Source organism: Paenibacillus sp. FSL H7-0442 (assembly GCF_038593105.1).
Classification (GTDB): Bacteria; Bacillota; Bacilli; order Paenibacillales; family Paenibacillaceae; genus Paenibacillus; species Paenibacillus polymyxa_D.
Window position 1 is genome coordinate 15,001 of record NZ_CP151963.1, and the last position, 57,671, is coordinate 72,671.

General features: G+C 47.5%; 57 protein-coding genes, 2 rRNA genes and 1 riboswitch (2 of these 60 only partly in view). Of the genes, 56 read left to right on the forward strand and 3 right to left on the reverse strand.

Translation table 11 applies throughout. The annotated features are described in order from the left end of the window. From MHH57_RS00055 to MHH57_RS00065, 3 genes are all read left to right on the forward strand, one after another. Window positions 1–1,811, forward strand: a 23S ribosomal RNA gene (locus MHH57_RS00055); it begins 1,139 nt to the left of the window's first position. 151 nt (window positions 1,812–1,962) lie between these two features. After that, window positions 1,963–2,079: ribosomal RNA gene (gene rrf / locus MHH57_RS00060) — 5S ribosomal RNA — on the forward strand. 234 nt (window positions 2,080–2,313) lie between these two features. After that, window positions 2,314–2,733, forward strand: a complete 420-nt coding sequence (locus MHH57_RS00065) for a hypothetical protein (protein ID WP_013308104.1) — start codon at window positions 2,314–2,316, stop codon at window positions 2,731–2,733. Between the two features lie 364 nt (window positions 2,734–3,097). Here the strand turns inward: MHH57_RS00065 and MHH57_RS00070 are convergent, their stop codons facing one another. Next, window positions 3,098–3,625: a hypothetical protein gene (locus MHH57_RS00070; protein ID WP_029519392.1), complete on the reverse strand. Its 528-nt coding sequence runs from the start codon at window positions 3,623–3,625 to the stop codon at window positions 3,098–3,100. Between the two features lie 400 nt (window positions 3,626–4,025). Here MHH57_RS00070 and MHH57_RS00075 point away from each other — a divergent pair, with 400 nt between their 5' ends. From MHH57_RS00075 to rsmI, 10 genes are all read left to right on the forward strand, one after another. Further along, window positions 4,026–4,211: a sigma factor G inhibitor Gin gene (locus MHH57_RS00075; protein WP_023986422.1), complete on the forward strand. Its 186-nt coding sequence runs from the start codon at window positions 4,026–4,028 to the stop codon at window positions 4,209–4,211. 143 nt (window positions 4,212–4,354) lie between these two features. After that, complete coding sequence (locus MHH57_RS00080) at window positions 4,355–5,938, forward strand: DegT/DnrJ/EryC1/StrS family aminotransferase (protein WP_341071446.1); 1,584 nt, start codon at window positions 4,355–4,357, stop codon at window positions 5,936–5,938. Window positions 5,939–6,041: 103 nt separating this feature from the next. Further along, window positions 6,042–6,689 (forward strand): dTMP kinase, encoded by a 648-nt coding sequence (gene tmk, locus MHH57_RS00085; protein ID WP_029519390.1) that lies wholly within the window; start codon window positions 6,042–6,044, stop codon window positions 6,687–6,689. Between the two features lie 74 nt (window positions 6,690–6,763). Further along, window positions 6,764–7,093, forward strand: coding sequence for a cyclic-di-AMP receptor (locus MHH57_RS00090; RefSeq protein ID WP_007427998.1), 330 nt, complete (start codon window positions 6,764–6,766; stop codon window positions 7,091–7,093). A gap of 197 nt (window positions 7,094–7,290) precedes the next feature. Beyond that, complete coding sequence (locus tag MHH57_RS00095) at window positions 7,291–7,734, forward strand: YaaR family protein (protein WP_013308108.1); 444 nt, start codon at window positions 7,291–7,293, stop codon at window positions 7,732–7,734. Between the two features lie 161 nt (window positions 7,735–7,895). Beyond that, entirely contained in the window at window positions 7,896–8,891 is a 996-nt protein-coding gene (gene holB / locus MHH57_RS00100) for a DNA polymerase III subunit delta' (protein ID WP_023986424.1), read from the forward strand. A gap of 138 nt (window positions 8,892–9,029) precedes the next feature. After that, window positions 9,030–9,830 carry a stage 0 sporulation family protein gene (locus tag MHH57_RS00105; protein ID WP_013308110.1) on the forward strand — a complete coding sequence of 267 codons (801 nt, stop codon included), beginning with the start codon at window positions 9,030–9,032 and terminating at the stop codon, window positions 9,828–9,830. Between the two features lie 27 nt (window positions 9,831–9,857). After that, window positions 9,858–10,232: a DNA replication initiation control protein YabA gene (gene yabA / locus MHH57_RS00110; RefSeq protein WP_025722558.1), complete on the forward strand. Its 375-nt coding sequence runs from the start codon at window positions 9,858–9,860 to the stop codon at window positions 10,230–10,232. A gap of 91 nt (window positions 10,233–10,323) precedes the next feature. Beyond that, window positions 10,324–11,079 (forward strand): tRNA1(Val) (adenine(37)-N6)-methyltransferase, encoded by a 756-nt coding sequence (locus MHH57_RS00115; protein WP_341071447.1) that lies wholly within the window; start codon window positions 10,324–10,326, stop codon window positions 11,077–11,079. Beyond that, complete coding sequence (gene rsmI, locus MHH57_RS00120) at window positions 11,076–11,957, forward strand: 16S rRNA (cytidine(1402)-2'-O)-methyltransferase (RefSeq protein WP_029519388.1); 882 nt, start codon at window positions 11,076–11,078, stop codon at window positions 11,955–11,957. Before MHH57_RS00115 ends, rsmI begins: the two co-directional genes overlap by 4 nt. 124 nt (window positions 11,958–12,081) lie before the next feature. On the opposite strand, the gene MHH57_RS00125 is transcribed toward rsmI, so the two are convergent. After that, complete coding sequence (locus tag MHH57_RS00125; RefSeq protein WP_007428005.1) at window positions 12,082–12,336, reverse strand: AbrB/MazE/SpoVT family DNA-binding domain-containing protein; 255 nt, start codon at window positions 12,334–12,336, stop codon at window positions 12,082–12,084. Window positions 12,337–12,667: 331 nt separating this feature from the next. Between MHH57_RS00125 and MHH57_RS00130 the strand changes: the two genes are divergently transcribed. The 13 genes from MHH57_RS00130 (at window position 12,668) to MHH57_RS00190 (ending at window position 25,256) form a co-directional block, all read left to right on the forward strand. After that, a complete protein-coding gene (locus MHH57_RS00130) occupies window positions 12,668–13,951 on the forward strand; it encodes an HD domain-containing protein (protein WP_341071448.1) in 1,284 nt (427 codons plus the stop codon). 42 nt (window positions 13,952–13,993) lie between these two features. After that, on the forward strand, window positions 13,994–14,764 hold the full coding sequence (locus tag MHH57_RS00135; RefSeq protein ID WP_341071449.1) for a TatD family hydrolase: 771 nt from the start codon (window positions 13,994–13,996) through the stop codon (window positions 14,762–14,764). 201 nt (window positions 14,765–14,965) lie between these two features. Then, window positions 14,966–15,248: riboswitch (cyclic di-AMP (ydaO/yuaA leader) on the forward strand. 271 nt (window positions 15,249–15,519) lie between these two features. Then, window positions 15,520–16,668, forward strand: a complete 1,149-nt coding sequence (locus MHH57_RS00140) for a 3D domain-containing protein (RefSeq protein ID WP_029519383.1) — start codon at window positions 15,520–15,522, stop codon at window positions 16,666–16,668. A gap of 146 nt (window positions 16,669–16,814) precedes the next feature. Then, window positions 16,815–17,360 (forward strand): ribonuclease M5, encoded by a 546-nt coding sequence (gene rnmV, locus MHH57_RS00145; protein WP_013308117.1) that lies wholly within the window; start codon window positions 16,815–16,817, stop codon window positions 17,358–17,360. A 7-nt stretch (window positions 17,361–17,367) separates the two neighbouring features. Further along, window positions 17,368–18,252: a 16S rRNA (adenine(1518)-N(6)/adenine(1519)-N(6))-dimethyltransferase RsmA gene (gene rsmA, locus MHH57_RS00150; RefSeq protein ID WP_209950312.1), complete on the forward strand. Its 885-nt coding sequence runs from the start codon at window positions 17,368–17,370 to the stop codon at window positions 18,250–18,252. 55 nt (window positions 18,253–18,307) lie between these two features. Next, window positions 18,308–19,204 carry a sporulation peptidase YabG gene (gene yabG / locus MHH57_RS00155; RefSeq protein WP_023986432.1) on the forward strand — a complete coding sequence of 299 codons (897 nt, stop codon included), beginning with the start codon at window positions 18,308–18,310 and terminating at the stop codon, window positions 19,202–19,204. Between the two features lie 201 nt (window positions 19,205–19,405). Beyond that, window positions 19,406–19,687, forward strand: coding sequence for a Veg family protein (locus tag MHH57_RS00160; RefSeq protein WP_013308120.1), 282 nt, complete (start codon window positions 19,406–19,408; stop codon window positions 19,685–19,687). A gap of 162 nt (window positions 19,688–19,849) precedes the next feature. Then, a complete protein-coding gene (locus tag MHH57_RS00165; RefSeq protein WP_007428013.1) occupies window positions 19,850–20,029 on the forward strand; it encodes a small, acid-soluble spore protein, alpha/beta type in 180 nt (59 codons plus the stop codon). A 144-nt stretch (window positions 20,030–20,173) separates the two neighbouring features. After that, window positions 20,174–21,028, forward strand: coding sequence for a 4-(cytidine 5'-diphospho)-2-C-methyl-D-erythritol kinase (gene ispE / locus MHH57_RS00170; RefSeq protein WP_029519377.1), 855 nt, complete (start codon window positions 20,174–20,176; stop codon window positions 21,026–21,028). Window positions 21,029–21,209: 181 nt separating this feature from the next. Beyond that, window positions 21,210–22,037, forward strand: a complete 828-nt coding sequence (purR, locus tag MHH57_RS00175) for a pur operon repressor (RefSeq protein ID WP_029519376.1) — start codon at window positions 21,210–21,212, stop codon at window positions 22,035–22,037. A 175-nt stretch (window positions 22,038–22,212) separates the two neighbouring features. Next, window positions 22,213–22,500: a septation regulator SpoVG gene (gene spoVG / locus MHH57_RS00180; RefSeq protein ID WP_007428016.1), complete on the forward strand. Its 288-nt coding sequence runs from the start codon at window positions 22,213–22,215 to the stop codon at window positions 22,498–22,500. 345 nt (window positions 22,501–22,845) lie between these two features. Then, window positions 22,846–24,243, forward strand: a complete 1,398-nt coding sequence (gene glmU, locus MHH57_RS00185) for a bifunctional UDP-N-acetylglucosamine diphosphorylase/glucosamine-1-phosphate N-acetyltransferase GlmU (RefSeq protein ID WP_342434689.1) — start codon at window positions 22,846–22,848, stop codon at window positions 24,241–24,243. Between the two features lie 59 nt (window positions 24,244–24,302). Further along, on the forward strand, window positions 24,303–25,256 hold the full coding sequence (locus tag MHH57_RS00190; protein ID WP_013308125.1) for a ribose-phosphate diphosphokinase: 954 nt from the start codon (window positions 24,303–24,305) through the stop codon (window positions 25,254–25,256). Window positions 25,257–25,323: 67 nt separating this feature from the next. Here MHH57_RS00190 and MHH57_RS00195 read toward each other — a convergent pair whose 3' ends face one another. Continuing rightward, window positions 25,324–25,524 carry a hypothetical protein gene (locus tag MHH57_RS00195; RefSeq protein ID WP_029519375.1) on the reverse strand — a complete coding sequence of 67 codons (201 nt, stop codon included), beginning with the start codon at window positions 25,522–25,524 and terminating at the stop codon, window positions 25,324–25,326. Between the two features lie 196 nt (window positions 25,525–25,720). Between MHH57_RS00195 and pth the strand changes: the two genes are divergently transcribed. The 30 genes from pth to folP all read left to right on the forward strand — a co-directional run. Next, the gene (gene pth, locus MHH57_RS00200) at window positions 25,721–26,281 is read left to right on the forward strand and encodes an aminoacyl-tRNA hydrolase (protein WP_029519374.1); all 561 of its coding nucleotides are present in this window, start codon (window positions 25,721–25,723) and stop codon (window positions 26,279–26,281) included. Window positions 26,282–26,367: 86 nt separating this feature from the next. Continuing rightward, complete coding sequence (locus MHH57_RS00205) at window positions 26,368–26,598, forward strand: anti-sigma-F factor Fin family protein (RefSeq protein ID WP_007428020.1); 231 nt, start codon at window positions 26,368–26,370, stop codon at window positions 26,596–26,598. Between the two features lie 134 nt (window positions 26,599–26,732). Further along, complete coding sequence (mfd, locus tag MHH57_RS00210; RefSeq protein ID WP_342434690.1) at window positions 26,733–30,260, forward strand: transcription-repair coupling factor; 3,528 nt, start codon at window positions 26,733–26,735, stop codon at window positions 30,258–30,260. Next, window positions 30,244–31,362 (forward strand): peptidylprolyl isomerase, encoded by a 1,119-nt coding sequence (locus MHH57_RS00215; protein WP_165150738.1) that lies wholly within the window; start codon window positions 30,244–30,246, stop codon window positions 31,360–31,362. Before mfd ends, MHH57_RS00215 begins: the two co-directional genes overlap by 17 nt. 167 nt (window positions 31,363–31,529) lie before the next feature. Continuing rightward, a complete protein-coding gene (gene spoVT / locus MHH57_RS00220; protein WP_029519371.1) occupies window positions 31,530–32,072 on the forward strand; it encodes a stage V sporulation protein T in 543 nt (180 codons plus the stop codon). Between the two features lie 141 nt (window positions 32,073–32,213). Beyond that, window positions 32,214–33,872 (forward strand): polysaccharide biosynthesis protein, encoded by a 1,659-nt coding sequence (locus MHH57_RS00225; RefSeq protein WP_342434691.1) that lies wholly within the window; start codon window positions 32,214–32,216, stop codon window positions 33,870–33,872. Between the two features lie 156 nt (window positions 33,873–34,028). Next, window positions 34,029–35,528: a nucleoside triphosphate pyrophosphohydrolase gene (gene mazG, locus MHH57_RS00230; protein WP_318628342.1), complete on the forward strand. Its 1,500-nt coding sequence runs from the start codon at window positions 34,029–34,031 to the stop codon at window positions 35,526–35,528. A gap of 333 nt (window positions 35,529–35,861) precedes the next feature. After that, window positions 35,862–36,134 carry an HU family DNA-binding protein gene (locus tag MHH57_RS00235; RefSeq protein ID WP_007428028.1) on the forward strand — a complete coding sequence of 91 codons (273 nt, stop codon included), beginning with the start codon at window positions 35,862–35,864 and terminating at the stop codon, window positions 36,132–36,134. Continuing rightward, window positions 36,134–36,412, forward strand: coding sequence for an RNA-binding S4 domain-containing protein (locus MHH57_RS00240; protein WP_016818913.1), 279 nt, complete (start codon window positions 36,134–36,136; stop codon window positions 36,410–36,412). The genes MHH57_RS00235 and MHH57_RS00240 overlap by 1 nt, the downstream gene beginning before the upstream one ends. 178 nt (window positions 36,413–36,590) lie before the next feature. Then, on the forward strand, window positions 36,591–36,875 hold the full coding sequence (gene yabP / locus MHH57_RS00245; protein WP_025721693.1) for a sporulation protein YabP: 285 nt from the start codon (window positions 36,591–36,593) through the stop codon (window positions 36,873–36,875). After that, window positions 36,872–37,450, forward strand: a complete 579-nt coding sequence (gene yabQ, locus MHH57_RS00250) for a spore cortex biosynthesis protein YabQ (RefSeq protein ID WP_029514620.1) — start codon at window positions 36,872–36,874, stop codon at window positions 37,448–37,450. Before yabP ends, yabQ begins: the two co-directional genes overlap by 4 nt. A gap of 4 nt (window positions 37,451–37,454) precedes the next feature. Continuing rightward, window positions 37,455–37,784, forward strand: coding sequence for a septum formation initiator family protein (locus MHH57_RS00255; RefSeq protein WP_029514621.1), 330 nt, complete (start codon window positions 37,455–37,457; stop codon window positions 37,782–37,784). Between the two features lie 123 nt (window positions 37,785–37,907). After that, window positions 37,908–38,432: a S1 domain-containing RNA-binding protein gene (locus MHH57_RS00260; RefSeq protein ID WP_014279051.1), complete on the forward strand. Its 525-nt coding sequence runs from the start codon at window positions 37,908–37,910 to the stop codon at window positions 38,430–38,432. Between the two features lie 6 nt (window positions 38,433–38,438). Beyond that, the gene (locus MHH57_RS00265; protein ID WP_318628341.1) at window positions 38,439–38,864 is read left to right on the forward strand and encodes a hypothetical protein; all 426 of its coding nucleotides are present in this window, start codon (window positions 38,439–38,441) and stop codon (window positions 38,862–38,864) included. Between the two features lie 73 nt (window positions 38,865–38,937). Next, complete coding sequence (gene spoIIE / locus MHH57_RS00270) at window positions 38,938–41,445, forward strand: stage II sporulation protein E (protein ID WP_318628340.1); 2,508 nt, start codon at window positions 38,938–38,940, stop codon at window positions 41,443–41,445. A gap of 127 nt (window positions 41,446–41,572) precedes the next feature. Continuing rightward, window positions 41,573–42,322: a VWA domain-containing protein gene (locus tag MHH57_RS00275; protein ID WP_023986444.1), complete on the forward strand. Its 750-nt coding sequence runs from the start codon at window positions 41,573–41,575 to the stop codon at window positions 42,320–42,322. After that, the gene (locus MHH57_RS00280) at window positions 42,306–43,244 is read left to right on the forward strand and encodes a serine/threonine protein kinase (protein ID WP_342435155.1); all 939 of its coding nucleotides are present in this window, start codon (window positions 42,306–42,308) and stop codon (window positions 43,242–43,244) included. Before MHH57_RS00275 ends, MHH57_RS00280 begins: the two co-directional genes overlap by 17 nt. Before the next feature lie 66 nt (window positions 43,245–43,310). Beyond that, window positions 43,311–44,759: a tRNA lysidine(34) synthetase TilS gene (tilS, locus tag MHH57_RS00285; RefSeq protein WP_342434692.1), complete on the forward strand. Its 1,449-nt coding sequence runs from the start codon at window positions 43,311–43,313 to the stop codon at window positions 44,757–44,759. A 47-nt stretch (window positions 44,760–44,806) separates the two neighbouring features. Then, window positions 44,807–45,346, forward strand: coding sequence for a hypoxanthine phosphoribosyltransferase (gene hpt, locus MHH57_RS00290; protein WP_025721686.1), 540 nt, complete (start codon window positions 44,807–44,809; stop codon window positions 45,344–45,346). Window positions 45,347–45,443: 97 nt separating this feature from the next. After that, window positions 45,444–47,483, forward strand: a complete 2,040-nt coding sequence (gene ftsH, locus MHH57_RS00295) for an ATP-dependent zinc metalloprotease FtsH (RefSeq protein ID WP_028542511.1) — start codon at window positions 45,444–45,446, stop codon at window positions 47,481–47,483. 277 nt (window positions 47,484–47,760) lie between these two features. Further along, entirely contained in the window at window positions 47,761–49,374 is a 1,614-nt protein-coding gene (nadB, locus tag MHH57_RS00300; RefSeq protein WP_342434693.1) for an L-aspartate oxidase, read from the forward strand. Further along, window positions 49,364–50,254: a carboxylating nicotinate-nucleotide diphosphorylase gene (gene nadC / locus MHH57_RS00305; RefSeq protein WP_342434694.1), complete on the forward strand. Its 891-nt coding sequence runs from the start codon at window positions 49,364–49,366 to the stop codon at window positions 50,252–50,254. Before nadB ends, nadC begins: the two co-directional genes overlap by 11 nt. Window positions 50,255–50,260: 6 nt before the next feature. Further along, window positions 50,261–51,028 (forward strand): type III pantothenate kinase, encoded by a 768-nt coding sequence (locus tag MHH57_RS00310; RefSeq protein ID WP_342434695.1) that lies wholly within the window; start codon window positions 50,261–50,263, stop codon window positions 51,026–51,028. Window positions 51,029–51,246: 218 nt separating this feature from the next. Next, entirely contained in the window at window positions 51,247–52,131 is an 885-nt protein-coding gene (gene hslO, locus MHH57_RS00315) for an Hsp33 family molecular chaperone HslO (RefSeq protein WP_025718327.1), read from the forward strand. A 20-nt stretch (window positions 52,132–52,151) separates the two neighbouring features. Then, window positions 52,152–53,096, forward strand: coding sequence for a peptidyl-prolyl cis-trans isomerase (locus MHH57_RS00320; protein ID WP_342434696.1), 945 nt, complete (start codon window positions 52,152–52,154; stop codon window positions 53,094–53,096). A 239-nt stretch (window positions 53,097–53,335) separates the two neighbouring features. After that, a complete protein-coding gene (cysK, locus tag MHH57_RS00325) occupies window positions 53,336–54,274 on the forward strand; it encodes a cysteine synthase A (RefSeq protein ID WP_134903395.1) in 939 nt (312 codons plus the stop codon). Window positions 54,275–54,400: 126 nt separating this feature from the next. Then, window positions 54,401–56,023 (forward strand): anthranilate synthase component I family protein, encoded by a 1,623-nt coding sequence (locus tag MHH57_RS00330; protein ID WP_342434697.1) that lies wholly within the window; start codon window positions 54,401–54,403, stop codon window positions 56,021–56,023. A gap of 5 nt (window positions 56,024–56,028) precedes the next feature. Continuing rightward, window positions 56,029–56,604 (forward strand): aminodeoxychorismate/anthranilate synthase component II, encoded by a 576-nt coding sequence (pabA, locus tag MHH57_RS00335; protein WP_013308153.1) that lies wholly within the window; start codon window positions 56,029–56,031, stop codon window positions 56,602–56,604. Between the two features lie 3 nt (window positions 56,605–56,607). Continuing rightward, window positions 56,608–57,504, forward strand: a complete 897-nt coding sequence (locus MHH57_RS00340; RefSeq protein ID WP_029514633.1) for an aminotransferase class IV — start codon at window positions 56,608–56,610, stop codon at window positions 57,502–57,504. Next, on the forward strand, window positions 57,501–57,671 hold the 5' end (the start) of the coding sequence (gene folP, locus MHH57_RS00345; protein WP_342434698.1) for a dihydropteroate synthase. Its footprint extends 696 nt past the window's final position; the window shows 171 of its 867 coding nt (coding positions 1–171); its start codon is at window positions 57,501–57,503; its stop codon lies beyond the right edge, outside the window. Before MHH57_RS00340 ends, folP begins: the two co-directional genes overlap by 4 nt.

Consider the following 57,671-nt stretch of genomic DNA (forward strand, 5'->3'; position numbering starts at 1 on the left):
GCAGCCACCATTGAAAGAGTGCGTAATAGCTCACTGGTCGAGTGACTCTGCGCCGAAAATGTAACGGGGCTAAACACACCACCGAAGCTATGGCTTGATGCAATGCATCAGGGGTAGGGGAGCGTTGAATGCGGGTTGAAGGTGTACCGTAAGGAGCGCTGGACTGCATTCAAGTGAGAATGCCGGTATGAGTAACGAAAAGATCTGTGAGAATCAGATCCGCCGAAAGCCTAAGGGTTCCTGAGGAAGGTTCGTCCGCTCAGGGTAAGTCGGGACCTAAGGCGAGGCCGATAGGCGTAGTCGAAGGACAACAGGTCGAAATTCCTGTACCACCGTAATCCGTTATGAGCGATGGGGTGACGCAGTAGGGTAGTGACGCGGACTGATGGATGTCCGTCTAAGCAGTGAGGCTGGTGTGTAGGCAAATCCGCACATCGTTAAGGCTGGGCTGTGATGGGGAGCGAAAATTATAGTAGCGAAGGTCATGATCTCAGACTGCCAAGAAAAGCCTCTAGCCAGGAGAAGGTGCCCGTACCGCAAACCGACACAGGTAGGCGAGAAGAGAATTCTAAGGCGCGCGGAAGAACTCTCGTTAAGGAACTCGGCAAAATGACCCCGTAACTTCGGGAGAAGGGGTGCCTCGGTAGGGTGAATAGCCCGAGGGGGCCGCAGTGAAAAGGCCCAAGCGACTGTTTAGCAAAAACACAGGTCTGTGCGAAGCCGCAAGGCGAAGTATACGGGCTGACGCCTGCCCGGTGCTGGAAGGTTAAGGGGAGTGGTAAGCCCTTCGGGGCGAAGCTATGAACCGAAGCCCCAGTAAACGGCGGCCGTAACTATAACGGTCCTAAGGTAGCGAAATTCCTTGTCAGGTAAATTCTGACCCGCACGAATGGCGTAACGACTTGGGCGCTGTCTCAACGAGAGATCCGGTGAAATTTTAATACCTGTGAAGATGCAGGTTACCCGCGACAAGACGGAAAGACCCCATGGAGCTTTACTGCAGCTTGATATTGAATTTGGGTACGATCTGTACAGGATAGGTGGGAGCCGTAGAATCTTGAGCGCCAGCTTGAGAGGAGGCATCCTTGGGATACCACCCTGATCGTATCTAGGTTCTAACTTGGTACCGTAATCCGGTGCGAGGACAGTGTCAGGTGGGCAGTTTGACTGGGGCGGTCGCCTCCTAAAGAGTAACGGAGGCGCCCCAAGGTTCCCTCAGAATGGTTGGAAATCATTCGAAGAGTGCAAAGGCAGAAGGGAGCTTGACTGCGAGACCTACAAGTCGAGCAGGGACGAAAGTCGGGCTTAGTGATCCGGTGGTACCGCATGGAAGGGCCATCGCTCAACGGATAAAAGCTACCCTGGGGATAACAGGCTTATCTCCCCCAAGAGTCCACATCGACGGGGAGGTTTGGCACCTCGATGTCGGCTCATCGCATCCTGGGGCTGAAGTAGGTCCCAAGGGTTGGGCTGTTCGCCCATTAAAGCGGTACGCGAGCTGGGTTCAGAACGTCGTGAGACAGTTCGGTCCCTATCTGTCGTGGGCGTAGGAAATTTGAGAGGAGCTGTCCTTAGTACGAGAGGACCGGGATGGACGTACCGCTGGTGTACCAGTTGTTCCGCCAGGAGCACCGCTGGGTAGCTATGTACGGAAGGGATAAGCGCTGAAAGCATCTAAGCGTGAAGCCCCCCTCAAGATGAGATTTCCCAATTAGTAAGACCCCTTGAAGACGACGAGGTAGATAGGTTGGGGGTGGAAGTGCAGTAATGCATGGAGCTGACCAATACTAATCGGTCGAGGGCTTATCCTAAGATAAGACGCAAATGAGTTTCGGATCCAGTTTTCAGGGTGTAACCTTGAAGGTATGTATAAGTGACATACGACAAGCGCATGGCTATTCATTCACACGATATGTGGTGAACCGAATAACCTTACGGAAGAATTTGCATAGCAAATTCATGTTTGGTGGCGATAGCGGAGGGGTTCCACACGTACCCATCCCGAACACGACCGTTAAGCCCTCCAGCGCCGATGGTACTTGGACCGCAGGGTCCTGGGAGAGTAGGACGTCGCCAAGCAACAGGTAAAGAGGATCATGATCTCAATGAGATCATGATCCTCTTTTGCATATATGTATATTTTAGAAATATCCTTACAAAAGGAAGGTAACATTTTTGTTACGGAATGTAAGAGTAAACCCTGTATAATATAGGTATTGGATCCCATACACACACGCTGCATTGTTGCAGAATTATGCAAACTCCATCATAGGATTTTTGTATAATCAATCAGGCTGGTAAGGAGGGAAGATCATGCGGCGAAATAAATGGCTTGCTCTATTGGTGCTATTCAGTGTCGCTGTCGCGATTCTTACCGGGTGCGTGGAAGAGGAGCCTTCTTGGACATCGTTTGAGGGTGCTGCCAACGAGAAGACGTTTCCGGTTCCCAAGGAAGCTAGTAAAACCGATCGGGCCAGCAGTAATTCGGACATGGACTATGTTCGCTATGCACTGCCAGCGTTGAAGGAAAGTGATAGTCTACCTGCTCCTTATCTAGAGGAGATTGCAGCTTGGGGCTGGACTGAGGAACCGAATCTATCCACCTCCAATCAGAAGGTGTTTCAGAAAAATAAACACATGGTGCATTTGTCTGTGCATGATGGTTCTTTTACTGTATTGGTTCCAAAAGACAGAAAGGCTGTTGTGAAGAGCAAAAGCGTGGATCTTAATTAGGAGTACGGTTTTCAACCGGTAAGCAGCATAGGACTTAATGTAGATCATATTTATAGTAAACTCATAGCGTATCGTATGCTGTGTATAATGATGAATGATGAGATTGGATGTGGGGAAGCACTCAGAACTGCCGTTGAGTAGGGAGTAGCTTCCTTTTATATATTTGCATGTTGAATAATTGCTCTACATTTAACGAGGATAAAGGTGAGGAAAAGTTTACTTGATAAGAGAATAAAGCGATTATGGTTGTTAAGTCGCAAAAAAAGGAGTAACCGATTGAGGTTGCTCCTTTTTGCTTCAGTCTAGATCGTTGTAGGTAGTTCAGATCCGGATTTTTTATCTGTACGGATATGAGTGGTTAGATTTACTGTTGATAATATGAGGCATCTTCATCGGTAAACTTCAACATGCCGTCTTTTCTCTCGCCCGTAAGCCGACTGAGGATGTATAGACGCGGTGCAATAAGCCATAGATGCCAGAAGAGTAAGGATACCGTAAAGGCTGGTGGAGACCAGAGAATGAATACGCCTGATAAGCAGATACCGATCCAGAGGGTATGTATGTGCACACGACGAAAGATGCTATAGCCTATGTACTGGTCTGTCATATAGCCTAGCCATGGTAACTTACGGTGGAATGCCCAGCGTTTGCGGAAGGATGCTCCGCCACCGATGTATAGGACAGATCGTGAGATTACGAAGTGTACCCATAAGGTAAGGAAAAAGGCAAGAGCAAACAAAAACACGCTAGTCCAGGAAAAGGCAAGAAGCAGAAAGAGAAGCATAATAATAGGCAGTGAAATATGACTCCATACTAGTTGACGCGGTATACTGATTTTTTTAATGAGCTTGTAGTGATAGTAGGTAGCTTTGGTTCCGGTTTCCTCTGTCATGCGAACAGTCCTTTCATTAATCTACTGCATCACAAGTGGCTTCCCGTCCACAGCCGGAAAAAGGGACGGTACTTCGCTCATGCCGCTTTAAATAAGCATTTAATCGTTTTTGTAGAAATACAGAATGATCGACATCCAGTGTTAGCTAGCCTACTCTATAATTACTGGAAAAGCTATCACTGATGAAGTGTTCAAGGCTCCGATGAAAGGGTATCCATACATAAGAGCTTTTTCTTATTATATCGGCATAGACGGCTGTTTTTTAAACATACGGGGTACAAACACCATAATGGCCCAGGAGGAATATATATAGAGTATATCGTCAAACTGAGCTATGAAAAGGTTTAAAATAGTAGAAAGTGCCCCATACTAATAGTAAAAGAAACAAGGTGGGATGGATATGCATGATCAAGGCGGCCACCGCTGTATTATATGCGGACAGCACAAGCATGAAGGCATTTTTATCGTTTCCGAGTTTATCTGTGATACGTGTGAAGCTGAAATGGTACACACGGATGCAACTGATGCCAAATATCATTTTTTTATTGATCAACTAAAGCAAATCTGGGTACAGAAAAATGCATAATATCCTTTGCTAATTAGTCTTTGAAGGATTGGCATTCAAGGTCTGTCGATACGGGCCTTTTTTTCTGTGAGTAAAAGTAGGATTCCGCTTGATTTTACGATAAAATAAGGTAGATATAAAGCTTTGTTTGGAAGGATTGCAGAATGATGGGGAAAAAGGCGGTACACGCACCATTAATGGAAGCCCTAATACGTTACCGGACTCAGGGCAATGCTTCTTTCCATGTGCCCGGTCATAAAAATGGACAAGTATATGAGCATGAAAATATTGCATCTCTGTTGCAAGAAGTGATGTCTATTGATGCGACAGAAATTACTGGACTGGATGATTTGCATCACCCAGAAGATGTGATTCGTGAAGGGCAAGAGCTGGCTGCAAAGTGTTTTGGTGCTGAAGAGAGCTTTTGGCTAATTGGAGGAAGCACGGTCGGTAATTTGGCTATGATTTTAACTGTATGTACGGAGCCGGGAGATCTACTGCTGGTACAGAGAAATGTACACAAATCTGTCCTGAACGGTCTCATGCTGTCAGGGGCTAATGCGGTATTCCTGGATCCGGAAATAGATACACTGAGCGGATTGGCGGTTGCCCCAACGACGGATACAATAAAGGCTGCACTGAAGACATATCCTTCGGCAAAAGGGGTGTTACTTACACTACCTAATTACTATGGGATGGGACATGACCTAACGGCAACGGCTAAGGTCTGTCATGCAGCCCATGTGCCGCTATTGGTAGATGAGGCCCACGGTGCCCATTATGGGCTGCATCCTCGTTTGCCAGCCTCTGCGCTATCCTGCGGGGCTGATGTAGTCGTCCAATCGACACATAAAATGCTCCCAGCCATGACCATGGGGGCCATGTTACATGTGCAGGGAAAGAGAATTCATCGGGAACTACTTCGTCAGCGACTGGCGATGGTGCAAAGCTCTAGCCCTTCTTATCCGTTAATGGCTTCATTGGATTTGGCAAGATGGTATATAGAGGCGTATGGAGCAGATGCCTTTACCATGGGCTTAGCGGCAGTAGATGCTTTTAGAAAGGGCCTGGAGCAGCTCCCGCGCTTTCGCTTGTTAGAATCTACACAGCAGGCACTAGAGGGGGAATACGCTCACAGGGGAACCTCTGAGGTCCTAGAAAGGGCTGAGGAGGGAATAAGCAGATATTCAACCCAGGATCCCTTTAAATTGGTGCTGTATGATACATGGGGTATACTGGATGGATTTGAACTCAAGCACGAATTGGAGACTTACGGATGTGTTCCAGAGATGAGCGACGAAAAACATGTTGTTTTATTGTTTACGTTAGGCTCTACGGCTAAGGATGCGAGTCACCTGTTGCAGGCTCTTGTGCATATAAATAATGATATAAGATTTAAGGAGACGGCTGGTGAGCCGGGGCCAACGGAAAAAGAGCAGCAAAGACTCGAATTAGATTTTTCCACGTGGAACAATGATAGAATGAAGGGGTACTCTTTTCCGGTGCCGTTTGGGCTTCGACCGATTAGCCCCGATCAGATGGAGACGGTGCCTGTAGAGGAATGCGCTGGCAGGGTAGCGGCCGAAATGATTATCCCGTATCCTCCAGGTATTCCACTGCTATATGCAGGAGAAACGATCACAGAAGCGATTGCACTGCGGATGGGTCGTCTACGTAAGCTGGGAGCCAAATGGCACGGGGTAGCAGATGAAAGTATGCTTACAATTCGGGTATTCCGTTTACAATAAAGATTAGATACTAGAGACTTAACAAATACAGAAGACTGAATAAAAGAAGCATACGTAGCCTGTGGGTGACTTTTATTTTTCAGACAGGAAAGCAGGGAATAACATGAATCGCAAAGGCATTTTTATTACACTGGAGGGGGGAGACGGCTCCGGTAAAACAACTATGATTCAACGGCTGGCGAAGTTTATGGAGGAAGAAGGCTATCCAGTCATCACGACAAGGGAGCCGGGTGGCATCGAAATTTCCGAAAAGATTCGTTCTATCATTTTGGACCCTGCTCATACCAGTATGGATGCTCGAACAGAGGCACTTTTATACGCGGCGGCACGGCGTCAGCATTTGGTGGAGAAGGTAAAGCCGGCTATTGAACAGGGAGCTATCGTATTATGTGATCGTTTTGTGGATAGTAGCTTAGTCTATCAAGGATTTGCAAGAGGAATCGGAATTGAAGAGGTAGCTTCAATTAATCGCTTTGCGGTAGATGATTGGGAGCCGGATGTCACATTTTATCTGGATATTGAGCCCGAACTGGGATTGGCAAGAATTAGTGCGTCACGAGGAGCAGAAATGGACCGCCTCGACATGGAGAGTATATCGTTTCACCATAAGGTGCGAGAGGCATATTTGGAGTTGGCTCGCAAATTTCCGGAGCGAATTACAATTGTTGATGCATCTCCGGCGCCAGAGCAGGTGGAGCAAGTATTGAAGGATTTGCTGAAAACACGGTTTGCTCAGAATTTTAGCATATAATTGTCGAAGGATATACGGTAAAATTGAGCTAGGGACAAGGTTGTCTCTAATATGACTTGAAGGAGGAATACAGGATGAAGCTGATTATTGCGATTGTACAGGATAAGGACAGTAATAGATTATCCAGCGGACTGGTGAAAGCTAATTTCCGTGCTACCAAATTGGCGAGCACAGGAGGATTTCTGCGTGCAGGTAATACGACATTTATGATCGGTGTTGATGACAATCAGGTGGACTCATTAATGAACGTCATTCGCAGCAGTTGCAAGGTTCGTGAACAGCTGGTCACACCCGTTACCCCTATGAGCGGGACGACGGACTCCTATTTACCGTTGCCTGTTGAAGTGCAGGTGGGTGGAGCGACGGTATTCGTGATGCCTGTAGACCGTTTCGAGCATTTCTGAATCTACACAATAGGGCCTATTCTGCCGATATGATAGGGGAATCGCCTGTATCTTCCTGCATGATGGGAATGAGGGCAGATCTACTAAAACGGCAGCGCTACAGCGCAGTCCCCGGAAAGCCGAAGAAACCCTGAGTTCTAGGTTGAACTGTTCATGAAGGGGGAAAGTGGAAGCATCCGGGGAGAAAGCAGGTTTATATGAAAATAAATCCGGGCTATCGCCCTTTACAAAGTACATTGTCTACAAATGAAATGAGTGCAAAGCCAATTCAGCCCAAGAGCTTCTCCGACGTTATGCAGCAAAATGGTGAGCAAGCTTCGCAGGAGGAATTGAATCGGCGCTTTAAGGAAATACAAATGCAGGGAGATCGTCTTGCACGTTCAATGACGATTCGTGAGCTGAAGGCCTATAAGATGCTGGTTAAACGGTTTTTGGAAGATACCGTTCGGCGAGGCGTGTCCATGAAGGACACGAAGGGCTGGGATCGCCGGGGACGCAGCAAACGTTATAAGCTGATTGATGAAGTGGATGAGCTGTTGCTCAAAATGGCAGATGAACTGCTCGAAACCGAGCAAGGCAAGATTGAGCTTTTGCAAGGGGTCGGTGAGATCAGAGGATTGCTAATTAATCTCTCATTTTAATGCAGACTTATGTTATAAATGAATACAGACGGGCTATTGCCACGAAGAAATAATCTGCTTGCTGATCATGCTGGCAGATTATTTTTGACTATGTACATGCCTGGAAGAACAACGATTTGCCGATGGATCACAGTTGTTTTCAGTGGAGAAAGTGAGGAAATATGTCTTTTCAACATATAATGGGCCAGGATGTAGCCAAAAAAATGCTGCAAAGTGCACTACGGAATCATACGGTCAACCATGCCTATGTTTTTAGCGGGCCGCCGGGAAGCGGGCAGATGAACATGGCGCAGATCTTTGCTAAGGCTTTATTTTGTGAGCGACAGACGGACGATGCATGTGGGGAGTGTTTGTCATGCCGCAAGGTAGAGCACGGGAATCATCCAGATTTGCATATTGTAGAGCCGGATGGAGCTACGATTAAAATTGATCAGATTCGCGGGCTTCAACGTATATTTTCTTACAAATCTGAAAGCTCCAATCCGAAGGTATATATCATCCGACAGGCGGATACCATGACAGTGCAAGCTGCTAATAGCTTACTTAAATTTCTGGAGGAGCCCCAAATTCCAGTGGTCGGTATACTCATTTCTGAAAATGGACAGGCGTTGCTGCCTACGATTCAATCACGGACGCAGCAGGTTCCTTTCCACGCTTTACAGCCGGAGGTGATGATGCAGGCATTAATTGGGGAAGGCTATACGGCAGGGCTTGTCCGGTCGGTCGTTCATATTGCTTCAGGACTGGAATCATGTAGAGAAATTCTCCAGCAGAATTGGTTTGCAGAAATTAGAAACGTAGTGTTACAATTAGTGAAGGAGTCCATGAGTCGGGGGAGCTCGTCTATTATTCTGGCTCAACAGAAGATTTTTAAAACTGGACTTTCTGAACACCTGGATATTCTGTTTCATCTGTTTCATTTGTGGTTTAAGGATATGCTTCATTTCCGTTACGGAAGGCACGAAAGCATTGTTTTCATAGATCATTTGGAGTCCGTCTCCAAATTGGCAATCACCCGCAGCACGGAACAATGGGTCTCTTATATGGATTTGGCCGCGAATTGCAGGAAGAAGCTCCGTTTTCACGTCAACGGGCAGTTATGCGTGGAGCAGCTTCTGATTGGGTTGTCCGATACAAGCGGTTCTATCACCGGCTAACAGGAAGGCGCGCTTGTTCCACTCTGCACAATCCGCGACGCCAGGTTCCCGGTTTGTGCGACAGTGAGACTTCAATTGCGGCCATTCGTACAATGTCGGCTTCAAATGAGGTTTAGTGGCATACAAGGGGGTTAATTTTTGTATAGTGTAGTGGGTGTCCGTTTCAAGAAGGCGGGCAAGACTTATTATTTTGATCCGCTGGATCTTCCAGTGGAGAAAGAAAACTGTGTCATTGTAGAGACCGCGCGCGGTATTGAATATGGCAAGGTTGTAGTGGGCAAAAAAGAGGTAAATGATTCGGATGTTGTCCTGCCCTTAAAAAAAGTCATTCGTATTGCTGGGGATGATGACGCTCTTGTGGTAGAAGAGAATAAATTAGCGGCCAAGGATGCATTCGGCACGTGTTTAAATAAAATTAAAGACCATGGCCTTAAAATGAAATTGGTAGATGTAGAATTTACATTTGACCGCAATAAGATCATTTTTTATTTTACGGCAGAGGGTCGAGTAGATTTTCGAGAGCTTGTAAAGGACTTGGCCAGTATTTTTCGTACACGGATCGAGCTGCGGCAGATCGGCGTACGGGATGAGGCTAAAATGCTTGGCGGAATTGGACCTTGTGGACGTATTCTGTGTTGCTCCTCATGGCTGGGGGATTTTGAGCCGGTATCTATTAAGATGGCGAAGGATCAGAGTTTGTCGCTGAATCCGACGAAGATTTCCGGGTTGTGCGGGAGATTGATGTGCTGTCTCAAGTTTGAACATGATAACTACGAAAGTATGCGAGAAGAGCTACCTCAGGTGGGTAAGATGGTTATCACCTCTTTGGGGGAAGGTAAAGTCGTAGGTGTGAATGCAGGTCATCGCACGGTGCATGTTCAACTGTTTGAGATCAGTAAGGTCAAGGAACTTCCAATGGACGATGTAGTCGTCAAGTAAACCATTAGGTTGCTTCGGGGTGGAAACTTGGATAAATTAAATGTTTTTGCGCGTATTCACGAAATGGAAACCCAAATGGGACAGTTGCATAGCGATCTGGGTGAATTGAAACTGGCAGTTAAAGAGCTGCTGGAGGAAAATCAACGACTAACGATTGAAAACGAACAGGTGCGCAAGATGCTCAAACGTGAAACCTCTGGAGAAGAAAAGACGGCAAACAAGCCGAAGCTTCCTCCTCCGATCGTCATTAAGGATGAAGGGCAAACGGGTGAGGTCGTGGGCGAAGGCTACGACAATCTAGCAAGGCTGTATCATGAAGGATTTCATATATGCAACGTGTATTACGGACATTTGCGAACGGAAGGCGATTGCCTCTTCTGTCTGTCATTTTTGAATAAATAAAAACAAGCCGTAGGAGCAAGATGCCTACGGCTTTTTTTGTAGGGAAGTATGAGTGAAAAGCGACTTTGGTTATAAAAGATGGGAGAGCACTATGGAGGAAAAAGAAAAGAAGTCTGAACGAATTGATGATCTGCTTTCACATAATTTGCGCATTATCCAGAGTGATGAAGTATTCAGCTTCTCGATGGATGCGGTCTTGCTGGCACGTTTTGCTGGTATTCCGCAGCGTGGAAAGATTCTGGATCTGTGTACAGGCAATGGGGTTGTCCCCCTGCTGCTAACGACACGAACAAAAGCGTCTATTGAAGGAATTGAGATTCAACCACGCTTGGCAGATATGGCTAGACGCAGTGTCAGCTTGAATGGATTAGAAGCAGCAATTCAGATTCGGGAAGGGGACCTGCGTGAGCTGGTTCACATCACGGGACATGGTGTTTATGATGCGATTACCGTGAATCCCCCCTATATGCCGCTAAATGGTAGCGATATCAAGCTGAATCCTCACCAGGCAATTGCCCGTCATGAAGTGAACTGCACACTGGAAGAAGTCATTCAGGCATCCACCCGGCTTGTCCGTAATGGGGGAAAAGTATCCATGGTTCATCGCCCGCAGCGGCTGGGCGAGATTATAACCTTGATGCGTAAACATAGTTTGGAACCCAAAAGAATACGTTTTGTTCACCCACGAGTTCATATGGAAGCCAATATGGTACTGGTTGAAGCATTACGTGACGGTAAACCCGAGGTTCGTTTGTTGCCTCCGCTCATTGTATATCAGGAAAGTGGGAATTATACTCAGGAGATAAGAGATATCTATGGAGAAGTAAGCAAGGGGGATTCTGTGTGAAAGCAGCTGTACAAAAAAGCTTTAGTAACAGCGAAGAAGAACGGGGAAAGTTGTATCTTGTTGCAACACCCATTGGGAATCTGGAAGATATGACCTTTAGGGCAATTAACACCTTAAAGTCGTGTAGTATTATCGCTGCCGAAGATACGCGGCAGACACGTAAACTGCTCACTCATTTCGAAATCACACCGGATATGCTCTTTAGTTATCATGAACATAATAAGGTTGCCAGTGGGCCTGAACTGATACGTTACATAATAGAAGGGAAAAACTTGGCGCTGGTTAGCGATGCAGGTCTACCGGCCATTTCTGACCCTGGTTCGGATCTGGTCAAGCTGGCACTGGAAGCGGGAATTAGCGTCATCCCCATCCCAGGAGCGAATGCGGCACTATCTGCTTTAATTGCCTCAGGACTGGATACAGAAAGGTTCACCTTCGCTGGTTTTCCACCACGGGAGAAAAAGGACCTGGAGAAGCTGTTGCTATCGTTTCAGGTATCTCACGGCACAATTATTTTTTATGAATCGCCTCATCGTATTGTGAAGACATTGATGGTGTTGAAGGAAACATTAGGTTCACGCAAAGTGGTGCTTGCGCGTGAGCTGACCAAGCTGCATGAGGAATGGGTACGAGGAACCGTGGAGCAATGCCTTGCTAAACTAGAGGAAAATCCACCGATTGGTGAGTATTGTCTAGTGGTTGAAGGAAAAGACGAAGAGGAAGAAGAACAGGAACGTCAGGCATGGTGGCAGTCCTTATCTTTGGAGTCCCACGTCGCACATTACGAGCAAGAGGGACTTACACGCAAGGACGCAATGAAGCGTACAGCCACAGATCGTGCAATCTCCAAGAGAGATGTTTACAACGCACTCTTATGAATATCTGCCTAAACAAAAAAGGGCCTTCCAACGGTTGGGTTCAAACCGTGGAAGGCAACAAGGAGTGTATATGAAAAAGGTTAGAATTAACAATATCTGATAAGTCTATTATATACTAAAATTCTCAGTTTGTCACAGGTGTTGGGATTTCAGAAATGCAATCTTGGCAAACAATTTTCCCTTTGAAGTAAATTACGTTCTCAGCATTACCGCAGAAGATACAAGCAGGCTCGTATTTTTTAAGCATGATGCGTTCGCCATCAACATAAATTTCCAACGCGTCTTTTTCCCCGATTCCCAGGGTACGGCGCAATTCGATTGGAATAACAACACGTCCGAGCTCGTCGACTTTTCTTACAATACCAGTGGATTTCATCATAATAAATCAGGCTCCTCTCGCCGTTTAAAATAATATAAGTGTCATGATTCGACAAAATTTTCTCTTTTCTGATATTTACTATACCAACGATTCCCAAAACAGTCAACCTAAAAAATGTAGTAACAGTCTGATTATGCAAAAGTATTTAGATTAAAGAGCTTTACTCATGTGCATTGCCTTATCTTATTGATGATTTATTCAATTTGTCGATTTGGAAATGTCGAAAAACTATAATTCGACATATTACGACAAAGAATGTCGAATGAGGGAAATGCTTTAGGATTTTATTGTATTTTAATCCATTATTCCGAATATTAAAGGAGCTGATATCTTGCACCAGCCACTCAGTGAAGAAAAAGTATTTAAAGACCCGGTACATAATTACATTCATGTTCAGGATACTGTGATATGGCGGTTGATCAACACGCCGGAGTTCCAACGTTTACGCCGCATACGGCAGTTAGGCACATCGTATCTTACGTTTCATGGAGCGGAGCATAGCCGTTTTTCACATTCATTGGGCGTATATGAGATTACGAGAAGTATTATTTCTCAATTTGAACGTGGAGATTTCCCAGATTGGCCGAAAGAGGAAAGGTTGGTTGCTCTGTGTGCAGCTCTATTGCATGATGTGGGGCATGGCCCATTTTCACATTCAATTGAGGAAGCCTTTCATATGAACCATGAGGATTGGACATGCCGCATTGTACTGGGAGACACGAAGATCAACGCCGTGCTACGGCAAGTCGACGAGAAGCTTCCACAAAAGGTGGCTGCAGTTATAGCCAAAACGTATGATAAGCCGATTGTTGTTAACTTGGTGACCAGTCCGCTAGATGCCGATCGTATGGATTATTTGTTGCGGGATGCTCATTCGACAGGTGTCAACTACGGCACGATTGATTTGGATCGTATTTTACGACTGTTGCGTCCTCATAATGGGAGAATTGTTGTGAAGGAATCAGGCATGCATGCAGTAGAGGATTATTTAATGTCACGCTATCAGATGTATTGGCAAATTTATTTTCATCCTGTAACACGCAGCTCGGAGATCCTTTTACGTAAAATTTTCAAGCGAGCAAAGGAATTGTTTAAAAACGGATATGAGTTTAGTTTTCTGCTGGACCCGCTGCCGGATCTGTTGAAAGGAGAGCTTACAGTAGAGCAATATCTAATGCTCGATGAGTCATTAATTCAGACCGTATTTAGCCAGTGGAAACGAGAAAAAGACGAAATTTTAAGTGATTTGAGCAGCCGCTTTATGGACCGTAGATTGTATAAATATGTAGAGATTGAAAATATGGATACAGATACCATTGACAGTATTCGGAAAGCTTTGGAAGAGGCTGGTTTGCACCCTGAATATGATTTTGAAATTGATTTTCCGACGGATCTTCCTTATGATGTGTTTCGGCAGGGTGGCTCGACGGACAACCAGATTTTACTGCTTGGACGTCAGGGCGAGGTGAGTGAAATTTCCGAAGTTTCGGAAATTGTGCGCTCCATAAGTGGTATCCACCGAGGAAAATATCATATGTATTTTCCCCAGAATAAATTGAACGCGGTAAAAGACAGGCTTCCTGCCGAAATAAGGAATTATTTTGTCAAAGAATAGACAACTATATAGAAATGTAAGTAAAAAAAGGAGATGTAAACCTTGGATTTATTCGACACTCATACTCACTTGGATGCGCCACAATTTGACGAAGATCGTGAAGAAGTTATAGCACGTGCTGTCGAATCAGGAGTAACGCGGATGATCAATATCGGATTTAATCGTGAGACCATTCCATCCACCATGAAATTGGCCGAGACGTATGATTTTATTTATGCGGCAGTTGGATGGCACCCACAGGATGCGATTACAATGCAAGAGGGCGATTTAGAATGGATTGCATCGTTATGTAGTCATAAGAAGGTCGTAGCCATCGGAGAGATCGGTCTGGATTATTATTGGGATACATCACCGAAGGATATTCAGCATCGGGTGTTTCGAAATCAAATTGGTCTGGCTCGTGAGCTCAAAATGCCCATTGTTATTCATAACCGGGATGCCCATGAAGATATTGTTAGGATTTTGCGTGAGGAAAAAGCGAGTGAGATTGGCGGAGTCATGCACTCCTTTTCTGGGAGCTGGGAGACAGCCCAAATGGTGCTGGATATGGGATTTCACCTTTCCTTCGGTGGTCCAATAACGTTTAAAAATGCCAAGCAGCCAAAAGAGGTGCTCGCACAGGTGCCACTGGACCGTCTGCTCATTGAAACGGACGCGCCCTACCTGACGCCGCATCCGTTTCGCGGGAAGCGAAATGAGTCTGCGCATGTGAGACTGGTAGCAGAGGCTGCAGCCCAAATCAAGGGGATTACAGTGGAGGAATTAGTGTCAATAACGACCCAAAATGCCTTGGAACGATTTGACATTCAATAAAAAAGCGAAGAAATCGATCAAAATAAAGAGATAGACGAAGCTAATCATGAATTTGTTGCAGGAAACTCGAGAATATTACAATATTTTAACCGAATATTTTGAAAAATGTACTTGAAACCTGCTTTACAACATGCATGGAAACAGGATATCATCTTTTCAGTGAATTGTTGTTTGAATGTAAACATCAACAAGTCATTTCATGAACCAGTCTCGCTGAGTCCCTTTTACAGGGAACGGGGGAACCGATATGGCTTACAGTACGTCCGGCTTATGTGCAAGAAGGGAACGTCTCTTCCGCCAGCCGGCTCGACCTAAATTCTTTTCCCAGATGGGATTGAACAGGTAGAGGAGCCGTATTTCGATTTCTTTCTGGGTCTTCGGGGTGAATGTGAAGGCGACCGCCATGAGCGGTTGACCCAAGCTAGGGCGACTCTCTACGTCCGAACCCGACAGCTAACCCCGTAAGCGTAACAAGAGAGAAGCCATCTCGTGCATGAGTTTTCCCGCATATTCACACATGCCGGAAGCCACGAAAGAGCTCTCTAGTCTCTTTCTTTGGCTTTTTTTGTTGTGAATAAAAGAAAATCTGTCATCATACTGTGGTTAAACAGGGGAGGACAGCATGCCGCGAAGACGGGTACATGGTGCAGGACAGTCGCAGTTTGGGCTTGTCTTGTAGAAAATCTGTTATAGTCACGTCAAATCTCAACTATGTCTTACTCCAGACGGCGGGCTATGTAAGGAGGACGGAGGAAATGGGCATTTTCCAAAAAGAGGAGACCCATGAGTCACGCTCATCCAGCATGTCTTACGTATTGCGTTGGAAGCAAGAGAATGTGCGCCAGGCTGCTTTGGTTGCTATTTTTCTAATCGCGCTAACGATTATGATTTCAATTCTGATGTACACGCAATCTAAAAAACAAGTCTTTTTTGTCATTGATGGCAAGGCATCTGCGGTAGAAACCCGGGAATCCAAGCTTCAAGATTTGCTGAGCGAGCATTCCATTTCACTTCAGCCGCATGATACAATTTCTATGCCGCTAAATGGAGCAGTACAGGATGGGGACCGCGTAGTCATTAAACGTGCCAATCAAGTTAAAGTATCTTCAGGCAATGAGACGAAAAAGCTGTACACAACAGAAAATACAGTAGAAGGTGCCATTCGTACCTCGGGCTATAAATTATCGTCAACGGATAAAGTTTATCCTGCGTTGGATGCCTCTGTTTCGTCTAACATGGACATAAAAATCGTCCGTGTGAAGAAACAGCAGGTCGAACAGAAAAAACAGGTGCCTTATCAGGTCATCAAAACGGCCGATCCAAGTCTTTATAAAGGCGATAATCGGGTCATTCAAAGCGGCAAATCGGGTGTGGTAGTCCAGCACGTTCAAAAGGTATATCATGATGGAAAGTTGGTATCCAAACAGCTGGTTAACAAGGAAGTTGCACAGAACCGTGTGGATAAGGTTATTGCGGTAGGAACGAAGAAAAAGCCGGTCGTTCTTGCTGCTTCCGTCGGTCCCAATGATGCGGTTAAGACAACAACGGTTAGTTCGGGCAGTGCTGTCCGTAAAGCAGGCGTCAATTTTAAATATAGCAAAGTTTTACAAAATGTCTCCATGACGGCGTATTCCTCACAGGAGCCAGGTATCGGTACACGTACTGCATCCGGCACGCGCGTGACGGAAGGTCGTACCATCGCTGTCGATCCGAGTATAATTCCAATCGGCTGGTGGGTGTATATCGAAGGGGTGGGCTTCCGCCGTGCGGAGGATACCGGTGGCGCGATTAAAGGCCACAAAATCGATGTGTATTATGAGAGTTTGAGCCGAGCCAACCAATTTGGTCGTAAGCACGGTAAAACCGTATATGTTATCGGACCGGTAAAGCCTGAAATCAACTAAAACAGGTTGTGTATGTTGAGGGCAATGCGATAGTATTAACAACATAGTTATGCCATGCTAAGAAGAGGATATCCTCTTCTTATTTTGTTTTCAAAAGCAGGGAAAGATAAATATAGCTTGCTGTGTAGCAGTGGAGGGAAATGCAAATGATCAAGGAAGTGATCGTGGTAGAGGGCCGGGATGATACGGTGGCCATTCGCCGCGCTGTTGAAGCGGATACGATAGAAACTGGCGGCTCAGCCATTAATAAAATGACGCTGCGTAAAATTGCATTGGCGCAGGAGCGGCGGGGGGTCATCATTTTAACCGATCCCGATCATGCAGGGGAGCGCATCCGTAAGATTATCGCTTCCAAGGTACCCGGCTGCAAGCAGGCCTTTATACCCGAGGCAGAAGCGACGCGCAAAGGAGATATTGGTGTGGAGAATGCCTCACCGGAAGCGATCAGACACGCTCTCGCACGGGTTCATACGACAGTAGAAGGCGCCGACCCGCTGATTGAGTGGGCGGACCTGATTGATGCTGGACTTATCACCCACCCCAATGCTGCTGCACGCCGTATGGCCTTAGGGAATGTGCTGGGTATTGGTTATTGTAACGGAAAGCAGCTACATAAACGGCTCTCTGTATTTCAGATCAGCCGCGAGGAATTTGCCGGAGCGCTGGCACAAATTGAAAGTGAAGGATTGTGATATCCGTATGACAGGAATTCAAGATATAGCAACACCGCGGCGTACAAAGGAAATTATTCAACGGCACGGTTTTTCGTTCAAAAAGAGTTTGGGACAAAATTTCCTGATTGATCAAAATATTCTCAATAAGATTGTGAATGCTGCCGGATTGGATGAGACGAAGGGCGCACTTGAGATTGGTCCTGGGATTGGCGCTTTGACCGAGAAGCTGGCGCAATCGGCCAAGGTAGTTACCGCTGTTGAGATTGACCAGCGGCTACTGCCAATTCTCGAAGAAGTGTTGGCCCCTTATGAGCATGTGAAGGTACGTCATGGAGACGTGCTGAAGCTGGATTTACGCGAGGTGTTTGCAGCTGATTTTGCAGACGTGAGTAAAGTAAGTGTCGTGGCTAATCTGCCGTATTACGTTACTACACCGATTCTGATGAGGCTACTGGAGGACAAGCTTCCTTTGGAGAATATCGTCGTTATGATCCAAAAAGAAGTGGCTGAGCGTATGGCTGCGTCTCCTGGAACGAAGGATTACGGTAGCCTGAGCATTGCAGTACAATATTACAGCGAACCTGAATTGGTCTGTATTGTACCGAATACAGTATTTATTCCCCAGCCAAATGTGGAGTCTGCAGTCATTCGGTTGCGTGTACGGGAAGCCCCTCCGGTGGAAGTGGTGGATGAGAAGCACTTCTTTGAAGTGGTTCATGCTGCTTTTGCCCAGCGTCGTAAAACGATTTCCAATAACTTAAAAAGCCGATTCTTCACCAAAGAGAACAGGGACACGCTGGAGCCGCTGTTGCAACAAGCTGGTATTGAACCCTCCCGTCGAGGAGAAACGCTAAGTATTGAGGAATTTGCGCGTCTCAGTGCTGTTCTGGTGGAAGCAGGTATATCCTAAGCTGGAACCAAACTGTGCATTCACCCATACGATATACGAGGGGTGATACAGTGTGATGAGTTTAGGAGACTTGGTCGTTCGGAAATCGTACGGCGGAGATGTCACGTTTCGCGTTGAGGACATCCAGCGGGATAAAGCGATCATTAAGGGAATAGAATTTCGGTTGCTGGCCGATTCCCCGGTGAACGATCTGGTCAGAGTGCCTGCAGACCAGATTAGCGGTAAGACTCAGCAGGCTCACATTAAGGCTGGTGAGTCTCTTAATCTGTTGCAACGGGCACGCCAGCAGCAAGCTGCTCGTAGTCAGGCAGCTCTGGTTGGGGACTGGAGTGATCCAGTCGAGTCAACGTATTTTGAAATGCCGGGAAAGGTTCTTCATCTGGATGGAGATCCCGGCTATTTGAAAAAATGTCTCAGTTTATATGAACAGCTCCGTGTTCCTGCAGAGGGACATCACGTTCATGAATCGGCAATGGCGGATACGTTGTACCGGCTGCTTCCCCGTATCCGTCCGGATATTGTAGTGATTACCGGACATGATGGCGTGCTAAAGCAGCCACAGCCTTACGATTTGTACAGCTTGAAAAGTTATAAAAATTCGCAAAATTTTGTGGCGGCAATTCAGGTAGCAAGACAATATGAACGTCATCTGGATTCGCTGACCATTGTAGCGGGGGCGTGCCAGTCCCATTTTGAGGCGCTGCTGCGTGCGGGAGCGAACTTCGCCAGCTCACCAGGGCGTATCCTGATTCACGCGCTGGACCCCGTTTACGTGGCTGCCAAGGCGGCTTTTACTTCGATCCGTGATACGGTGAATATGGGGGACCTGTTTCACCAGACAATCAGCGGCAGTCGCGGAGTGGGTGGAATTGAAACCAGAGGAAGCTATCGCATCGGCCTGCCGAAGCTTGAAAATTTGTCAACGCTTAAAGTAACGCCTTCTGCAATCTAGGATTCAAATGTGCCAATAGGATTGACTTGAACAAAAAGCCTCTGCTTTCAGAGGCTTTTTGTCATTTTTTATATAAATTATTCCTGTTCGCAAAAAATTAAATTGACAACTTATTTTTCGTGTTGTTATAATATTTAGCTCGATTTGACAATCCCTCTAAAATTCGTTATAATGGACAAGGAAAGAGGTGGTCGTTAGGCAATGGCTAAAAATACGCTGTTGGAAATCAAACGCAGTCTCGACGCACATGTAGGGCAAAAAATTTTGCTGCGGGCTAACGGCGGACGCCGTAAGACCGTCGAACGAACTGGTGTCTTGGAAGAAACGTACCCTTCTGTTTTTATCGTCAAGCTGGATCAGGAGCAACAGACGTTTAAACGTGTCTCCTACAGCTATGCTGACATCCTTACCGAGTCGGTGGAAGTCAGCGTATATGATCCCGACTCCCATACAAGTGTAGTCGAATATTTTGAAACACCTTAATTCATTTCGTGATTTATACCAGCTTTGCAGGTTTAACGACGGCTTCGTCATTTCAAATGACGGGGCCGTTTTGTATATACAGAGCAGGATGAAGCATGACATCTCTGCACATACTAAGCCGGGAATGATCTTCCTTATTCCATTGCCGAAGGAGGCGTATGTATGAGCCGAAGAAGACGGAGTGTCATGTCGGAGGAGCTAAAGTACGAGCTGGCCAAAGATCTTGGATTTTACGACACGGTCAAGGAAGAAGGCTGGGGAGGCATTAAAGCCAAGGATGCGGGCAATATGGTCAAGCGGGCCATCCAGCTTGCTGAGCAGGCTGCTTCTCGCAAATCGTAGCCATCGGTGGTGCTGATGAAAAGCGGGGATATCCGGGATTAGACCGGGTCATCTCCGCTTTTTTGAACCTCATGACTTGACACGCTGAGTCTGATATAATATGTTAAGCTGTCTTGAGGGAAAAGTTGAAGGTGGGTGAACGCCTTGAAAATATATGAAAAAGCACCGGCGAAAATCAATTTAATGCTTGATGTTCTACGTAAACGGGACGATGGTTATCACGAGGTCGAAATGATTATGACCATGGTCGATCTGTCTGACCGATTGACGATGTCTGAGTTACCGCGTGATACCATTATTATTTCAAGTCAAGCCGGGTACATACCATTGGATGAAAAGAATTTGGCTTTTCAGGCTGCGCGTCTGATCAAAGAACGTTATAACGTGTCTACGGGCGTCCACATCCATCTGGATAAGCATATCCCGGTGGCAGCAGGGTTGGCGGGTGGAAGTAGTGATGCTGCCGCAGCGCTGCGTGGACTGAACAAGCTATGGAAGCTTGGTATCTCGGATGCCGAATTAAGGGTGCTGGGTGCGGAGCTGGGCTCAGATGTACCTTTCTGTATTACAGGGGGTACAGCTTTAGCGAGTGGACGCGGAGAACTGCTCAAGCCACTTCCGAATCCGCCACAATGCTGGGTGATCCTTGCGAAGCCGCCGATTAATGTATCGACGGCTGAAGTGTACGGTCGTGTCAAAGCGGATCAGATTACGCACCACCCGTCTGCACGCCAGATGGAGCATGCGATCCGTAACGCTTCTTTTACCGATGTATGCAACGCACTGGGGAATGTACTGGAGGATGTAACACTAAAGCTGTATCCAGAGGTAGAGCATCTTAAAAACTCCATGATCCGCTTAGGAGCAGACGGTGTGCTGATGTCAGGTAGTGGACCTACGGTGTTCGGACTAGTATCGAAGGAAGCCAAAGTGCCACGGATTTACAATGGACTAAGAGGGTTTTGTAAAGATGTGTACGCAGTACGACTTTTGACCTGATTTTAGATATTTCTTTCTTATTATAGTGGCAATTGTTGTACAAATACGTACGAAGATGATATATTTACTATTAAATATTCGGATTTCACTATATCACTTACATTCCGCCAGCAACCGGCCAGTCCGCCGGTGCTTTACTGTACGAAGCGGGCGGCAGGAGAATAGATCGCGAGGAATTGTTGTGAAAAAACTTAAAAGAAGCTCACGATTGGTGGAAATGACGCAATTTTTATTGTCACGGCCGCATACGCTGGTGCCTCTTACTCATTTTGCGGATCGCTACGGGGCAGCTAAGTCGTCCATAAGCGAGGATCTGGCCATCATCAAGGAAGTATTTGAGGATGAAGGTACTGGCGAGCTTCTGACGCTGGCGGGAGCGGCAGGGGGCGTGAAACTGATCCCGAGGCTTTCCAAGCAGCATGCGCTTGCGTTTGCGAACGACCTGTGTGCGCAACTGGAGCAGCCTGACCGCATATTACCGGGAGGGTACCTGTATTTGTCCGATTTGCTGGGCCAACCTGCGATGATGAACGAAGCTGGTAAAATATTCGCGACCGCCTTTGCCAATCGTCAGATTGATGTGGTTATGACGGTGGAGACCAAGGGTATTCCACTTGCCTATGCAACCGGAGCACAGCTGAATTTGCCAGTCGTTCTCGTACGGCGTGATCATCAGGTAACAGAAGGCTCGGCTGTAAGCATTAATTATGTTTCAGGATCACAAAAGAGCCTGCATACGATGTCATTATCCAGACGTGCGATGCGTGAGAAATCGCGTGTGCTTATCGTAGATGATTTTATGAAGGCCGGTGGCACGATTCAGGGGATGGTCGACTTGCTGGCTGAGTTTAATGCTGAGGTGGCCGGTGTAGGTGTGCTGGTAGAATCGGGCGAGGTGGAGAACGAAGAGCGCCTGCTGCACGATTATATTTCACTGGCGAATCTGACCGCAGTCGATTCTCGAAGCAAGCAAATTACGGTCAAGCTGGGCAATTATTTTGATGAGTGAACAGGGCTGTAAATTGTCACAATCCATCATAAAATACCTAAATATGTCGAAAAGAAATCTTTTCAAAAAAATTACCTGAATTTAGGATACGAATTGCCGAAAAAAAGAAGGATTTCGAACTGCTGTGTGGAATGTATACACCAAGTCCTATTTGGAAAAAGGTGGTGAAACACACATGCAGATTACGGATGTTAGACTCCGCCGAGTGAACTCAGAAGGAAGAATGAAGGCGATTGCATCCATTACGATTGATAACGAGTTCGTTGTTCATGACATCCGAGTTATCGACGGTAATAACGGGATGTTCGTAGCTATGCCAAGCAAACGAACTCCAGACGGAGAGTTTCGCGATATCGCTCACCCGATATCTTCAGGAACCCGTGAGAAGATCCAAGCTGCTGTATTGACTGAGTACGAACGTGCGGCTGTGGATGAAGAAGTTGCTATTGAAGAAGGCGCTTAATTCGCCTAAAGCAGGATTGGGGAACAAAAGAAAAAGAGAGCCACTAACTGTGGCTCTCTTTTCTTTTTGTCTGGAATGAGATATATTCTTTAGTGAGTTAACAGTCAGTTTTAAGGCAACTTGGAGCCATCCGGGCTGCCGAAGCGGCTTTTTCATAAGACAGGGACTAGGCAGCGATGCGTCCCGGGGATGAATGTCCAGCACAAGCTGGCCTGAAAAAATAGCCATTAACCAAAGGTTCGCCGTTATTTTTCAGGAGGATTGTGAAAAGTTAAGCAAAATCTGATCTGGGAATTAACGTTTTAGCCAAGGGGTAACTGTTATTTTCAGGATAGGAGGTTGGACTTGTTGGAAAGGTTGGCAGTCATTCTTGCCGCAGGGCAGGGAAAACGTATGAAATCCAAATTATATAAAGTTCTGCATCCGGTGTGCGGAAAACCGATGGTTGGGCATGTGCTCGACACGGTTCGTGAAATCGGTGTGTCCCGAAGTGTAGTCGTCGTGGGTCATGGAGCAGAGGCGGTACAGTCTTATTTGGGACCGACGGCAGAATATGCGCTTCAGGCAGAGCAGTTGGGAACGGGCCATGCTGTTAAGCAAGCCAAGGACTTGCTCGGTCAGGAAAAAGGTACAACCATTGTCATTTGTGGGGATACTCCTTTGATCACAGCGGAGACGCTGGAAGGCTTGGTGCAATTGCACGAGAGCCGTGGGGCAGCTGCGACGATTTTGACCGCTGAGTTGGACGACCCGAAAGGATATGGACGAGTTATCCGTGATGCTTCCGGGGCCGTGCTCAAGATCGTGGAACAGAAAGATTGTTCACCTGAGGAAGATGCTGTCCGGGAGATCAATACGGGAACGTACTGCTTTGACAATGCCAAGCTGTTTGCAGCGCTGGACAAGGTAACGAACACCAATGCACAGCAGGAATATTATCTGACAGATGTCATTGGTATTTTGCATGGTGAAGGTGAACAGGTTGAGGCGTATTTGACAGATGATGTGTCTGAATCCATCGGTGTTAACGACAGAGTCGCTTTGTCGGTAGCTGAGGGCTATATGCGTGAGCGCATCGTTCGCAAGCATATGCTAAATGGTGTCACTGTCATTGATCCGTCTTCTACCTATATCGGGAGCGAGGTTGTTATTGGTTCCGATACGGTACTGTACCCGAACACATGGCTGCATGGTCAAACACAAATCGGAGAAGATTGTGTGATTGGTCCGCAGGCTGAGATTCAGAATACGATTATCCATTCAGGCGCAACGGTAAAACATTCGGTGTTGAACGAAGCGGAAGTGGGAAGCAGTACATCTGTGGGGCCGTTTGCTTATCTGCGTCCAGGCGCGAAGCTTGGCGAACATGTGAAAATTGGTGACTTTGTTGAGGTGAAAAATGCGACCATTGGAGATCATTCCAAGGTGTCTCATTTGAGCTATGTCGGTGATGCCAAGGTGGGTACAAATGTAAATATTGGCTGCGGGGCAATAACGGTCAATTATGATGGATATAATAAATCCATTACAGAAATTGAAGACGATGCCTTTATTGGTAGCAACGTGAATCTGATCGCCCCGATTAAGATTGGAAAAGGTGCTTATGTTGTAGCAGGCTCCACTGTAACACATGCTGTCCCTGATAACGATCTGGCCATTGCCAGACCACGTCAAGAGAACAAAGTCGGATATGCGGACAAAATCCGCGCACGTGCCAAAGCGAAGAAGAAAAGATCGGAATGACCTTAATCAGCAAGCTGTTGAATCTGTAATGAATGAACCAGCACGGAGGGTTTCTATTAATGACTTATTGCGATTCCAAACTCAAAATATTTACTTGTAACTCCAATCCGAAGTTAGCCCACCAGATTGCGGACTACATCGGCATCCCAATGGGGGAATCCCATACCACATCGTTTAGTGACGGTGAAATCCAGGTTAAGCTGTCGGAAAGCGTACGCGGCTGCCATGTGTATATTGTGCAGTCAACTTGTCTGCCGGTTAACGACAACTTGATGGAGTTATTGGTTATGATTGATGCACTTAAACGCGCTTCCGCCAAAAGTATCAATGTCGTTATGCCATATTACGGTTACGCTCGTCAGGATCGTAAAGCTCGTTCACGCGATCCGATTACAGCGAAACTTGTCGCTAACTTGATTGAAAAGGCGGGGGCTCACCGCGTAATCAGTATGGATTTGCATGCGATGCAGATTCAGGGATTCTTTGATATTCCAGTGGATCATATGCTGGGAGCACCAATTCTGGCCCAATATTTCCGTTCCAAGCAAATTGAGAACCCGATTGTCGTTTCACCCGATCATGGCGGGGTTGTTCGTGCGCGCAAGCTGGCGGACTTCCTGAGTGCGCCGCTCGCTATTATTGATAAGCGTCGTCCAGAGCCAAATGTCAGTGAAGTGATGAACATCATCGGGAACATTGAGGGTAAAACGGCTATTTTAATTGATGATATCATTGATACAGCCGGAACGATTGTATTAGGTGCAAATGCGCTTAAAGAAGGCGGCGTAAAAGATGTGTATGCGTGTTGTACACATGCCGTATTGTCTGGTCCTGCGATGGAAAGACTGGAGAATTCGCCATTAAAAGAGGTGGTTGTGACGGATACGATCCCGATCGTTCACCCGAATCCGACAAGCAAGCTGAAGGTATTGTCTGTGGCTCCATTAATGGGAGAAGCTATCATCCGTGTGCATGAAGAATTGTCGATCAGCAAACTGTTTGAAATCGAATAAGCGCTGGCTCATTAAAAAGGGGTTGCCTTTTCCATGTGGAAAAGGTAACCCCTATCAGCATGTCAGGCTAAAAGCCTGGGCGAGATATGAATGTGAAACGTTGACGATTGTATAGTGTGTCCTCTATTTCGACGAAATGCTCATTAAAACGCGCAACGATGCCAATCTGGATATGTACATTCCCGTCATAAACCTGGACAGGAACGGAATGTTTTAAATGATATAGAAAATGGCTGTCATATAAGAGGATATCACCTTGATTGAGCATACCGGCACGCACCTTCCTATTCATAACAGGATTTTGCAAAATTCGATTCCAGTCGCTCCAAAGTGCAATATATAGACGAACTAGACCATTTCGATCTATATATTGTTCATTGAAAGTCGCTTATTAGATTTTTGCAAAATCCTCAATACAACTATTTTACCAAAAAATCCAGACTGTGAAAGAGGGTGTCAAGGTTATGAAGTGGATTGTAGGATTGGGTAACCCCGGTCCCCAATACGAGAAAACGAGACATAATGTCGGATTTATGGCATTGGATGCTCTTGCCTCGCGTCATAACATCCAGATTAACCAAAGCAAATGCAAGGCGTTGATTGGAGAGGGCCACATTGGTGGCGTGAAAACTGTACTGATTAAGCCAATGACCTATATGAATCTATCAGGCGAGTCTCTACGTGCTTATATGGACTATTATAAGGCCGATATGGAAGATCTGGTTGTCGTGTACGATGACCTGGATACAGAAGTCGGTAAAATAAGATTGCGTTATCAAGGTAGCGCAGGCGGCCATAACGGCATTAAATCGATCATTCAACATACCGGCACGCAGTCCTTCAATCGGATTCGCATGGGCATTTCCCGCCCGGAGCCTGGACATGCTATTGTCGATTATGTTCTAGGTACCTTTCCAAAGAAGGAAAAAGAATTGTTGGCCGGAATGATCGAGGACACGTGCAACGCCTTAGAATACAGCTTGAGTCATCCGTTTGAACGGACGATGGCTGAATTCAACAAGTAAGTTTAGACGTAGGTAGACGGGCTTAAATGGAAGATTGTTGGACATACTGAAAGGTATAGAAAACTTTCAGGAGGCATATACATTACATGGTTGTTAATTATGTATGCAGACATTGTCGAACTTTCTTGGGACGGATTGATTCCGCTGCAATAACCGAAGAAAGGTTAGGCTTCCATTCCTTGACCCCTGCCGAACGTAGAGATATAATAGCGTATAATTCGGGCGGTGAAGTGACCGTCAAAGTCATTTGCGAGCATTGCAGTCAGGCACTGGAGAATAATCCAGAGCTGAGTCTGCTCGTTAATCCGCTCCAATAACAGGTATTCAACTGGTCCGATGTACCAGCTTGAGAGGTGAAGCGGCAATTCCGCTTATGGAGCCTTGGCAGCATTGCTGAGGCTTCTTTTTCGGTTTACATGTAACTATTTATAAGCATAAAGGGGTGCCTTTTTTGTTACAAGCACTTATTCAGGCTTTTACGAAGGATGCTGATTATGCATCCATTGCAGCAGGCATATCATCAGGGATGAAGGAACAACTGATATCAGGTTTATCAGGCTCTTCCCGACAGGTACTGATGGCCGCGCTTGCCGAAGATACCGGACGACCGTTAATGGTCATGACGCACAATATGTTTGCCGCTCAAAAAATAGCAGATGACTTACAGGAAGCGCTTTCCCCTGATCAGGTTTTATTGTATCCTGCCAATGAGCTGGTAGCTGCTGAAGCAGCCATATCCAGTCCAGAGACCTTATCCCAACGAATTGATGTATTGATACGCTGCGCCCAGGGTTTTCGTGGGATTGTTGTCGTGCCGTTTTCTGGTGTTCGACGTTTATTGCCAATGGCGGAAACATGGCGTGAGGCTCGTATTGAGCTGAAAGAAGGCGAAACAATTCAGCTGGAAGCGTTTTTGCTACATATGGTGGAGATGGGATACCAGCGTGTAGAGCGTGTGGAATCACGTGGAGAGATGAGCGTACGTGGAGGAATTATTGATTTTTATCCAATGACAACCCGTTGGGGCTATCGTGTGGAGCTGTTTGACGATGAAATTGATTCGATCCGTAAGTTTGATCCGCAAGATCAGCGATCGGTGGAAAAGGTTCAGGCCGTTACTGTAACGCCGTGTAAGGAAGTTATTGCGAATAACCAGCGTATGGATCAGGCGGCAGATGCCGCTGCTATTTTGTTGGAGGAGCAGCTGGGCAAAATGACGGATCGTCAAGCTAAGCAGCATCTGAAAGAAGAGATCCATCGTGAAATTGAGTTGCTGCGAGAGCATGTGTATTTTGACGAAATCTATAAATATATCTCCCTGCTGTATCCTGAACGTAAAACCCTGGCAGATTATATGCCGGAAGATACGATTCTGATTATTGACGAACCGGCGCGTATGCTGGAAACAGCCAAGCAACTGGAACGGGATGAGTCAGAATGGAATCTGCATTTGCTTCAAAACGGTAAAACGTTACCGCAGCTAGAACTGTCAGACGACGCGGACAATCTGCTGTACAACCGTAGATTTCAGACGTTGTTCCTGTCGATTTTCCTCCGTCAGGTTCCTCATACCCAGCCGCAAAATATTTTGAACTTCATCTGCCGAGGCATGCAGGATTTCCATGGCCAAATGAATGTGCTCAAGGCGGAGATGGATCGTTGGCGCAAAGCTGGCACACAGGTTATGATGCTGGCGAGTGGAGATGAACGTCTGGACCGGATGCGCCGAGTGCTTGAGGATTATGGTATTGATGAGCCGACGATGGCTATCGGCAATCTGCAAAGCGGTTTTGAAATGCCATCTATTCACCTGGCGGTCATTACCGAGGGTGAAATGTTTTCTCAGAAGCAGCGAAAAGCTCGTAAGCAGGGCCGCCATGTGGACAATGCAGAACGAATTAAGAGCTATAGCGAGCTGAAGGTGGGCGACTACGTCGTACACCAAAATCACGGGATCGGGAAGTACATGGGGATCGGCACGCTGGAGGTTGGCGGTATCCATAAGGATTACATGCATGTCCTCTACGCGGGTGGAGATAAGCTGTCAGTGCCGATTGAACAAATTGATTTGATTCAGAAATATGTTGGCTCAGAGGACAAGGAACCCAAGATTTATAAACTGGGTGGCAATGAGTGGACACGGGTTAAAAGTAAGGTGCGCAGCTCGGTTCAGGATATTGCGGATGACTTGATCAAGCTATATGCAGAACGACAGTCGGCACCAGGGTTTGCTTTTGAAAAGGATTCACCGGAGCAACAAGAGTTTGAGGATATGTTCCCGTATGATGAGACACGTGACCAGATTCGGGCCATCGAAGAGATTAAGAAGGACATGGAGCAGAGCCGCCCGATGGATCGTTTGCTATGCGGTGATGTAGGTTACGGCAAAACTGAAGTTGCAATTCGTGCTGCTTTTAAGTCTGCTATTGAAGGCAAACAAGTAGCGGTGCTGGTACCGACGACGATTTTGGCACAGCAACACTATGAGACGTTCCGTGAACGTTTTTCAGGGTATCCGTTCAATATTCAGGTATTGAGCCGTTTCCGCTCGCGCAAAGAGCAGAATGAAACGATTAAAGGGGTCCGGCAAGGCACGGTCGATATTGTCATTGGTACCCATCGTCTGTTGTCGCAGGATCTGGTGTTTAAGGATTTGGGAATGCTGATTGTCGATGAAGAACAGCGATTCGGCGTAACCCACAAGGAAAAGCTGAAGAAGCTGAAAACGAACGTAGATGTGCTGACGTTAACGGCAACACCTATTCCGCGTACGTTGCATATGTCCATGCTGGGTGTACGTGACTTGTCAGTCATTGAGACGCCACCGGAAAACCGTTTTCCAGTGCAAACGTATGTGGTTGAGCATAGCCAGACTCTAGTCCGTGAGGCCATTGAACGCGAGATGGCACGCGGAGGGCAGGTGTACTATCTGTATAATCGTGTGCAGGGTATTCAGGAGATGGCTGCAGAGATCAATGCGCTCGTACCGGAGGCCAAGGTGGGCGTGGGTCATGGACAAATGTCCGAAACCGAACTGGAGAAAACTATTTTGGATTTCCTGGATGGCGAATATGATGTGCTGGTCAGCACCAGCATTATTGAAACTGGCGTGGATATTCCCAATGTGAATACACTCATTGTGCATGATGCCGATAAAATGGGGCTTTCCCAGCTTTATCAGCTGCGTGGGCGTGTAGGTCGTTCCAATCGGATTGCCTATGCTTATTTCACGTACCAGCGGGATAAGGTGCTCACGGAAGTGGCGGAGAAGCGCCTTCAGTCGATTAAAGAATTTACGGAGCTGGGCTCCGGCTTCAAGATTGCAATGCGCGATTTGTCCATCCGCGGCGCGGGTAACTTGCTTGGCGCTGAGCAGCATGGATTCATCGCATCCGTCGGCTTTGATCTTTACTCGCAGATGCTGGCTGAGGAAATTAATAAACGTAAAGTCAGCGTACTTGGAGAAGAGGATCAGTCCAATCGGAATTGGAGTACGTCGATTGATTTAGGCGTCGATGCTTACCTGCCGGGTGACTATATTTATGACAGCATCCAGAAAATTGAGATTTATAAAAAGGTTGCAGCGGTCAGTACCTTTGACGAGGCTTCTGAACTGGAGGATGAACTGGTCGACCGATTTGGCGATCTGCCAGAGGCTGTGCGTCATTTGCTAGCCGTGGCCCGTCTCAAGGTATATGGACGCATGTATGGCATCGAGTCCATGGTACAACGGGATGACAATATCGTGTTGAAATTCCATGAAGGGCGCCAGCAGGCGGTACAGACCGCCAAACTTGCCGAGATTGGCAATCGCTTTGAAAGACGTGTACAATTTGAACAGGGCACTTCTATGAGCGCACGCATAAAGGGTAAAGGTCTAAGTGATCCACAGTTGTTAGAACTGCTGGAACAATTTTTGAGTGCATTGAAAGAAGCATTCACATTGAAGGAGGAACTGCAAAATGCCACAACTAAATAAAAGAAAACCTTGGAGAATGCTCTCCTTGGGAATGGCAGCGCTGCTAGCTATATCCGTTCTGGCAGCATGTACGAAGCAAGCGGATGAGAACAAGGTCAAGGATGAACCGAAGGACAACAGCAAGGTTGTCGTGACCTATAAGGGTGGAACGATTACCGAAAATGAGTTCAACCAAGAAATCAGCATGATGAAATTCCTGTACCCAGAGTATGAGGCTGCGTTAGCTTCGGATCAGGTACGAGAGCAAATTGTAAAGCAGGAAGTGGTGTACAAGCTTCTGGCGGCTAAAGCGGACGACAAAGCCAAGGAGCAGGGTGCCAAAGAAGGGAACGAACAACTAGAGCAGTATAAAAAGTCAGTCGGAGAAGATAAGTTCAAGACATTTCTGAGTGATAAAAAACTGACCGAACAAGGTGTGAAAGATTACTTCACGCGTGTAATGACGGTAATCAACAGCGAAACTAACAAAGTAACAGATGATCAGCTAAAACAGGAATTTGAGAAAAATAAAGATCAATTCACGACAGCAACCGTGCGTCATGTATTGATTAACTTCCAAGATCCTAAAACAAAGAAAGAGCGCAAAAAAGAGGATGCCCTCAAGCTGGCGAAAGAAGTGAAGGCGAAGCTGGACGGAGGAGCGGATTTTGCGACGATTGCCAAGAAATTCTCAGAAGACCCAGGTTCTGCGTCTAACGGAGGTCTGTATGAGAATGCATCTGTAGCGCAATGGGTACCTGCCTTTAAAGAGGCCGCTGAGACCCAACCGATTAACAAAATCGGTGAGCCGGTGGAAACGGAATACGGATATCACGTGATCAAAGTGGAGTCCCGCAATGAGCCAACGTTTGATAAATTGAAAGACAACGAAAAGGCTGCCCTGAAGAATAAATTGGCCGGGGAAAGTATCCAAAACTTTACCGAAAATGATTTGACGAAACTTGATTTGAAAATCAATCTGCCGAAGGTACCAGCTACGCAAGAGAAAAGCGGTGCAACTTCTGGTGCCGGTAGCACAACTACACCGGGCGCAACAACAAACGGTACGGGCGATGCCAAGGCAGGAACAGCCAAAGATGGAGCTACAAACGAAGGTAAATAACTGAACATGCATAAGGAATTGGGAACAGATGAATACTATGGTCAGATATCACCATAAACACCATGACCGTGACGTTCTTCGTGACCGCTTCTGGGGGAGTGGAAGCGTCTTTCGATACCGTCAGTAGTTTACTAAATTCTTCTTGAGAAAGTGGGGCAACATGTGAAATGAAAGCTACTGGTATAGTTCGCCGTATTGATGACCTTGGGCGGGTAGTTATTCCAAAGGAAATTCGCCGCACCTTGAGAATTCGTGAAGGAGATCCGCTTGAGATTTTTGTGGATCGTGACGGAGAAGTCATTTTGAAAAAGTATTCACCTATTGGTGAACTTGGTGATTTCGCCAAAGAATATGCTGAGTCCCTGTTTGAAAGCACGGGCCATATTACAATGATTACCGATCGGGACACCATTATTACGGTGGCTGGAGGCTCTAAAAAAGAGTTTCTGGACAAGCCAATCGGTAGCATTATCGAAGGTAGTATGGATAATCGCAAAACTGTGCTGGAGACAGCCAGCGGCTCTTATGAGCTAACGCGAGACCACGAAGAAACACTCTCGTCCTTTGTGGCGGCTCCCATTGTTTCCGGTGGTGATCCCATTGGTTCCGTTGTATTGTTGAACAAGGACGAAAATGTAAAAATGTCCGAAATGGAGGTCAAAATGGCTGAAACAGCCGCTGGCTTCCTGGGCAAACAAATGGAACAGTAACATCCCGTTTCACCCCTGTATGACGTACAGAATGGCGAAAGCCGTCCTACGTTGCACAGGGTTTTTTTTCTTTCCGTGAGAAGAGGCGGTATAATAGGACTCGGGTAAGATGCATATTTCAGGTGGGAGTGGAGACGGAGAATGCAGGAAAATCGCGCCGCTTCGCGGCTGCTACGAGGTGCTGTCATTTTGACACTGGCAGCGGTAGCGAGCAAGCTGATCGGCACAGTGCAAAAAATCCCGCTGCAGAATATCGGCGGCGACGGCGTGTTTGGCATTTATAATACGGTTTATCCTTTTTATACGCTGTTCATTACCATTGCAGCTGCTGGATTTCCGGCTGCAATATCCAAATTTGTAGCTGAGTTTGAGGCAGTGGGAAACCGAGCAGCGGGGCAACGTGTTGCTCGGTTATCTTCGCTTGTCTTGGGTGTCTTCGGATTAATCCTGGGCGTGCTGATGTATACGTGTGCGCCGCTCATTGGTCAATGGATCGACAATGCTCACGTCATTCCGTCGGTGAGGGCGGCGGCGTTTGCCTTTTTGTTCGTGCCGGTTATGGCGGGACTGAGAGGATATTTTCAAGGTTTGCAAAATATGCTTCCGACTGCTGTTTCCCAAGTGACGGAGCAGGCGATAAGGGTAAGCGTGATGATTATACTGTTGCTGCTCATGCTGTCACAAGGAGCGGGAGCAGATATGATTGCTGCCGGAGCCGTGTTTGGTTCAGCAGCAGGTGGAGCAGCGGGCTTGGTCGTCATGTTGCTATATTGGCGAAATCACAGGAAGAGGCTTAGAAGGCAAGGGACGGTCATGGCGACAGTGCAAGCACAAGCTGGAGAGCTACACCCAGCGGAAAGCAATGGTGCCTTGTTAAAGGCGATACTGCGTTATGCCCTGCCTGTTTGCCTTGGAGCGCTAGCCGTTCCGTTAATTAGCCTGGTAGACACATTTACTGTACCTCGCTTGTTAAAGCAGGAGGGATTGGACGATACTGCGGTTATGGTGGCCTTTGGCGTGTATAACCGAGGTCTGCCGCTGGTACAGCTAGTCATGATGTTTGCCACCACCCTGTCGGCATTATTCATTCCATCGCTGGCTGAGGCCCGGGTAACCGGCGGTACGGAACTGGCACGTCGCCAGTGCGAGCAATCGCTGCGCTGGTTTTGGCTACTGGGACTGGCCGCTGCGACAGGCTTGATCGTGCTGGCTGTGCCCGTCAATGTGATGCTGTATGCGGACGACACCGGCAGCGGGGTCATGCGCTGGATGGCGCTAACCGCCGTTGGCGGCACGCTCAGCATCATCTCGGCTGCGCTGCTGCAAGGGCTTGGCGCGGTTCGCGCGCCGGCTCTGGCGATGCTCGCGGCCGCAGCAGCCAAGGCGCTGCTAAACTGGCTACTCGTGCCGCATCTAGGCACGGCTGGAGCCGCCATTGCGGGGGCTGTCGCCTATCTGCTGGCGGCAGTGATCAACATCGTGCTGCTGGCTCGCTTGGTAGGCCTGCGCGCGAGCTGGTCCGCCAGCGTGCTCAAGCCGGCGGCGCTGCTTATCGCCCTGGCTGGTGCGGCCGGGGCAGCGATGTGGGGCACCAGCGCTGTGCTGGGTGCCTTGGGGTGGGCTGCCGAAGGTCGTGCCACGGCAGCCGTGGAGAGCCTGCTGGGTGTAGCCGCAGGCGCCGCAGTGTTCGTGATCGGCCTCGCACGCTTGAGGCTGATCACGGAAGCCGAGCTTGTGGCGGTGCCCAAGCTCGGACGCCCGCTGGCAGCCGTGCTGCGCAGGCTACGTGTACTGGCTTAGCCAGGCATACGGCTTACGGCGTGAATCGGGACAACCATTTTATGAGCCTATACCACTTTGTGGTATAGTAATGCCAAAGCAAAGGAAGCGGAAGCGGGGTTAGGCCGTGTATTTTTTCGAGCATGAGCCTTGTTTCTGCGAAACGGAGGATGGGATATGAGCGTAACATTAACGGTCGTAGGTTTGGGCTCGGGGGATCCGGATCAGCTTACGATAGGGATATTGAACAAAATGCGGGGCGCTTCAGCGCTGTATCTGCGGACCAAGGAGCATCCTGCGGTTCAAGTGCTAAATGAGTTTGAAGTGGCTTTTGAGTCGTTTGACGAGGTATATGAGACAAAAGAGTCTTTCCCAGAGGTATACGAGGAAATTACCAGCCAATTGATTACGACGGCTGCTAAGGCGGCAGACGGAAGCGAAATCGTCTATGCGGTTCCCGGCCACCCTATGGTGGCAGAAGCAGCGGTGCAGTTGCTTAAGGAGCGTTGTCCTGCGCAAGGGATTGAACTGAATATTCTGGGCGGCGAAAGTTTCCTGGATGAAGCTTTTGTGCGTCTTGGTTTTGATCCGATTGAGGGTTTTCAGTTGTTGGACGCAGGTACACTGGATGCCAGCTGGCTCCAGCCTCAGCTGCATACACTGATCGGACAGGTGTATGACACCTTTACGGCTTCTGATGTGAAGCTGTGCCTGATGGAGAGGTATCCTGACGATTATGAGGTATATGTCGGTCACGCCCTTGGGGTAGAAGGGGAGGAAACGGTGCACAAGGTACCGCTGTACGAGCTGGATCGAGTAGAGGGCTACGGGAACCTATCCTTGGTATACATACCTCGCAGTGAAGATGAAGCGCTGAAACGGCGTTCTTTTGACCGTCTACACGAGATTGTCGATATTTTGCGCAGCCCGGAAGGCTGTCCTTGGGATCGTGAACAGACACATCAGTCGATTCGCAAAAATCTGATCGAAGAAACGTATGAAGTCATCGAAACGATAGATGAGGACGACCCTGAGCATATGAAGGAAGAGCTGGGCGATCTGTTGTTGCAAATTTTACTGCATGCCCAAATGGAAGAGGAAGTCGGAACCTTCAATGTGTATGATGTTATTCAGGGGCTGAATGATAAGCTTATTTTCCGTCATCCACATGTATTTGGTGACAATCAAGCGAATGATGCGGAAGAGGCGCTGCAAAACTGGGAGCAGATGAAGGCTGAGGAAAAACGGCTTAAAGGCACGACGGCAGCATATCCTTCTGTACTGGACGGGGTTCCGCGTGATCTGCCTGCTCTTATGAAATCGTACAAGCTCCAGAAGAAAGCAGCTAAAGTAGGCTTTAACTGGGATAGCATTGAGGGCGTATTCGATAAATTGGACGAAGAAGTGGCTGAGCTGAAGGAAGCGGTTCGTGAAGGGCATGCTGTGGAAGCCCAGTTGCTGGAGTTAGGCGATGTGTTATTTGTTGCCGTGAATGCAGCCCGATTTATGGGAGTAGACCCGGAAGAGGCATTGTCGGCTACCAATCGCAAATTTGTCGACCGTTTCCAGTATATTGAGCAGAAATTACGCGAGCAGGGGCGTCGTCCCGAAGAAAGCAGCGTAGATGAAATGGAGACTTACTGGCAGGAAGCGAAAAAGCTCCTTGGTAAAGCGTGATTCCACATATTCGCTTTTGGCTGCACAGAACAGTAAAATGAGACATATGCAGGGTTGAAAGAAGGCCCAGTTTGAGAGGACTTGCCAATGGGCAGAGTTTTGTAGTAGGATGTTGGCTTAACTGGGGTCGAATAAAAAAACGCCTGTCATTGCAGGATTTTTACGGACAAGCCAGAATAACTTGTAGTAATTCTGAAAATAACTGTAGCTTATAGTTAAGCGTGTTACAGTGACATTCAGAAGGGCTTCGGCCACAGTTGGACCTCACGTCTGCTCCATCAATGGACATGTAGCGTGATGATTATTTTTTGACATTTGGGAGGCTTTTATCTTATGAACAAGACAGATCTGATCAACAATATTTCCAGCAAAAGCGGTTTGAGCAAACGTGACGTTGAAGCTGTATTGAATGGCGTTCTTGGTGAAATTACAGATGCACTCGCTAGCGGTGACAAAGTGCAACTGATCGGCTTTGGTACTTTCGAAACACGCAAGCGTTCCAGCCGTACAGGCCGCAATCCACAAACCGGTAACACGATTGAAATTCCAGAATCGACCGTTCCTGCTTTTAAAGCCGGTAATAAGCTTAAAGAAGCCGTTAACTAATGCGTCTTGATAAATTCTTGAAAGTCTCGCGGCTGATTAAGCGGCGTACGGTAGCCAAGGACGTCTCCGAACAAGGGAGAGTGCTGGTGAACGGACGCGAAGCCAAGCCGAGCAGTGCGGTCAAAGTAGGCGATGAAATTACCGTCCAGTTTGGCCAGAAGCTGGTGACCGTGCGAGTGGAACGGCTCGCCGACACTACACGCAAGGACGAGGCTGCAAGTATGTACACGTTGGTAAAGGAAGAGCCTATTGCCAGGGACAATGGTTTAAACTGGTAAGCAGACATCTGACTTTCTCACAACTGTACATGAAAGCATTCCTTCATTATTTTATGAAGGAATGCTTTTTTTCTTTAGATGACGAGTTTTCGTCCATCATATGCTGATTAACAGCAAAAGCGGTTCTAAATCATACGGCCCCCTTCATAAGCTAAGAACAGAAGGAGGGGTACATGCCATGATTGAACAAGGGAAGTCGAAGCACCATGATCTGCGCATGCAAAGCCGCAAGCAACTCGATATTTCAGGCGTCAGCAATGTGGAGAGCTTTGACAGTGAAGAATTTTTGCTTCAGACCGAGCTGGGCCATCTCACCATTCGCGGACAACATTTACATATCAAAAACCTCAGCCTAGAAGAGGGACTGTTGTCCATTGAAGGTCTGATTACTTCCCTCGTCTACCTGGAGCCCGGGGCCCCGGCTAAAAACGGAAAAAGCCTATTCGGCAAGATCTTCAAATGAACCCTTACACGCAATGGCTGACGTTAACGTGGATGCTGGTGTCGGGCATAGCCATGGGAGTGGTGTTTGACAGCTACCGGGTGCTGTCCATCCGCTTTCATTTTGCCCGCTGGAGCGTTCATATATTGGACGTGCTGTACTGGGTGGCCTCGGCTTTGTTTATTTTCCGTGTGCTATACGCGAGTAATCGCGGTGAGCTGCGGTTTTATGTCTTTTTAGGACTACTTTTGGGGGTTTGGCTCTATTTTTGGGCCTTTAGTGTTACAACCCAACGTTTTGTGGTAATGTTATTAGAGATAGTTCGCAGACTGACGTTGATCGTGAACAGCATACTGCGCATCCTGATTGTTCTTCCGGTGTTAGCGCTGTATCGGCTGTTACGCAAGCTAGTCGGATGGACATGGGCACTTATTGTGTTCCTGGGAAGGATGCTGATATACATCCTGATGCCGGTTTGGAAGCCGATCCTATGGCTGATCGGTCCACTTAAAGCGCGCTGGAGGACTCCAGAGTCGCTCGTAAAGCTGGGTATCAGACTGAAAAACACAGCGAAAAGATGGTTTGGAAGGAGGTAGTATCATGCGTAATTCGTCTGTAGATCGCCATTCATCTTCTACGTCCAAGTCCAACGCGGGCGGGCGCAGGCGAATCATGATTTGGTTGCTATCGCTTGCCGCCTTTGGTAGTTGGGCAATTTTTACCTTTTTTTCTCAAGGCATGATTATGGCCGATCGAAATGAACAGCTCATCCAGAAGGAAAAGCAGAAGCAAGCTGCTACACAAACGGAACAACAGCTTCAAACCGAAGTGAATCGTCTCAAGGACCCTGAGTACATTGGCGAGATTGCCAGAAGCAAGTACGGTCTTTACAAACCGGAAGAGACGCCAATCATCGGAGATCAGAAATAGGAACATTATCGGGCCAATGCTTAGTTGACCTTGGTTCCGCCATTTTGTATAATCAAATCACCACAGCGGGATTTTTTTGCAAAAAAATCGGTTGTATATTTTAAGGGAGGATCATTTTATTCTATGGCAATTGAAGTGGGCACCAAGTTAGAGGGCAAAGTGACAGGCATCACGCATTTTGGAGCATTTGTGGATTTGTCTGGAGGTGTCACGGGTCTCGTTCACATCTCGGAAATCGCCGATAACTATGTTAAGGATGTTAACGACCACCTGAAGATTAATGATGTCGTGACGGTGAAAGTCATTAATGTTGACAAAGATGGCAAAATCGGACTTTCCATTAAGCAAACGATTGACAAGCCGGCAAGTGAAGCCCGTCCCCCAAGAGCTCCAAGACCGGAGCGTACGGGAGGACCAGGCGGAGGCGACCGTTTCGGCGGTGGAGGTTCAGGTCCAAGTCAAGGACGCGGTGGTGGTGGCGGTGGTTTCAACCGCGATCGTGGAGGCCGTTCTTTCAAGCCTGCACCGGGTAAACCTTCATTTGAGGATAAAATGTCACGCTTCCTGAAAGATAGTGAGGAACGCATTTCGTCGCTGAAAAAGAACACCGAAGGTAAACGCGGAGGACGCGGCGCGAAGCGTGTTTAATTCACTTTGACAACCGTATCAACCATACACGGAAAACCGTACAGTCGAAAGACTGCTACGGTTTTTTTGCGTTCTACCGACAATAGATGCGACATGCAATGGGTGTGGGCGATAAATCCGGTTATCGTTATACATGTATTTTATGAGATTCGCAATTTTGATGAAGACGAGGAAGCATTCGTGCTGGAAAGCGAATGTTTTTTTTGTCGTGAGGACATAATCGTCCGACAAACTCCAACGGTTTTCCGTCTATCTTCTGTGCAAATCGCTAGTCTTGGTCATAGTGATGGACGACATAGAGAGGTCAAGCAAGGAGTTAAGAGACGCAACTTCCATCTGCTTCCATACGGGCGTAGCTTGATGTTCAAGGTGATGCTCTGTCCTTTCGCGCAGAACGTTTTTTTGTCGGAAATTTCTTGGAATAAGACGTGAGGTTCTGACAAACTTTCTCAATCATTCCGGTTTAAGATGGGAACATCAAATTGATGAATGGGGTGCCTGACGCATGATGGAGAAATGGAACGTGGTACATTTTCCGGGGTTAAAATCTAGAAAGTCCAAATCCAAAGAGCGTACGGAAGGTTGGTCTTCCAGACTCAGAAAACGGCTGGATTCACATAAAGTGGTGCAATGGGTAACAGCGCAAAGATGGATGCTGCTATTGTCGGCTATGGGAGTTCTACTGGGACGCGCCACTATTTTGGACGAGCTTTCTCCTTTTGCCCTCGCTTATTTTGCGGTCATAACGTTCCTTCGGCGTGACCTGATGCTGCCTGTAGCTGTGTCCGTTGTGTTAGGCAGCCTGTTAGCTCCTTACCCATCGTTATTTATGATTGGTGGTGAGCTACTGGTATTTTATCTCCTGTATCGCGGGTTACGAACCTTCGATCGTCTGGAACTATCCTATGCTCCGCTTATGGTTTTCTTGTCTGTGTTTATGGTCAATTTATTTAACGCCGTGATGGCTCCAACTTTCACATGGTATGAACTTATCATTGTGGGAACGGATGCGGTTCTCAGCTTTATGCTTACGCTGGTATTTACACAGGCCATACCGTTGTTTACGTACCGCAAGAAGACAAGCCAGCTCAAAAATGAGGAAATTTTATGTCTTATTATATTATTAGCCTCTGTGATGACGGGAGCAGTAGGATGGACTGTTCATTCATTGTCTGTCGATCATGTATTGTCGCGATATTTGGTCTTGGTGTTTGCTTTGGTGGGAGGTGCTTCGCTGGGTGCATCGGTCGGTGTAATTACCGGTTTAATTTTAAGCTTGGCCAATATGTCTGCAATTGTGCAGATGAGTTTACTCGCTTTTGCAGGTTTGCTGGCAGGGATGCTGCGTGAAGGGAAAAAAGGTGCTGTTGCGCTTGGGATGCTGCTAGGCTCCTCCATTCTGACGATCTATTTGGATGGGACCGGGGACGTGCTGACGTCAACCTGGGAGAGCTGTGCGGCGATTCTATTATTTTTAATGACCCCAAAAAGTTTCTTTAAAGCGGTTTCTACCTATGTTCCCGGTACGCAGGACCATGCTAAATATCAGCATGAATATGCCAAAAGGGTTCGCGATCTCACCGCAGAGCGGGTAACGAAGTTTTCCCGTGTATTCAGTCAGTTATCCCGCAGCTTTCACCAGATATCTGCGAGTGAGAGTACGAAGTCGGACGGAGAAATCGAACATTTTATGAATGCGGTGGCCGAAGGGACATGTGCCTCCTGCTTCAAGTGTGAGCAGTGCTGGGACGGCAAGTTTATGCAAACCCATCAGTATATGACGGAAATGATGAGCGCCATTGAGGATAACCCGGATTTGGAGCCGGAGCAGATACCCCCGCAATGGAGCAAGGCATGTGCTAAAACGGGCGCTGTCCTGCAAGTGATGAAGCAGCAGTATAGCCTCTACCAACATAATATGCAATGGAAGCGCCAAGTATACGATAGTCGTCAGCTTGTTGCTGACCAGCTATCGGGTGTATCACAAATTATGGAGGATTTAGCGCGAGAAATTCAGCGGGAAGGGCAGACCATGCATCGGCAGGAGGAGCAAATACGAGAGGCTCTTGATAGACTGGGATTGTCCATCCAATCTATTGAGATTATTAACCTGGATGCAGGTCAGGTAGAAATAGAGATTGTCCATGCCTATACAAGGGGATTTGATGAATGTCGGAAAATCATTGCTCCACTGCTGTCGGACATACTGGACGAGCATATAGCTGTGATGCGCGAAACGGAGGCAGATCGCCGCCAAGGCTTAGCTACAGTCATGTTCGGCTCTGCTAAAACGTATGAGATTGCTACAGGGGTAGCTAGCGCCGCCAAAGGAGGCGATTTTTTCTCAGGAGACAGCTACAGCATGATGGAGCTAGGGAACGGGACTTTTGCAGTCTCGTTAAGCGATGGTATGGGGAACGGAGAGCGCGCGCAGCAAGAGAGCAGTGCAGCACTTAACATTTTAGAGGAATTACTGCAATCGGGTATGGACGAAAAATTGGCGATCAAGTCGGTTAACTCTGTCCTGATGCTGCGATCACCTGAGGAAATGTATGCTACGGTCGATATGGCGCTGATTGATCAGTATACGGCCCAGACAACCTTTATGAAAATTGGGTCTACGCCAAGCTTTATTAAAAGAGGAGAGGAGGTCATTCCCGTATCTGCCAGCAATTTGCCGATTGGCATTATACAGGATATTGAAATTGATTTGGTATCCCTGCAGCTCCAGCCGGGTGATATTCTCATTATGATTACAGACGGTATATACGACTCACCGGGTTACGCGGTTAATAAGGAAATATGGATGAAACGCATGATTCAGGAGATTGAAAGCGAAGATCCTCAGCAGTTGGCCGACTGTTTGCTAGAACGGGTTATTCGATACCAACAAAATCAAATCTATGACGATATGACAGTAGTCGTTAGTAAAATAGATCACTTCCGCCCAGAATGGGCAACTCTCCATGTACCTGGCATGAGGTGGTTGGAACGTCCACGGACGGTGAGCTAATCCGACATTGCCCGGGAAATTCCTTATTCGCTTTTTAAAAATCCGCATCCTTCGTTTGAATCGTTCCGGATTAGGCAAAGATAGAATCTATCGGAATAGATTAAGAGGAAGCGGAGGTCAAAAAACGATGAAGCAAATTTTGATCATAACAGACGGGTGCTCAAATGTAGGTGTTAGTCCAGTCATGGCGGCTGCCCAAGCTCTACGGGAAGGTATTACAGTGAATGTCGCCGGAGTCATAGATTATGGAACTATTGGCGAGCTTGGCAGCGCGGAGATTCAAGAAATTGCTAAAGCAGGGGGAGGGTTTAGCCAAATCGTTGGGACGAAGCAGTTGGCACAGACCATGCAGATGATGACGCGCAAAACGGTGGTTCAAACCATTCAGCAGGCGGTTAATAGAGAGTTAACGCACATTTTGGGCGAGGGTGGCGCCAAACATATCGGTGAACTTCCTCCGGCAAAACGAGCCCAAGTGGTTGAGGTGATGGATGAGCTGACAGAAACAAGCACCCTGGAGATTGCTTTACTCATTGATGCAAGTGCGAGCATGAAGCCCAAGCTGCCTGCTGTAGAGGACAGCATTCGTGATTTGCTGCTCAGTTTACAGTCCAGAAGCGGACACAGCCGTATATCTGTATTTCATTTTCCGGGCGGCAAAATGGGAGAAGACGCAGTCATGGATATCGGTTGGACCTCTGAGCTTAATCAGATCAAATCGATATTTGGACGCTTGCGGATGAAAGGGGCAACACCGACAGGTCCTGCCATTTTACAAGTGATTGATTATTACCGATATGTTACACTAGGAGAACAGAAAGATCTGGAAGAATCCTATGGCAAAGGAGAAGGGATGCTCGGTGACTACGTCGTCTGATCCCGTTCTTGCACCCGGAACGGTCATCAAGGGCAAGTGGAAGCGGAGCAGCTATGTCATCCAGCGCTTGCTGGGCCGGGGAGCGAACGGAACTGTATATTTGGTAAAAGAAGCACAGGCCGATCGGCAATTTGCTCTGAAAATGGGGAAGAACACGCTTGATCTGCAATCGGAGATTAATGTGCTAACCACATTGCAGTCTCAGGGCACTCAGACCGCCCTCCAGCGAAATGGGAATCCTTCCTTTTTGTTTGAGGTGGATGATGTAGTGTTACGCAGCGGAGAGATACCCTTTTATGTTATGCGGTACGTTAAGGGTGATCCACTTCATCGCTTTGTGGCAGCCAAAGGGCCGGAATGGTATGGCGTGGCTGGAACCGGTATACTGAATCGTCTGGCGGATCTCCATCAGGCAGGGTGGGTGTTTGGCGACCTGAAGCCGCAGAATATTTTGGTCAATGCCTATGGAGAGGCTGAATTAATTGATTACGGTGGGGTGTCTCTTGCTGGCCGGAGTGTTAAACAATTTACAGAGTGGTATGACAGGGGATTCTGGAATGCTGGCAGCCGAAATGCCGATTCCCAGTATGACCTGTTTGCCTTCGCTCTTCTAACGATTCATATATTGGAGAGCGAATCGTTAAAGGCGGCTGCCAGCAGGCTGCCACAGTTGCGTAATACGGCAGAATTGACGGTCATCATTCGCCGCAGCCGTGTATTACGCCCCTATGCCGAATGGCTACTGGGTGCAGTGCGTGGGGAATATTCCGATACTCGTGCAGCGGCCCGATCTTGGTCACGTTTGGCTTCCGCACATGTCAGGCAATCGTCGGCCAAAAGAGGGAATCCACGCTGGCTGGGATATGCTTTCACGGTATCGCTTTTGCTGCTTGCCGGAGCGCTCTGGATTGCGTTAAGGTAGCAGCATGACTTACATAAGATAACAGATGATCATCATTTTTACGGTCGGGAGAAAAGAGGGTCGTGAATGGGAACAACAAAACCGACCGGTGTTGTACAGGAAGTGCTCGCCTTGGCGCGAGATCATTCACTGTGGAGCCCCGGAGACCGCATTGTGGTTGCTGTATCCGGTGGGCCGGATTCGGTGGCCCTTTTGCACATTTTACATGAAATATCCGTTATACATATGCCTTTACAACTCGTCTGCGCTCACGTTCATCATGGATTCAGACCAGAGGAATCGGATGCGGAGGCTGAAGTGGTACGCAATACTGCCCGAAAGCTTGAACTTCCATTTGAAATGACTCGGGTCGATGTACCCGCTTATATGAAGGAGAGTGGGAAGGGACCACAGGAAGCAGCCCGCGAGATGCGCTATAGCTTTTTACATGATATGGCTACAAAATGGGAAGCGCAGCATATTGCAATGGCCCACCACGGCGACGATCAAGCCGAAACGGTTCTCTTGCACTTGCTGCGTGGTAGCGGCCCAGCAGGTTTGGCGGGTATGCGTTTGGCACGCAATGAAAAAAATGTGCAACTCATTCGCCCGCTGCTACGTATGTACAAGGCTGACCTGATTGAGTTTTGTAACTTGTATGGTCTTTCCTACGTGATAGACAGCACTAATTTATCGTCCAAATACCGCCGTAACGCCATTCGCATGGATGTGCTTCCTTTTTTGGGGCAATATAATGAGCGACTGACACCGTCCCTAAACCGGCTGGCCGAAACGATGGCTGACGAAAATGACTTTATGGAGGCATCTACGCTGTCGGCATACGAGAAAATGGTACGCTTGGATAATGGCAGGTACATGTTTCCCATCGCTTCATACCGTAAGCTACCCGTTGCTTTACAACGGAGGTTGATTAAACTAATATTAAATTATCTGCCTTCGGACAGTGAAAATTTTGATTTTCGTAAAATTGAGACCGTTCGACTAAGACTTCTCCAAGAGGCATCGTCTACATGGAGTTTGGATTTGGGAGGCGGTGCGGTTGGAGTCCGCGAATATGACCAAGCGGTTTTGTTTGACCGTACGCAAGTCGTTATGGGCGAATGGTGCTATGGACTAAGTGTATTGCCTATTTCCGGTGAGCTAGAGTTGCCTGAGGCAGGTGGTATACTCCGGTGGCGAAGGGCTTCCTATTTGGACGGGGACCATCCGACCAATAAGGAGGAAGCATGGTTCGACGTAGATCAATTGAGTCTGCCTTTGACTGTACGCTCGCGATTACCTGGAGATACCATGTATGTAATGGGATTAAACGGAAGAAAAAAGGTTAAAGATATTTTTATTAATGAAAAAATACCTCCTTCAATGCGTTCCGTTATTCCCATCGTCTGCGACCACTCTGGAGCTATTCTCTGGATTCCGGGCGTACGGCGTTCTGTACATGCCGCAGTGCAAAAGCACACGTCTTCGGTTATATATATGTCATGGCAAAGACGAGAGAGTCCGGGGCACCGGTAATTGCACAGGAACGGCTTTCATAGTATAAACTTAGGAGGTTTACACCGTTGCAAAATGATATTCAGGAAATATTGATCAGCGAAGAAGAAATTCAGAGTAAAATTAAGGAATTGGGTGCACAGCTCAGCGTAAAATATGAGGGGAAAAATCCATTGGTGATTTGCGTACTGAAAGGTGCGTTTATCTTCATGGCTGATTTGGTTAAAACCATTACAGTGCCGTTGGAGCTTGATTTCATGGCTGTATCAAGTTATGGAGCATCCACAAAATCCTCGGGTATCATCAAAATCATTAAGGATTTGGACGCATCTGTAGAAGGACGCGACGTTCTGATTGTCGAAGATATTATCGACAGCGGCCTGACGCTGACGCATTTGATTGAATTGCTTAAAAACCGTAATGCCAATTCGGTATGTGTCGTAACCTTGTTCGACAAGCCTGCACGCCGGACAGTTAATCTTGAAGCAGATTATACTGGATTTACGCTTCCAGATGCGTTTGTTGTCGGCTATGGTCTGGACTATGCCGAGCACTACCGGAACCTCCCATACATAGGGATTTTAAAGCCGGAAATCTACACCAGCTAATCTCAGCCTCCAGTCCTAGGACTAAATTAGGCCCTTTGTTGAGAAGGACTTACAGGCTATGGTAAAATAACTTAAGTGTCTCGAGAGGAGGTAGGGGATGAATCGGTTCATCCGGAATTCTGGTTTTTATTTGATTCTTTTTTTAGTTGTGGTGGGTATCGTTCAGTTTGTTAGCAACAGTAACGAAGCCTCCGATCTCCCTAGATATGACCAATTACGGCAAGAGGTTAAAGCTAATAACATCTCTAAAGTAACGGTCCAATTTGACGGTTACGCCTATCTTGTAACCGGTGCATATAAGAAGCAGCCGGCTAATGCTAAATCGACCAATTTTTCCGTATATGTTCCACCAACGGATCAAGCACTAAGTGAACTGGTAAATGCCAGCGAAACGAACGGGTTTGAATATGTACAGAAGAAAATGGAAGGCGAAAGCATCTGGCTGACGTTTTTGACTTCTATCATTCCTTTGGTGATCATGTTCCTGTTGTTCTTCTTCCTGTTTAATCAGGCACAGGGCGGTGGCGGCAAAGTTATGAACTTCGGCAAGAGCAAAGCCCGTCTGTATAACGAAGAGAAGAAGAAGGTTACGTTCGAGGACGTGGCAGGGGCTGACGAAGAGAAGCAGGAGCTTGTCGAAGTTGTAGAATTCTTGAAAGACCCACGCAAGTTTGCAGCTGTGGGCGCTCGTATTCCAAAAGGTGTTCTGTTAGTGGGCCCTCCAGGTACGGGTAAAACACTCTTGGCGAGAGCTGTTGCAGGCGAGGCCGGAGTACCGTTTTTCAGCATCTCGGGTTCTGATTTTGTAGAAATGTTCGTCGGGGTCGGTGCTTCCCGTGTTCGCGATTTGTTCGAGAACGCTAAGAAGAACGCACCTTGTATCATTTTCATTGATGAGATTGATGCCGTTGGACGTCAACGTGGCGCTGGATTGGGTGGCGGACATGATGAACGTGAGCAGACGCTCAACCAATTGCTCGTAGAGATGGATGGATTCGGCGCAAACGAAGGTATTATCATCGTAGCTGCTACAAACCGTCCGGATATTCTAGACCCGGCGTTGCTTCGTCCAGGACGTTTTGACCGGCAAATTACGGTTGACCGTCCAGATGTTAAAGGCCGTGAAGCAGTATTGTATGTACATGCTCGCAACAAGCCATTAACGAAGGATGTTAAATTGGACGTAATTGCGAAACGTACAACAGGCTTTACAGGCGCTGATCTGGAAAATCTATTGAACGAAGCTGCCTTGTTGGCGGCTCGTCGTAACCGCAGGGATATTTCGATGCGAGAAGTAGATGAAGCCATCGACCGTGTTATCGTAGGTACAGAAAAACGCAGCCGCGTAATCAGTGACCGCGAGAAACGAATTGTTGCTTATCATGAAGCAGGCCATACGATTATCGGTTTCTTCTTGGAAAATGCCGATATGGTTCACAAGGTAACAATTATTCCACGTGGACGTGCAGGCGGATATGTCATTATGCTTCCGAAGGAAGACCGCATGCTGACAACCAAGCAGGAATTGCTGGACAAAATCACTGGATTGTTGGGTGGACGCGTATCCGAGGAACTGTTCATTGGTGAGATCGGAACAGGAGCCTATAGCGACTTCCAACAAGCAACAAGCATTGCACGCAGCATGATCGTAGAATATGGTATGAGTGAGAAACTTGGTCCGATGCAGTTCGGTACTTCACAAGGCCAAGTATTCCTTGGACGCGATATCGGTCATGAGCAGAACTACAGTGATCAGATCGCTTATCAGATTGACCAGGAGATGAATCGTTTCATCACTGAATCTTATGAGCGTGCTAGAGAACTCCTGACCAAGTATTCCAAAGAGGTTCATTTGATTGCTCAAACCTTGCTGGTAGAAGAAACCTTGGAACTTGAACAAATCAAACGTTTGATTGAGACAGGTTCTTTGGATGGTGGCACGACTGAGGGAGAAGGAACACCGGAAAACGGTGAGCCTGTGATCGACAACATTGGAGACGTCCGTGTACGTATTCAAGGTAAGGATGACGAGCCTAAGAATACAACAGATCAACCGAATGATATCCCTAATCTGCAAAAGCCAGAGGATGATAACAATTCGGGCAACTCCGGTGGTACTCCACCGACAACAACCTAATCATTCAATGGATAGTTGAATAAGCGTATATGCAAGCTCCGGGGAACCAGGTATTATTGGTTTTCCGGAGCTTTTTAAATGGAAGATTATTGCTAACGTGATTTGACAGACACCGGAACGTTGTGTACATTTATTGTTAAATAAACGGCTGTCGTCTTCTTAGCTTATAAAAGCCAACAGCTGCTGCAATCGACTTTCTATTATTTTGAACATATACGTGAGCGCATACTGTAGAACCTATGGTGTGCGCTATTCTTCTGTGAAATCAGGTGAAGGCATGATTCCAAGATATCTAGTTGATTTTGATGTAGCGGAATTGACCCGATTGGAAGCCGACGTGTTAATTATCGGCTCGGGCATTGCGGGCTTATATACAGCCATTAAGGCTGCAGAGAATCGGAAGGTGTTGCTGATCACCAAGAAGACTTTGATGGAAAGCAACACACGTTATGCTCAAGGCGGCATTGCTGCTGTCACATCGGATGAGGATACACCTGCTTATCATATGCAGGACACCCTGATTGCTGGTGCAGGTTTGTGCGAACCAGAGGCGGTCAGAACGCTTGTCCATGAAGGTCCAGTTGGTATTCAAGAGTTAATACGTATGGGAACGGCTTTTGATCGTGTGGATGGTGAACTAGCATTGACACGGGAAGGAGCGCATAGCCATCGGCGTATTTTGCATGCGAATGGAGACGCTACGGGTTATGAAATTGTTCGTGCGTTGTCAAAGCAGGTTGCTGCTCATCCCGGTATCGAAGTGTGGGAAGAGTGCATGGTCATCGACCTGCTGACTGAGCATGGTGAGTGTATTGGGGCCCTCGTCCAAAAGCCAGGTGGGGAAAGGTCGTATATCACTGTTAATGCAACGATTTTGTGCTCAGGAGGTAGCGGGCAATTATACCGTTATACGACCAACCCGGATATTGCAACCGGGGATGGTATTGCTATGGCGTATCGCGCTGGGGCGATTGTCCGGGATATGGAATTCATACAGTTTCATCCTACGGCGTTGTGCCATCCGGGCGCTCCAAGGTTTCTAATTTCCGAAGCTGTACGGGGAGAAGGAGCCGTGTTACGCAATATTCACGGAGAACGCTTCATGGACAAGTATGATTCACGGCAGGAGCTTGCACCCAGAGATATCGTAGCTCGTGCTATCATTCATGAGATGGAACGCACCCAAGCTGCGTTTGTATACTTGGATATTACGCATGAGCCGCCTGAGCGGGTGAAGCGACGTTTTCCAACCATTTATCGGACATGTCTGTCATTTGGTTTGGATATGACGACAGACTGGATTCCCATTGCGCCTGCTGCCCATTATATGATGGGTGGTGTTCAGACCAATTTACACGGGGAAAGCTCCATTGCGCGTTTATTCGCCTGCGGGGAGACCTCTTCTACAGGTGTTCACGGAGCTAATCGTCTGGCGAGCAATTCGCTATCTGAAGCTATTGTATTCGCCAGTAGGATTATTGAGCGACTGCATTCATTGCCACCGCTGGTCGGCCATACGTTGATATCCTATAGCGATAACCGCACAGAGTTCCTGGCTTCATCCGTGGCGGAGCGGCGGCATAAGCTGCAAGAAGCAATGGTTCGTTATGCTGGAGTTCGTCGGCACGGCGAAGGGCTGCAAGCAGCATTAGATGAGCTGCAAGAGCAATTGCCTATTTTCGATGCTGTGATCGCTAGTCGGGAAGAGATCGAATTTGCCAATTTGCTCACATGTGCTTTATTAGTAACAGATAGTGCGCTACTGCGTGAGGAGAGCCGGGGAGCGCATTATCGCGAGGATTTTCCTGAGACAGATGATAGCGTCTGGCGAAAGCATGTTCAGCAGAGACGTGAGCAAGGGATAACGGAGGAGTACGTTCATGACATCTAACAGCGAGCTTTATGGAGAGTTTAGTGGATATCAGGAAGAACTGACGGCACAAATTCGCAGCTGGCTGCGAGAAGATACGGGCTCTGGCGATGTGACCACACGCTGGACGATTGAGCAGGGCCACCAATCCAAGGCTGTTATTCATGCCAAGGAGAGCGGCGTGGTTGCGGGTATACCCGTGGCTGCCCTTGTATTTCAGGTAGTGGACGCTTCCTTGTCGTTTACTCCGCTGGTAGTCGATGGACAGTGGATTGAAAAGGGGAGCGTTTTGGCAGAAGTAACGGGGAGTACCCATGCAATTCTGACCGGGGAGCGACTGGCGTTAAATTTGCTCCAACGGATGTCTGGCATTGCCACGCGGACTCGGGCTTTTATAGATCAATTACAAGGTCTGTCCACTCGCTTGGTGGATACACGTAAAACAACACCGGGACATCGACTGCTGGAGAAGTATGCTGTTCGTGTAGGCGGTGGCTCGAATCATCGCTTTGGTCTGTACGATGCTGTTATGATTAAGGATAATCATATTAAGGGCGCAGGTGGGATTGAACAAGCTGTGAGTCGAGCGCGCGCTAATATACCGCATACGATGACGATTGAAGTAGAGACGGAAGACATGAAACAAGTTCAAGAAGCCCTGGAAGCTGGGGCGGATATCATTATGCTGGATAACATGTCTGTCCCAGATATGAAGGAAGCCGTTCGGTTCATTCGTGAGCGGGCCCCACATGTCAAAACAGAAGCCTCGGGCAATGTATCGCTGGATACAGTGCGTGAGATGGCCGAGAGTGGCGTAGATGTAATTTCTGTAGGCAGGCTGACATACTCTTTTCATAGTCTGGATATCAGCCTTGACCTTAACGCAAAGAAAGATAGGTGACACCCATTGATTCTTGTAGTGGATGTAGGTAATACCAATATTGTTCTGGGGATGTACGAAGGGCGGGAGCTGTTGCACCATTACCGGATCAGTACCTCCAGACAGGCAACCGCAGATGAATACGGCGTACTCATACATAATCTTTTTAGTATGGGTGGCGTATTAAAGGATGACATCCATGGAGTTATTATTTCCTCTGTCGTTCCGCCATTGGTCCGTGTATTAGAAGAAATGTGCGATAAATATATAGGCAAAACGCCGTTAATCGTCGGACCGGGAATCAAGACCGGTCTTAACCTGTGTTATGAGAATCCGCGTGAAGTAGGTGCGGATCGGATCGTGAACGCTGTTGCGGCTGTCGAACGGTTCGGCGGGCCGCTGGTTGTGGTGGATTTTGGAACCGCGACGACGTTTGATTGTATTGACGATAAGGGAAACTACTTGGGTGGTGTAATAGTGCCGGGTATCGGAATTTCGACAGAGGCACTGTATCAACGGGCTTCCAAGCTGCCCCGTATCGAGTTGGAGAAACCCAAAAAGGTTATTGGTCGTAATACGGTTCATGCCATGCAAGCTGGGATTATCTTCGGTTATGCTGGGCAAGTGGATGGCATTGTGAGACGCATTAAGGAAGAAATGCAGGCGGAGCCTACGGTTATTGCTACCGGAGGTCTTGCAGAGCTAATCGCATCAGAGACAGAGAGCATTCAGAAAGTGTTGCCGATGTTGACGCTTGAAGGATTACGTATCATTTACCAACGTAACGCTGAATAAAAAAGTGGATATAAGCTGCCGCTGCGTCCAACCGATGATCTTATCGGTTTGGATTAGCGGCGTTTTTCGTCTATACTGAAATATGTTACGTTTTTGAACAATTCGCGTGATCTGTCGATGCAGGTTGTTTATATAGTAGGAAATTATGCTTCAATGATGAGCAATACTAACGAAAATAAGCAGCATAGCTGTCCTGGAGAATAGGGGAGGATATCAATATGGAAAATAAGCAGGATCGACTTATTCGTGGCACAGCCATGGATGGGAGGGTTAGAGCTTTTGCTGTTCGGACAACTCAATTGGTAGAGGAATTGCGGAGAAGACATGATACGTATCCAACGGCTACCGCTGCTTTGGGGCGAACCCTCACAGCAGGAGCTATTATGGGTTCTATGCTAAAAGGCAAAGAGCGATTAACCATTCAAGTTAAAGGTGATGGACCGATTGGGCAAATCGTCGTTGATGCCAATGCTGTAGGGGAAGTGCGAGGTTATGTTACTGAACCACATGTGCATTTGCCGAGCAATAGTATGGGCAAACTGGATGTAGCGGGTGCTGTAGGTACAGAGGGGTTCATTCATATCATCAAGGATTTGGGGTTAAAAGAACCGTATCGCGGCAGTACTCCGATTATTTCCGGTGAACTGGGTGAGGACTTTACCTATTACTTTGCCAAATCGGAGCAGACCCCGTCAGCGGTGGGCTTGGGTGTGCTGGTAGATACTGATAACTCGGTTATTGTGGCCGGTGGATTTATTATCCAATTGCTTCCAGGCTTGAATGATGATGAGATAACTGCGATCGAAAATGCAGTCAGCTCCATTCCGCCCGTTACCGCTTTGCTGGATCAAGGGTTGGAACTTGATGAAATGCTGCGCTGGATGTTGCCGGACGTTCGGATTCTCGATGAATTGGATATCCATTTTCAATGTGAGTGTTCACGTGAGCGCGTGGAAAAAACATTGATCAGTTTGGGAGAAAGCGAACTAGAGCAGTTAATTGAGGAAGAAGGACAGGCTGAGGTCGTATGTCACTTTTGTAATGAGGCTTATCAGTTTAATAAAGATGAGCTGCAAAATCTGTTAGATCAAGCCAAAGCCTAACCGGATGGGCGGTGCAAGCGATGACTACACGGGAAAAGGGATTATGGACAGCTGTCATTATTCTGACCGTTAGCGTCGCCGCCTTGGGTGGTCTTATCATGCTTCGGGGGCTGTCAAAGCCGGGTGATGTAAGCAAGGATGACGGCGATCATACTGTGGCGGAGATGGGTCAGGAAGGCATATCGGAGGAACAGTGGGTAGCGGAACTGAAAAAGCGATATGGAACCAATACGCTGTTGCAAATGTTGAATCGTAAAGCCGTGCAGGCTGAAACCAAGCGTCTCGGTATCAAGATCACCCAAGAGGACTTACAGCAGGTGCTGGAGCAGGATAGTAAAGGGTATGACTCAGATCATACCTACTTTGATGAAATGCAGCGACAGTTTGGCTTAGATCCGGTTGACTTGCGGAATGAAGCGGAATACCGGATTGGTTTGGAGAAAATAGCTACGCAGGGTATTCAAGTTCAGGAAGCTGAGATTGACGAGTATTGGGAGCAGCATCCCGAGGAATTTGCCGTCGGTAAGCAGATCCAATTGGCAGCTCTTTATGTGGATAATGCGGAGGAAGCAGAAGCGTTGCTAGACCGGGTTAAGCAGGGGGAGAGCTTCGATGTGCTGATTCAAGAGCATTCAGGTAAGCCTTTCGACAAAGATAGTAGTGGACAGCTGGGATGGGTGGATGAATATGATCCATTGCAACCGGAGGCGATTATGAAGGCGGCGAGAGAGCTAAGCTCTGGGGATGTTGCGGGTCCAATCTCTGTTAACGATTGCTATGCTGTCATTTATGTACAGGATGTCCGGTTGAAGAATTCCTCGGATAAGCAGCAGATCCGGCAGCAAATTCGTCGATCTCTTGCGCTTGCACAAGCCGCTCCTTTGGAAGAGGTTGAGAAGAGTCTGCGTGATAAGTATGGAGCGCGTATTTTATCTGGAAAGAATGCATCCTCCGCTTCTCTGTAACGTAGTGAAAGAATATTGGTTTGAAGGAAGCGCGATGCTGATAACGCGGGTTGACAGCATCGCAGCTTACTCACTTGTATTGACATTGGAATTGAAGATTGTTATGATTAGCGTATAAAACCCACTATTTTTATCGGAAATTAAATGAACGGTACAAAATTAAAGTGATTGACTAAGAATGATCTACAATATGATTTCGCACTTTTTAATATATCATCTACAGTCAGGGAGGAATTATCATGGCTAAAGTTGTTAATAACATCACCGAACTTATCGGGGAAACCCCCCTCGTTCGCCTCAACCGGATCGTACCGGAAGATAGCGCCGAAATCTATTTGAAACTGGAATATCAGAACCCAGGCTCCAGTGTAAAAGACCGTATTGCGATTAGTATGGTAGAAGAAGCTGAACGTGAAGGTCTGCTTAAGCCAGGCGGTACCATTATTGAAGCAACTAGCGGTAATACAGGAATCGGCTTGGCTATGGTTGCTGCTGCGAAGGGCTATAAAGCAGTCATCGTTATGCCAGAAACGATGAGCATAGAGCGTCGTAATTTGTTGCGCGCTTATGGAGCCGAACTTGTGTTAACACCAGGATCAGAAGGCATGAACGGGTCCGTTAAGAAAATGGAAGAATTGCTGAGTGAAAATCCGGATTATTTTGCTGCTGAGCAGTTCAAGAACAAAGCTAATATCAAAATTCACCGTGAAACGACCGGTCCTGAGATTGTGGAAGCCATTCGTTCCATTGGCGGAACTCTGGACGCTTTTATAGCGGGAATAGGTACTGGCGGAACCATTTCTGGAGCCGGTGAAGTGCTTAAAAAAGAATTCCCTGATATTAAAGTTGTGGCCGTAGAACCTGCCTCTTCCCCGCTGTTAGCAGGCGGTAAGCCAGGACCCCACAAGATCCAAGGGTTGGGTGCCAACTTTATTCCTGAAATTTTAAACCGTGATATCTATGATGAAATTATTCATGTAGAAAACGATGAAGCTTTCGAGGTAGCACGTAGAGTGGCCAAGGAAGAGGGCATTTTGTCCGGTATTTCATCTGGCGCGGCTGTCCATGCGGCTTTGAAACTTGCTAAGCGATTGGGCAAGGGTAAACGGATCGTTGTCATTATTCCAAGTAATGGAGAACGTTACCTGAGTACACCACTATACAATTTCGAGCTGTAATTATGTCGTAATTGTGTATACTATACGTAAGGATTCCCTCATTTCCCTGTTGCAGGGGAGTGGGGGTTTCTTTTTAAGGAGAGAATGTAGACTTATTGAAAAGTAGGGAAGGGGAAGCACACACGGATGAAATCGACAGCTAGAGTGACGGAGGCGCAGTGGCAGGTTTGGCAGGAGGAGGGCTGGAGCATACTTCCCTATATCGCTGAGTACCCATTACCCGTGGGAGGGCTACCGTCATCGTGGCGGAAGGCTTGGGAGGATTCCTCGCCATATGCTTTTTTGCTGGAGAGCGCTAAAGGTGGGAGGTACACCTATCTGGCCTTAAATCCGGTTGCTATATTGGAAGGCAAGGGAGAACATGCAGTTTGGACTGATTTGCAAAGTGGGAAGCATGGAGATCTACATGGTCAACCTTTGAAAATCATGAACAACTGGATCGCTCCTTACCGTGCACCGCGTGTACCTGGCATGCCCTTTTTCTCTGGAGGATTTGCGGGTTATCTTGGATACGATGTAGCTCGCTCGTTGGAGCGTTTGCCATCTCAAGCTGCAGACGATACGGGCATACCTGATTATGTATGGATGAGGGTGGATGAGCTATGGATTTATGATCACGAAAAATCCTGCATATATTGTGCTGTTCATATGCCCAATCCTGCCCGCTCCGGTGAATTCAGTAGCCAGACTGATTTGGCTAATGAGCTTATGGTGGATGAGACCATATCGATACTTGGCAAACTCTATGCGGAAGCGGTCCAACGTGCAGAACGCATGCTGACTCAGTGGAAGAACATCATACATGCGGGAGAGACTGATCCAGCTCATCCTCGCCGTTGTGCTAGGCTCGCCGGAGAAGGGCTAGAGGCTGCTCATCAAGAATCTGAAGGTTGGACAGCGGCATTCAACCAACAAGATTTTGAACAAGCCGTGAAACGTGTGCAGGAATACATTGCCCAAGGGGATGTATTCCAGGTTAATTTGTCGATTCGTCAGCAACGTGCGCTTACAGCCCTCCCTGAAAATATATATGAATGGCTTCGTCTGCTGAATCCTTCCCCTTATATGGGTATGCTGCGTATGCCAGATTTACGGATCGTTAGTGGCTCGCCAGAATTGTTGGTGAAGCTAGAGGGTGGACGTGTGAGCGCCCGACCTATTGCAGGTACGAGAAGAAGGGGGCTAACACCGGATGAAGATGCCGCTATGGCAGCAGAGCTTCTATCAAGCGAAAAAGAACGCGCCGAGCATATTATGCTCGTCGATCTGGAGCGTAACGATATCGGACGGATTGCCGAATACGGATCGGTGCATGTGCCTGAACTGCTGACTGTCGAATACTATTCGCACGTTATGCACCTGGTATCTCAGATTGAGGGAAAATTAGCCCCGGGTCGTACAGCTATAGATGTAATTGCGGCTACCTTTCCAGGCGGAACCATTACCGGGGCACCCAAGGTGCGTACCATGGAAATTATTGAAGAATTAGAGCCCGTTCGTCGGGGTCCTTATACAGGGTCCCTTGGATGGATTGACTATAACGGCAATATGGAATTAAATATTATAATAAGAACACTAGCTGTTAAAGGCAGCACTTCCTATTTACAGACAGGTGCGGGGATCGTCATTGACTCAGACCCGTACAGGGAATATCGGGAATGTCGGAACAAGGCCAGAGCTGTCATGAAGGCGGTACAATGTGGTGAAGAAGAAGCCGCTTTGAGCAGAAGCGGTATCACAGGAGGGTGAGTCGTATGATTTTGGTGATTGATAATTATGATTCGTTTACGTACAATCTTGTTCAATATTTGGGTGAACTTGGCGAAGAAGTAACCGTAAAACGGAACGATGAGATTGATGTGAAAGGCATAGAAGAGCTGGCACCAGAGCATATTTTGATCTCGCCGGGTCCATGCACGCCGAATGAGGCAGGGATATCACTGGATGTGATCAGCCATTTTAAAGGTCGCATTCCGATTTTTGGCGTTTGCCTCGGCCACCAGGCCATCGGACAGGCTTTTGGCGGTAAGGTTATCCGGGCTGAACGACTCATGCACGGTAAAACCTCACCGATTCTTCATCACAATACGTCAGTATTTGAAGGCTTGCCTTCTCCGTTCACAGCAACCCGGTATCACTCATTGCTGGTAGAGCGCGAGAGTCTGCCTGAGTGTCTAGAGATCACCGCTGAAACCGCAGAAGGTGAAATTATGGGTTTGCGGCATAAAGAATTTGCCGTAGAAGGAGTTCAGTTCCATCCAGAATCCATTATTACGGATTACGGGCATCAGCTGTTACGCAATTTCCTAAAACGCAAGGTAGGCGTTTGATTCATGAAATATATCGGAGTCAACGGCGTCCTCACGGAAGCCGCAAAAGCCGTGGTTCACGTAAGTGATCACGGCTTTTTATACGGAATGGGCTTGTTTGAAACATTCCGCACCTACAAGGGTGCCCCATTCTTGCTGGATCGGCATCTGCATCGACTACAGGAAGGCTGCCGAATGCTCGGCATTCCTTTTCAACCTGATGAGGAGCAGCTTACGAAACACATCCAGCATCTGATGGTGGCAAATGGGTTGGATGAAGCCTACATCCGTTACACCGTATCAGCGGGTGAAGAGGTGCTAGGATTGCCGACGGGTGACTATACGCGTCCCAACCATATTTTGTTTGCCAAGCCGTTGCCCTCTACCAATACACAAATTGGGCAATCGACTTCCCCATCGGCGCTTCAGTTGTTGCGAATCCCCAGAAACACTCCAGAGGGTGAGGTTCGCTTGAAGTCGCTCCATTATATGAATAATATTCTTGCGAAACGGGAACTTCAGCAGTATGCCGAAGCTGTCCGTTATAAGGCTGAAGGAATGATGCTTACGGCCAATGGTTTCCTGGCAGAGGGAATGGTCAGCAATCTGTTCTTTGTGCGGAATAATACGCTGTATACCCCTGACTTGTCTACAGGGATTCTGCCAGGCATTACGCGTGAATTCATTTTGGAGCTGGCGCATCTGCGAGACATTCCTTGTGAGCAGGGCCTGTACCGCTGGGACGAGTTGAAACAGGCTGATGAAATTTTTATGACCAACTCTATACAAGAAATACGGCCCGTGGATTTGTTGTTGGAGCCGGGAGGAACAACGAATCATTTTTCGGTTCCCTTGACGCAGCCCAGGTCCATAACAGCTTTGTTGTTGCACGATTATAGACAGAAAGCAGGGATCAAGTGAACATACCGACCCTTTATCAACGTAGTTACCGAATGGGGGATGCCGAGCTTACACTCGGACATTCCACACAGATCATGGGTATACTGAATGTGACCCCGGATTCATTTTCCGATGGAGGATTACATTATAACCCGGAGATTGCTGTTTTACATGCATTGAAGCTGGTG

What these genes read in the sequence shown, in the direction of transcription:
- MHH57_RS00320 (WP_342434696.1), top strand. Translation starts at nt 52,152, where the DNA reads ATGACTACACGGGAAAAGGGATTATGGACAGCTGTCATTATTCTGACC.
- tilS (WP_342434692.1), top strand. Translation starts at nt 43,311, where the DNA reads ATGGGAACAACAAAACCGACCGGTGTTGTACAGGAAGTGCTCGCCTTG.
- holB (WP_023986424.1), top strand. Translation starts at nt 7,896, where the DNA reads ATGTCTTTTCAACATATAATGGGCCAGGATGTAGCCAAAAAAATGCTG.
- nadC (WP_342434694.1), top strand. Translation starts at nt 49,364, where the DNA reads ATGACATCTAACAGCGAGCTTTATGGAGAGTTTAGTGGATATCAGGAA.
- MHH57_RS00330 (WP_342434697.1), top strand. Translation starts at nt 54,401, where the DNA reads ATGAAATCGACAGCTAGAGTGACGGAGGCGCAGTGGCAGGTTTGGCAG.
- yabG (WP_023986432.1), top strand. Translation starts at nt 18,308, where the DNA reads ATGAGTTTAGGAGACTTGGTCGTTCGGAAATCGTACGGCGGAGATGTC.
- yabQ (WP_029514620.1), top strand. Translation starts at nt 36,872, where the DNA reads ATGAACCCTTACACGCAATGGCTGACGTTAACGTGGATGCTGGTGTCG.
- MHH57_RS00160 (WP_013308120.1), top strand. Translation starts at nt 19,406, where the DNA reads ATGGCTAAAAATACGCTGTTGGAAATCAAACGCAGTCTCGACGCACAT.
- MHH57_RS00225 (WP_342434691.1), top strand. Translation starts at nt 32,214, where the DNA reads ATGCAGGAAAATCGCGCCGCTTCGCGGCTGCTACGAGGTGCTGTCATT.
- spoVG (WP_007428016.1), top strand. Translation starts at nt 22,213, where the DNA reads ATGCAGATTACGGATGTTAGACTCCGCCGAGTGAACTCAGAAGGAAGA.
- yabP (WP_025721693.1), top strand. Translation starts at nt 36,591, where the DNA reads ATGATTGAACAAGGGAAGTCGAAGCACCATGATCTGCGCATGCAAAGC.
- ftsH (WP_028542511.1), top strand. Translation starts at nt 45,444, where the DNA reads ATGAATCGGTTCATCCGGAATTCTGGTTTTTATTTGATTCTTTTTTTA.
- MHH57_RS00275 (WP_023986444.1), top strand. Translation starts at nt 41,573, where the DNA reads ATGAAGCAAATTTTGATCATAACAGACGGGTGCTCAAATGTAGGTGTT.
- MHH57_RS00070 (WP_029519392.1), bottom strand. Translation starts at nt 3,625, where the DNA reads ATGACAGAGGAAACCGGAACCAAAGCTACCTACTATCACTACAAGCTC.
- rnmV (WP_013308117.1), top strand. Translation starts at nt 16,815, where the DNA reads ATGATCAAGGAAGTGATCGTGGTAGAGGGCCGGGATGATACGGTGGCC.
- MHH57_RS00190 (WP_013308125.1), top strand. Translation starts at nt 24,303, where the DNA reads ATGACTTATTGCGATTCCAAACTCAAAATATTTACTTGTAACTCCAAT.
- MHH57_RS00255 (WP_029514621.1), top strand. Translation starts at nt 37,455, where the DNA reads ATGCGTAATTCGTCTGTAGATCGCCATTCATCTTCTACGTCCAAGTCC.
- MHH57_RS00205 (WP_007428020.1), top strand. Translation starts at nt 26,368, where the DNA reads ATGGTTGTTAATTATGTATGCAGACATTGTCGAACTTTCTTGGGACGG.
- hslO (WP_025718327.1), top strand. Translation starts at nt 51,247, where the DNA reads ATGGAAAATAAGCAGGATCGACTTATTCGTGGCACAGCCATGGATGGG.
- spoIIE (WP_318628340.1), top strand. Translation starts at nt 38,938, where the DNA reads ATGATGGAGAAATGGAACGTGGTACATTTTCCGGGGTTAAAATCTAGA.
- nadB (WP_342434693.1), top strand. Translation starts at nt 47,761, where the DNA reads ATGATTCCAAGATATCTAGTTGATTTTGATGTAGCGGAATTGACCCGA.
- MHH57_RS00115 (WP_341071447.1), top strand. Translation starts at nt 10,324, where the DNA reads ATGGAGGAAAAAGAAAAGAAGTCTGAACGAATTGATGATCTGCTTTCA.
- MHH57_RS00340 (WP_029514633.1), top strand. Translation starts at nt 56,608, where the DNA reads ATGAAATATATCGGAGTCAACGGCGTCCTCACGGAAGCCGCAAAAGCC.
- MHH57_RS00065 (WP_013308104.1), top strand. Translation starts at nt 2,314, where the DNA reads ATGCGGCGAAATAAATGGCTTGCTCTATTGGTGCTATTCAGTGTCGCT.
- MHH57_RS00080 (WP_341071446.1), top strand. Translation starts at nt 4,355, where the DNA reads ATGATGGGGAAAAAGGCGGTACACGCACCATTAATGGAAGCCCTAATA.
- MHH57_RS00240 (WP_016818913.1), top strand. Translation starts at nt 36,134, where the DNA reads ATGCGTCTTGATAAATTCTTGAAAGTCTCGCGGCTGATTAAGCGGCGT.
- MHH57_RS00235 (WP_007428028.1), top strand. Translation starts at nt 35,862, where the DNA reads ATGAACAAGACAGATCTGATCAACAATATTTCCAGCAAAAGCGGTTTG.
- pabA (WP_013308153.1), top strand. Translation starts at nt 56,029, where the DNA reads ATGATTTTGGTGATTGATAATTATGATTCGTTTACGTACAATCTTGTT.
- MHH57_RS00165 (WP_007428013.1), top strand. Translation starts at nt 19,850, where the DNA reads ATGAGCCGAAGAAGACGGAGTGTCATGTCGGAGGAGCTAAAGTACGAG.
- rsmA (WP_209950312.1), top strand. Translation starts at nt 17,368, where the DNA reads ATGACAGGAATTCAAGATATAGCAACACCGCGGCGTACAAAGGAAATT.
- MHH57_RS00075 (WP_023986422.1), top strand. Translation starts at nt 4,026, where the DNA reads ATGCATGATCAAGGCGGCCACCGCTGTATTATATGCGGACAGCACAAG.
- MHH57_RS00090 (WP_007427998.1), top strand. Translation starts at nt 6,764, where the DNA reads ATGAAGCTGATTATTGCGATTGTACAGGATAAGGACAGTAATAGATTA.
- MHH57_RS00195 (WP_029519375.1), bottom strand. Translation starts at nt 25,524, where the DNA reads ATGCTCAATCAAGGTGATATCCTCTTATATGACAGCCATTTTCTATAT.
- pth (WP_029519374.1), top strand. Translation starts at nt 25,721, where the DNA reads ATGAAGTGGATTGTAGGATTGGGTAACCCCGGTCCCCAATACGAGAAA.
- cysK (WP_134903395.1), top strand. Translation starts at nt 53,336, where the DNA reads ATGGCTAAAGTTGTTAATAACATCACCGAACTTATCGGGGAAACCCCC.
- spoVT (WP_029519371.1), top strand. Translation starts at nt 31,530, where the DNA reads ATGAAAGCTACTGGTATAGTTCGCCGTATTGATGACCTTGGGCGGGTA.
- MHH57_RS00215 (WP_165150738.1), top strand. Translation starts at nt 30,244, where the DNA reads ATGCCACAACTAAATAAAAGAAAACCTTGGAGAATGCTCTCCTTGGGA.
- MHH57_RS00125 (WP_007428005.1), bottom strand. Translation starts at nt 12,336, where the DNA reads ATGATGAAATCCACTGGTATTGTAAGAAAAGTCGACGAGCTCGGACGT.
- mazG (WP_318628342.1), top strand. Translation starts at nt 34,029, where the DNA reads ATGAGCGTAACATTAACGGTCGTAGGTTTGGGCTCGGGGGATCCGGAT.
- MHH57_RS00095 (WP_013308108.1), top strand. Translation starts at nt 7,291, where the DNA reads ATGAAAATAAATCCGGGCTATCGCCCTTTACAAAGTACATTGTCTACA.
- MHH57_RS00140 (WP_029519383.1), top strand. Translation starts at nt 15,520, where the DNA reads ATGGGCATTTTCCAAAAAGAGGAGACCCATGAGTCACGCTCATCCAGC.
- tmk (WP_029519390.1), top strand. Translation starts at nt 6,042, where the DNA reads ATGAATCGCAAAGGCATTTTTATTACACTGGAGGGGGGAGACGGCTCC.
- MHH57_RS00260 (WP_014279051.1), top strand. Translation starts at nt 37,908, where the DNA reads ATGGCAATTGAAGTGGGCACCAAGTTAGAGGGCAAAGTGACAGGCATC.